The sequence below is a fragment of the Streptomyces sp. NPDC048392 genome, from assembly GCF_043200575.1.
Lineage (GTDB): Bacteria > Actinomycetota > Actinomycetes > Streptomycetales > Streptomycetaceae > Streptomyces.
Genome location: NZ_JBICYB010000007.1, coordinates 111386 through 164434, shown reverse-complemented (window position 1 = coordinate 164434; position 53049 = coordinate 111386). Strand labels below are relative to the sequence as shown.

58 protein-coding genes and 2 pseudogenes (2 of these 60 only partly in view) are annotated in these 53049 nt (G+C 74.2%); 33 read left to right on the top strand and 27 right to left on the bottom strand.

Going from position 1 to position 53049, the window contains the following annotated elements:
- Both ACGFYH_RS13405 and ACGFYH_RS13400 read right to left on the bottom strand, forming a co-directional pair.
- Positions 1-2306: the 5' portion of an ATP-binding cassette domain-containing protein gene (locus tag ACGFYH_RS13405; RefSeq protein ID WP_393803267.1), read on the bottom strand. The gene continues 40 nt to the left of window position 1, outside the view; the window shows 2306 of its 2346 coding nt (coding positions 1-2306); the start codon lies at positions 2304-2306; the stop codon falls past the left edge of the window.
- 73 nt (positions 2307-2379) lie between these two features.
- A complete protein-coding gene (locus tag ACGFYH_RS13400) occupies positions 2380-3399 on the bottom strand; it encodes an LLM class flavin-dependent oxidoreductase (protein WP_393803266.1) in 1020 nt (339 codons plus the stop codon).
- Between the two features lie 124 nt (positions 3400-3523).
- On the opposite strand from ACGFYH_RS13400, the gene ACGFYH_RS13395 reads away from it, so the two are divergent.
- Positions 3524-4015: an HAD family acid phosphatase gene (locus ACGFYH_RS13395; RefSeq protein WP_393803265.1), complete on the top strand. Its 492-nt coding sequence runs from the start codon at positions 3524-3526 to the stop codon at positions 4013-4015.
- A 48-nt stretch (positions 4016-4063) separates the two neighbouring features.
- Here ACGFYH_RS13395 and ACGFYH_RS13390 read toward each other — a convergent pair whose 3' ends face one another.
- Complete coding sequence (locus tag ACGFYH_RS13390) at positions 4064-4279, bottom strand: dodecin (RefSeq protein WP_393803264.1); 216 nt, start codon at positions 4277-4279, stop codon at positions 4064-4066.
- 255 nt (positions 4280-4534) lie between these two features.
- Here ACGFYH_RS13390 and ACGFYH_RS13385 point away from each other — a divergent pair, with 255 nt between their 5' ends.
- The gene (locus ACGFYH_RS13385) at positions 4535-5803 is read left to right on the top strand and encodes an extracellular solute-binding protein (RefSeq protein ID WP_393803263.1); all 1269 of its coding nucleotides are present in this window, start codon (positions 4535-4537) and stop codon (positions 5801-5803) included.
- A 13-nt stretch (positions 5804-5816) separates the two neighbouring features.
- On the opposite strand, the gene egtD is transcribed toward ACGFYH_RS13385, so the two are convergent.
- Genes egtD through egtA form a run of 4 tightly spaced genes read right to left on the bottom strand, consistent with a single transcriptional unit; the run spans position 5817 to position 10253 of the window.
- Positions 5817-6788: an L-histidine N(alpha)-methyltransferase gene (gene egtD / locus ACGFYH_RS13380; protein ID WP_393803262.1), complete on the bottom strand. Its 972-nt coding sequence runs from the start codon at positions 6786-6788 to the stop codon at positions 5817-5819.
- Positions 6785-7606: an ergothioneine biosynthesis protein EgtC gene (egtC, locus tag ACGFYH_RS13375; protein ID WP_393803261.1), complete on the bottom strand. Its 822-nt coding sequence runs from the start codon at positions 7604-7606 to the stop codon at positions 6785-6787. The genes egtD and egtC overlap by 4 nt, the downstream gene beginning before the upstream one ends.
- Positions 7606-8955 (bottom strand): ergothioneine biosynthesis protein EgtB, encoded by a 1350-nt coding sequence (gene egtB / locus ACGFYH_RS13370; protein ID WP_393803260.1) that lies wholly within the window; start codon positions 8953-8955, stop codon positions 7606-7608. Before egtB ends, egtC begins: the two co-directional genes overlap by 1 nt.
- The gene (gene egtA / locus ACGFYH_RS13365) at positions 8952-10253 is read right to left on the bottom strand and encodes an ergothioneine biosynthesis glutamate--cysteine ligase EgtA (RefSeq protein WP_393803259.1); all 1302 of its coding nucleotides are present in this window, start codon (positions 10251-10253) and stop codon (positions 8952-8954) included. The genes egtB and egtA overlap by 4 nt, the downstream gene beginning before the upstream one ends.
- A 286-nt stretch (positions 10254-10539) precedes the next feature.
- Between egtA and ACGFYH_RS13360 the strand changes: the two genes are divergently transcribed.
- Positions 10540-11379: a TIGR02452 family protein gene (locus ACGFYH_RS13360; RefSeq protein WP_393803258.1), complete on the top strand. Its 840-nt coding sequence runs from the start codon at positions 10540-10542 to the stop codon at positions 11377-11379.
- Here ACGFYH_RS13360 and ACGFYH_RS13355 read toward each other — a convergent pair.
- Entirely contained in the window at positions 11364-11825 is a 462-nt protein-coding gene (locus ACGFYH_RS13355) for a type II toxin-antitoxin system PemK/MazF family toxin (RefSeq protein ID WP_393803257.1), read from the bottom strand. The two genes, ACGFYH_RS13360 and ACGFYH_RS13355, sit on opposite strands and share 16 nt — an antisense overlap.
- A 186-nt stretch (positions 11826-12011) precedes the next feature.
- On the opposite strand from ACGFYH_RS13355, the gene ACGFYH_RS13350 reads away from it, so the two are divergent.
- The 3 genes from ACGFYH_RS13350 (at position 12012) to ACGFYH_RS13340 (ending at position 13820) form a co-directional block, all read left to right on the top strand.
- Entirely contained in the window at positions 12012-12902 is an 891-nt protein-coding gene (locus tag ACGFYH_RS13350; protein ID WP_393803256.1) for an NAD(P)-dependent oxidoreductase, read from the top strand.
- Between the two features lie 88 nt (positions 12903-12990).
- Positions 12991-13413: a PPOX class F420-dependent oxidoreductase gene (locus tag ACGFYH_RS13345; protein WP_393803255.1), complete on the top strand. Its 423-nt coding sequence runs from the start codon at positions 12991-12993 to the stop codon at positions 13411-13413.
- Between the two features lie 254 nt (positions 13414-13667).
- Positions 13668-13820 (top strand): hypothetical protein, encoded by a 153-nt coding sequence (locus ACGFYH_RS13340; protein ID WP_393803254.1) that lies wholly within the window; start codon positions 13668-13670, stop codon positions 13818-13820.
- Positions 13821-13837: 17 nt separating this feature from the next.
- Here ACGFYH_RS13340 and ACGFYH_RS13335 read toward each other — a convergent pair whose 3' ends face one another.
- Positions 13838-15118, bottom strand: a complete 1281-nt coding sequence (locus ACGFYH_RS13335) for an MFS transporter (RefSeq protein ID WP_393803253.1) — start codon at positions 15116-15118, stop codon at positions 13838-13840.
- A gap of 94 nt (positions 15119-15212) precedes the next feature.
- The gene (locus ACGFYH_RS13330) at positions 15213-16091 is read right to left on the bottom strand and encodes an alpha/beta fold hydrolase (RefSeq protein ID WP_393803252.1); all 879 of its coding nucleotides are present in this window, start codon (positions 16089-16091) and stop codon (positions 15213-15215) included.
- Positions 16092-16234: 143 nt separating this feature from the next.
- Here ACGFYH_RS13330 and ACGFYH_RS13325 point away from each other — a divergent pair, with 143 nt between their 5' ends.
- From ACGFYH_RS13325 to ACGFYH_RS13315, 3 genes are all read left to right on the top strand, one after another.
- Entirely contained in the window at positions 16235-18205 is a 1971-nt protein-coding gene (locus ACGFYH_RS13325; protein ID WP_393803251.1) for a BTAD domain-containing putative transcriptional regulator, read from the top strand.
- 193 nt (positions 18206-18398) lie between these two features.
- Positions 18399-18833: a PPC domain-containing DNA-binding protein gene (locus tag ACGFYH_RS13320; protein WP_393803250.1), complete on the top strand. Its 435-nt coding sequence runs from the start codon at positions 18399-18401 to the stop codon at positions 18831-18833.
- A 47-nt stretch (positions 18834-18880) separates the two neighbouring features.
- On the top strand, positions 18881-19225 hold the full coding sequence (locus ACGFYH_RS13315) for a DUF6343 family protein (RefSeq protein WP_393803249.1): 345 nt from the start codon (positions 18881-18883) through the stop codon (positions 19223-19225).
- On the opposite strand, the gene ACGFYH_RS13310 is transcribed toward ACGFYH_RS13315, so the two are convergent.
- Positions 19122-19391 (bottom strand): hypothetical protein, encoded by a 270-nt coding sequence (locus tag ACGFYH_RS13310; protein ID WP_393803343.1) that lies wholly within the window; start codon positions 19389-19391, stop codon positions 19122-19124. The genes ACGFYH_RS13315 and ACGFYH_RS13310 overlap by 104 nt on opposite strands.
- Before the next feature lie 101 nt (positions 19392-19492).
- Here ACGFYH_RS13310 and ACGFYH_RS13305 point away from each other — a divergent pair.
- A pseudogene (locus ACGFYH_RS13305) lies at positions 19493-19690 on the top strand (TerC family protein); the annotation flags it as partial.
- A gap of 3 nt (positions 19691-19693) precedes the next feature.
- Here the strand turns inward: ACGFYH_RS13305 and ACGFYH_RS13300 are convergent.
- A complete protein-coding gene (locus tag ACGFYH_RS13300) occupies positions 19694-20533 on the bottom strand; it encodes a helix-turn-helix transcriptional regulator (RefSeq protein WP_393803248.1) in 840 nt (279 codons plus the stop codon).
- Between the two features lie 102 nt (positions 20534-20635).
- Here ACGFYH_RS13300 and ACGFYH_RS13295 point away from each other — a divergent pair, with 102 nt between their 5' ends.
- The gene (locus ACGFYH_RS13295) at positions 20636-21343 is read left to right on the top strand and encodes an SDR family NAD(P)-dependent oxidoreductase (RefSeq protein ID WP_393803247.1); all 708 of its coding nucleotides are present in this window, start codon (positions 20636-20638) and stop codon (positions 21341-21343) included.
- 4 nt (positions 21344-21347) lie between these two features.
- Here ACGFYH_RS13295 and ACGFYH_RS13290 read toward each other — a convergent pair whose 3' ends face one another.
- Entirely contained in the window at positions 21348-21551 is a 204-nt protein-coding gene (locus ACGFYH_RS13290; RefSeq protein ID WP_393803246.1) for a hypothetical protein, read from the bottom strand.
- A 141-nt stretch (positions 21552-21692) separates the two neighbouring features.
- Between ACGFYH_RS13290 and ACGFYH_RS13285 the strand changes: the two genes are divergently transcribed.
- Positions 21693-22598: a LysR family transcriptional regulator gene (locus ACGFYH_RS13285; protein ID WP_393803245.1), complete on the top strand. Its 906-nt coding sequence runs from the start codon at positions 21693-21695 to the stop codon at positions 22596-22598.
- A gap of 58 nt (positions 22599-22656) precedes the next feature.
- Here ACGFYH_RS13285 and ACGFYH_RS13280 read toward each other — a convergent pair whose 3' ends face one another.
- Positions 22657-23220, bottom strand: coding sequence for an NAD(P)H-dependent oxidoreductase (locus tag ACGFYH_RS13280; protein WP_393803244.1), 564 nt, complete (start codon positions 23218-23220; stop codon positions 22657-22659).
- A 140-nt stretch (positions 23221-23360) separates the two neighbouring features.
- Between ACGFYH_RS13280 and ACGFYH_RS13275 the strand changes: the two genes are divergently transcribed.
- Both ACGFYH_RS13275 and ACGFYH_RS13270 read left to right on the top strand, forming a co-directional pair.
- Positions 23361-24065, top strand: coding sequence for a TetR/AcrR family transcriptional regulator (locus ACGFYH_RS13275; protein ID WP_393803243.1), 705 nt, complete (start codon positions 23361-23363; stop codon positions 24063-24065).
- 60 nt (positions 24066-24125) lie between these two features.
- Complete coding sequence (locus ACGFYH_RS13270) at positions 24126-25169, top strand: LacI family DNA-binding transcriptional regulator (protein WP_393803242.1); 1044 nt, start codon at positions 24126-24128, stop codon at positions 25167-25169.
- Positions 25170-25188: 19 nt separating this feature from the next.
- Here ACGFYH_RS13270 and trxA read toward each other — a convergent pair whose 3' ends face one another.
- Positions 25189-25584, bottom strand: a complete 396-nt coding sequence (trxA, locus tag ACGFYH_RS13265; protein WP_393803241.1) for a thioredoxin — start codon at positions 25582-25584, stop codon at positions 25189-25191.
- Between the two features lie 120 nt (positions 25585-25704).
- Between trxA and ACGFYH_RS13260 the strand changes: the two genes are divergently transcribed.
- Complete coding sequence (locus ACGFYH_RS13260; protein ID WP_393803240.1) at positions 25705-27138, top strand: dihydrolipoyl dehydrogenase family protein; 1434 nt, start codon at positions 25705-25707, stop codon at positions 27136-27138.
- Between the two features lie 148 nt (positions 27139-27286).
- On the opposite strand, the gene ACGFYH_RS13255 is transcribed toward ACGFYH_RS13260, so the two are convergent.
- On the bottom strand, positions 27287-27634 hold the full coding sequence (locus ACGFYH_RS13255) for a tetratricopeptide repeat protein (protein ID WP_393803239.1): 348 nt from the start codon (positions 27632-27634) through the stop codon (positions 27287-27289).
- A gap of 125 nt (positions 27635-27759) precedes the next feature.
- Positions 27760-28161: a hypothetical protein gene (locus tag ACGFYH_RS13250; protein WP_393803238.1), complete on the bottom strand. Its 402-nt coding sequence runs from the start codon at positions 28159-28161 to the stop codon at positions 27760-27762.
- A 939-nt stretch (positions 28162-29100) separates the two neighbouring features.
- On the opposite strand from ACGFYH_RS13250, the gene ACGFYH_RS13245 reads away from it, so the two are divergent.
- On the top strand, positions 29101-30222 hold the full coding sequence (locus tag ACGFYH_RS13245) for an FAD-dependent oxidoreductase (protein WP_393803237.1): 1122 nt from the start codon (positions 29101-29103) through the stop codon (positions 30220-30222).
- Between the two features lie 82 nt (positions 30223-30304).
- The gene (locus tag ACGFYH_RS13240) at positions 30305-30856 is read left to right on the top strand and encodes a zinc-binding dehydrogenase (RefSeq protein ID WP_393803236.1); all 552 of its coding nucleotides are present in this window, start codon (positions 30305-30307) and stop codon (positions 30854-30856) included.
- Here ACGFYH_RS13240 and ACGFYH_RS13235 read toward each other — a convergent pair.
- Positions 30828-31634 (bottom strand): thioesterase family protein, encoded by an 807-nt coding sequence (locus ACGFYH_RS13235; RefSeq protein ID WP_393803235.1) that lies wholly within the window; start codon positions 31632-31634, stop codon positions 30828-30830. The genes ACGFYH_RS13240 and ACGFYH_RS13235 overlap by 29 nt on opposite strands.
- A 164-nt stretch (positions 31635-31798) precedes the next feature.
- Between ACGFYH_RS13235 and ACGFYH_RS13230 the strand changes: the two genes are divergently transcribed.
- The 3 genes from ACGFYH_RS13230 to ACGFYH_RS13220 are packed head-to-tail and all read left to right on the top strand — an operon-like array spanning position 31799 to position 32868.
- Entirely contained in the window at positions 31799-32026 is a 228-nt protein-coding gene (locus ACGFYH_RS13230) for a DUF2945 domain-containing protein (protein WP_393803234.1), read from the top strand.
- Between the two features lie 6 nt (positions 32027-32032).
- Entirely contained in the window at positions 32033-32365 is a 333-nt protein-coding gene (locus ACGFYH_RS13225; RefSeq protein WP_393803233.1) for a DUF3140 domain-containing protein, read from the top strand.
- Positions 32366-32409: 44 nt separating this feature from the next.
- Positions 32410-32868: a hypothetical protein gene (locus ACGFYH_RS13220; protein ID WP_393803232.1), complete on the top strand. Its 459-nt coding sequence runs from the start codon at positions 32410-32412 to the stop codon at positions 32866-32868.
- Positions 32869-32909: 41 nt separating this feature from the next.
- Here ACGFYH_RS13220 and ACGFYH_RS13215 read toward each other — a convergent pair.
- A pseudogene (locus tag ACGFYH_RS13215) lies at positions 32910-33152 on the bottom strand (FAD-binding domain-containing protein); the annotation flags it as partial.
- Between the two features lie 103 nt (positions 33153-33255).
- Positions 33256-34818 carry an SDR family oxidoreductase gene (locus ACGFYH_RS13210; protein ID WP_393803231.1) on the bottom strand — a complete coding sequence of 521 codons (1563 nt, stop codon included), beginning with the start codon at positions 34816-34818 and terminating at the stop codon, positions 33256-33258.
- Positions 34819-34922: 104 nt separating this feature from the next.
- Here ACGFYH_RS13210 and ACGFYH_RS13205 point away from each other — a divergent pair, with 104 nt between their 5' ends.
- Both ACGFYH_RS13205 and ACGFYH_RS13200 read left to right on the top strand, forming a co-directional pair.
- Entirely contained in the window at positions 34923-35429 is a 507-nt protein-coding gene (locus tag ACGFYH_RS13205) for a MarR family winged helix-turn-helix transcriptional regulator (protein ID WP_393803230.1), read from the top strand.
- Positions 35430-35568: 139 nt separating this feature from the next.
- Entirely contained in the window at positions 35569-37662 is a 2094-nt protein-coding gene (locus tag ACGFYH_RS13200) for an MMPL family transporter (RefSeq protein ID WP_393803229.1), read from the top strand.
- An 18-nt stretch (positions 37663-37680) separates the two neighbouring features.
- On the opposite strand, the gene ACGFYH_RS13195 is transcribed toward ACGFYH_RS13200, so the two are convergent.
- Positions 37681-38106, bottom strand: a complete 426-nt coding sequence (locus ACGFYH_RS13195; protein ID WP_393803228.1) for a TIGR03618 family F420-dependent PPOX class oxidoreductase — start codon at positions 38104-38106, stop codon at positions 37681-37683.
- Between the two features lie 100 nt (positions 38107-38206).
- Complete coding sequence (locus tag ACGFYH_RS13190) at positions 38207-38419, bottom strand: hypothetical protein (protein ID WP_393803227.1); 213 nt, start codon at positions 38417-38419, stop codon at positions 38207-38209.
- A 229-nt stretch (positions 38420-38648) separates the two neighbouring features.
- Here ACGFYH_RS13190 and ACGFYH_RS13185 point away from each other — a divergent pair, with 229 nt between their 5' ends.
- The 7 genes from ACGFYH_RS13185 (at position 38649) to ACGFYH_RS13155 (ending at position 43672) form a co-directional block, all read left to right on the top strand.
- Positions 38649-38810, top strand: a complete 162-nt coding sequence (locus ACGFYH_RS13185; RefSeq protein ID WP_393803226.1) for a hypothetical protein — start codon at positions 38649-38651, stop codon at positions 38808-38810.
- Positions 38811-38993: 183 nt separating this feature from the next.
- On the top strand, positions 38994-39629 hold the full coding sequence (locus ACGFYH_RS13180; RefSeq protein WP_393803225.1) for a class I SAM-dependent methyltransferase: 636 nt from the start codon (positions 38994-38996) through the stop codon (positions 39627-39629).
- A 153-nt stretch (positions 39630-39782) separates the two neighbouring features.
- Positions 39783-39971 carry a hypothetical protein gene (locus ACGFYH_RS13175; protein ID WP_003978025.1) on the top strand — a complete coding sequence of 63 codons (189 nt, stop codon included), beginning with the start codon at positions 39783-39785 and terminating at the stop codon, positions 39969-39971.
- Positions 39972-39991: 20 nt separating this feature from the next.
- Positions 39992-40699: a hypothetical protein gene (locus tag ACGFYH_RS13170; protein ID WP_393803224.1), complete on the top strand. Its 708-nt coding sequence runs from the start codon at positions 39992-39994 to the stop codon at positions 40697-40699.
- Complete coding sequence (locus ACGFYH_RS13165; protein WP_393803223.1) at positions 40696-41679, top strand: DUF6895 family protein; 984 nt, start codon at positions 40696-40698, stop codon at positions 41677-41679. Before ACGFYH_RS13170 ends, ACGFYH_RS13165 begins: the two co-directional genes overlap by 4 nt.
- A complete protein-coding gene (locus tag ACGFYH_RS13160) occupies positions 41676-42596 on the top strand; it encodes a DUF6895 family protein (protein ID WP_393803222.1) in 921 nt (306 codons plus the stop codon). Before ACGFYH_RS13165 ends, ACGFYH_RS13160 begins: the two co-directional genes overlap by 4 nt.
- A complete protein-coding gene (locus ACGFYH_RS13155) occupies positions 42593-43672 on the top strand; it encodes a serine hydrolase domain-containing protein (protein WP_393803221.1) in 1080 nt (359 codons plus the stop codon). The genes ACGFYH_RS13160 and ACGFYH_RS13155 overlap by 4 nt, the downstream gene beginning before the upstream one ends.
- A gap of 171 nt (positions 43673-43843) precedes the next feature.
- Here ACGFYH_RS13155 and ACGFYH_RS13150 read toward each other — a convergent pair whose 3' ends face one another.
- Positions 43844-45220, bottom strand: a complete 1377-nt coding sequence (locus tag ACGFYH_RS13150; protein ID WP_393803220.1) for an alpha-lytic protease prodomain-containing protein — start codon at positions 45218-45220, stop codon at positions 43844-43846.
- 195 nt (positions 45221-45415) lie between these two features.
- Entirely contained in the window at positions 45416-47080 is a 1665-nt protein-coding gene (locus tag ACGFYH_RS13145; protein ID WP_393803219.1) for an alkaline phosphatase D family protein, read from the bottom strand.
- Between the two features lie 245 nt (positions 47081-47325).
- Between ACGFYH_RS13145 and ACGFYH_RS13140 the strand changes: the two genes are divergently transcribed.
- Positions 47326-47631 (top strand): hypothetical protein, encoded by a 306-nt coding sequence (locus ACGFYH_RS13140; RefSeq protein WP_393803218.1) that lies wholly within the window; start codon positions 47326-47328, stop codon positions 47629-47631.
- A gap of 45 nt (positions 47632-47676) precedes the next feature.
- Here the strand turns inward: ACGFYH_RS13140 and ACGFYH_RS13135 are convergent, their stop codons facing one another.
- On the bottom strand, positions 47677-48477 hold the full coding sequence (locus ACGFYH_RS13135; protein ID WP_393803342.1) for a class I SAM-dependent methyltransferase: 801 nt from the start codon (positions 48475-48477) through the stop codon (positions 47677-47679).
- 434 nt (positions 48478-48911) lie between these two features.
- Here ACGFYH_RS13135 and ACGFYH_RS13130 point away from each other — a divergent pair, with 434 nt between their 5' ends.
- The 3 genes from ACGFYH_RS13130 (at position 48912) to ACGFYH_RS13120 (ending at position 51017) form a co-directional block, all read left to right on the top strand.
- A complete protein-coding gene (locus ACGFYH_RS13130) occupies positions 48912-49592 on the top strand; it encodes a transcriptional regulator (RefSeq protein WP_393803217.1) in 681 nt (226 codons plus the stop codon).
- Between the two features lie 8 nt (positions 49593-49600).
- Positions 49601-50578 carry a pyridoxal-phosphate dependent enzyme gene (locus ACGFYH_RS13125; RefSeq protein WP_393803216.1) on the top strand — a complete coding sequence of 326 codons (978 nt, stop codon included), beginning with the start codon at positions 49601-49603 and terminating at the stop codon, positions 50576-50578.
- Between the two features lie 79 nt (positions 50579-50657).
- The gene (locus tag ACGFYH_RS13120) at positions 50658-51017 is read left to right on the top strand and encodes a cupin domain-containing protein (RefSeq protein WP_393803215.1); all 360 of its coding nucleotides are present in this window, start codon (positions 50658-50660) and stop codon (positions 51015-51017) included.
- A gap of 267 nt (positions 51018-51284) precedes the next feature.
- Here the strand turns inward: ACGFYH_RS13120 and ACGFYH_RS13115 are convergent, their stop codons facing one another.
- Complete coding sequence (locus ACGFYH_RS13115; RefSeq protein ID WP_393803214.1) at positions 51285-51929, bottom strand: lactate utilization protein C; 645 nt, start codon at positions 51927-51929, stop codon at positions 51285-51287.
- Positions 51926-53049: the 3' portion of a lactate utilization protein B gene (locus ACGFYH_RS13110; RefSeq protein ID WP_393803213.1), read on the bottom strand. The gene runs 355 nt beyond the window's last position; 1124 of the gene's 1479 nt are visible here — the last part of the coding sequence; the start codon falls outside the window, past its right edge; its stop codon occupies positions 51926-51928. Before ACGFYH_RS13110 ends, ACGFYH_RS13115 begins: the two co-directional genes overlap by 4 nt.

The window sequence follows — 53049 nt, the reverse complement described above, 5'->3', positions numbered from 1 at the left end:
GGCGCGGTGGCGCTCCCCCGTGCCCGCGCCACCCCGGCGGGCGGCCCCTCGGCGACGATCCGGCCGCCCGCGTCCCCGCCGCCCGGCCCCAGGTCGATCACGTGGTCGGCGCCCGCCACCACGGACATGTCGTGCTCGACCACGACCACCGTGTGCCCGGCGTCCACCAGACCGTGCAACTGGCGCATCAGCACCTCGACATCGGCCGGGTGCAGACCGGTCGTCGGCTCGTCGAGCAGGTACAGGGTGTGGCCGCGCCGCCCCCGCTGCAGCTCGCTCGCCAGTTTGATGCGCTGAGCCTCCCCGCCGGACAGCTCCGTCGCGGGCTGGCCGAGCCGCAGGTAGCCCAGACCCACGTCGAGCAGTGCGGCGAGACTGCGCGCCGCCGCGGGCGTGCCGGCGAAGAACTCCGCCGCCCCCTCCACCGTCAGGTCCAGCACCTCGGCGACGGTCCGTCCCCGGTACGTCACTTCGAGCGTCTCCGGGTTGTAGCGCGCCCCGCCGCACTCGGGGCACGGCGCGTACGTGCTGGGCAGGAACAGCAGCTCCACAGCGACGAAGCCCTCGCCCTGACAGGTCTCGCAGCGCCCGCCCGGCACGTTGAAGGAGAACCGGCCCACGCCGTAACCACGCTCCCGTGCCTGGCCGGTGGCCGCGAAGACCTTGCGCACGACGTCGAACAGGCCCGTGTACGTGGCCAGGTTGGAGCGCGGAGTGCGGCCGATCGGCCGCTGGTCGACGGAGACCAGGCGGCCCACTTCGGGCAGGTCCTCGGTGATCTCGCCGACGAGCGTCGACTTCCCGGAGCCGGACACGCCCGTCACCGCGGTGAGCACCCCCAGCGGGAACCGTGCGGTCACCCCGCGCAGATTGTGCCGGGTCACCGGGCCGACCGTCACGGTGCCCCGCGGGCCACGCGCCGCACGCGGGGGCGCGGGGGAGCGGTCGAAGAGGTGGCGGGCGGTGGCGGACTCCGCGACCCCGGCCAGCCCGTCGACCGGACCGCTGTAGAGCACCCGCCCGCCGTGCTCGCCCGCCCGCGGACCGACGTCCACGATCCAGTCGGCGCCGCGCATCACGCCGAGGTGGTGCTCCACGACGAACACCGAGTTGCCGGCCGCCTTCAGCCGTTCCAGCACCGTCAGGAGCGCCTCGGTGTCCGCCGGGTGCAGGCCCGCGGAAGGCTCGTCGAGGACGTACACGACGCCGAACAGCCCGGAGCGCAGCTGGGTCGCCAGCCGCAGCCGCTGCAGCTCGCCCGCCGACAGGGTGGGGGTGGGGCGGTCGAGGCTCAGATAGCCGAGCCCCAGCTCCACGACGGGCGCGATCCGGGAGGTGAGGTCACCGGTGAGCACCGCGGCCGTCTCACCCGCGGTCGGCAGCAAGTCGGTCAGCTCCGTGAGCGGCAGTGCGGCCAGCTCGGCGATGCCGCGGCCGCCGACGGTCACCGCGAGGGCCTCGGCCCGCAGCCTGCCGCCGCCGCACACCGGGCAGGGCGCACTGGTGAGGAAGCGCTCCGCCTTCGCCCGCAGCGTGGCGCTCTTCGAGTTGGCGAACGTCCTCATCACGTAGCGCCGGGCGCTCATGTACGTCCCCTGGTACGGCCGCTGGATGCGCCCCGCCTCCCGCACCGGGTGCACCGTGACCACCGGCTGGTCGTCGGTGAACAGGATCCACTCCCGCTGCCCGGCGGGCAGCTCACGCCAGGGCCGGTCCACGTCGTACCCGAGCGCGTCCAGGACGTCCCGCAGGTTCTTGCCCTGCCAGGCGCCCGGCCACGCGGCGATCGCACCCTCCCGGACGGACAGCGAGGGGTCCGGGACGAGCAGCTCCTCGGTCGTGCGGTGCACCCGCCCGAGCCCGTGGCACTCGGGGCAGGCCCCGGCCGCGGTGTTGGGCGAGAACGCGTCGGAATCGAGCCGCCGGGCGCCCGGCGGATAGTCCCCGGCGCGGGAGAACAGCATCCGCAGGGAGTTGGAGAGGCTGGTGACCGTCCCCACCGAGGAGCGGGACGTCGGCGTCGCCCGCCGCTGCTGCAGCGACACGGCGGGCGGCAGCCCGGTGATCTCGCCCACCCTGGGGGCCCCGACCTGGTGGATGAGGCGGCGGGCGTACGGCGCGACGGACTCGAAGTACCGCCGCTGCGCCTCCGCGTAGACCGTTCCGAAGGCGAGCGACGACTTCCCCGAGCCCGAGACACCGGTGAACACGGCCACCACGTCCCGGGGGACGTCCACGTCCACGCCCTTGAGGTTGTGCTCGCGGGCGTCGCGCACCCGGACGTACGGGTCGTGGGGGCTGTGCATCGCGGGGAACTCCGTACGGTCTTCGGCCCCCGGCCGCGGCCGGGGGTGGGGGAGGAGGACAAACCCCGTGATTCTACGCCGCGGAGACGGACGCCCCGGTGCCGGTGACGCGGGCGAGCCGCCGGTAGGAGTCCAGCAGCGCCGCGCGGTCGTAGGTGCTGGTGGTGACGAGGACCTCCTGCGCGGCCGTCTCCCTCACGAGCCTCTCCAGCTCGTCGGCGACCTGTTCCCCGGTGCCGGCGACGTGGCCGGCGAGACCGGCTTCGTACAGTCCGCGTTCCCTGGCGGTCATCGTCCGGGCCTCGACCTCCCCGGCCGGTGGCAGGGGCGGAAAGGAACCGCGCGTGCGTGCGTGGGCCATGGACCACGCCTCCGGGACGAGGAGCCGCCGGGCCGCCTCGGGCGTACCGGCCACCGCGACGGTGCCGGAGACGACGACGTACGGCTCCGCGCTCCACCCGGAGGGGCGGAACCCGGCGCGGTAGCGGTCGATGCCGCGGCGCATCCGGTCCCGGTCGCGCAGGTCCCCGATGACCATCGGCAGGCCCGCGCGGGCGGCGACGTCCGCGCCCTCGCCCATGGCCAGGACGAACGGCGGGACGGCCAGCCCCTCCGCGGGGCGCGCGTGCGCACCCGTGGGCGAGGTGCCCCGGAACCAGCCGAGCAGCTCGGCCAGTTGGGTGTCGAAGTCGTCGGCGTCGTCCTTGTCCCGGCCCAGGGCCCTGCGCACGCCGTCGGTGAAGCCCACCGAGCGGCCGAGCCCCATGTCGATCCGGCCGGGGAAGAGCGACTCCAGCACACCGAACTGCTCGGCGACGACCAGCGGCCGGTGGTTGGGCAGCATCACGCCCCCGGTGCCCACGCGGATGCGGCTGGTGGCACCGGCCACGGCGGCCGCCAGCACGGTCGGTGCCGACCCGGCCACGCCGGGCACCCCGTGGTGTTCCGCCACCCAGAACCGGTGGTAGCCGAGCCGCTCCACCTCCCGCGCCAGCTCCACCGTGTCGCGCAGCGCCTCCCCGGCGGTGCGGCCGGTCCGGATGCGGGAGCGGTCGAGGACGGAGAAGCGGGTGGTGGCGATCGCTGAGGTCACACGGTGTTCAACGCCCACACGCCGCACAGATTCCCGGCACCCCCGCTCAGAGTCCTTGCCGTCGAACTCGCGTCGTCGCCCGGAGGGCGGACGGGAGTTTGACGACAGGACCTAGGGTGGGCGGGTGAGCGACAGCAGCAAGCCCCCGGTCGCCGTGTTCGACCTGGACAACACCCTCGCCGACACCGCGCACCGCCAGCGCTTCCTGGAGCGACGGCCGCGCGACTGGGACGCCTTCTTCGCCGCCGCGCCGCACGATCCGCCGCTCGCCGAGGGCGTCGAGCTGGTGCGGGCCGCTGCGCGGGAGTGCGAGATCGTGTATCTGACCGGACGGCCCGAGCGCTGCAGGCGCGACACGCTCGACTGGCTGGCCGCGCACGGCCTGCCGGAGGGGACCGTGCACATGCGCGGCGACGCCGACCGCCGGCCCGCCCGCCGCACCAAGCCGGAGGTCCTGCGGCGGCTCGCGCGGACCCGCGAGGTCCGGGTGCTGGTGGACGACGACGAGCTGGTCTGCGACGACGCCGAACGGGCCGGATTCACCGTCCTCCGGGCACGCTGGGCGGCCCGGTCGGCCGAACTGCGCGTGGCGCAGGAACGCGAGGGCCGCACCTGACGCACCCAGACCGTCCGGGTGACCCGGACGCGGAGCCGACCGGGGGCGTCAGTCCGACTCCTCCAGGCGGAAGCCGAGCTTCAGGCCGACCTGCCAGTGCGCGACCTGCCCCTCCTCGATCTGTCCTCGCACCTGGGTCACCTCGAACCAGTCCAGGTTGCGCAGGGTGTGCGAGGCACGGGTGACGGCGTTGCGGACGGCCTGGTCGACGCCGTCGGGCGAGGTGCCGACGACCTCGGTGACCCGGTAGGTGTGGTTCGACATGCGGGGGCTCCCTTCCGCGGGGCAGCGGTGTGCCGTGCGTCACTCCACCGTGCCCCAAGTCGGGACGGAGCGCGAGGGATCGGCCCGACGGGGTGCGACCGTCTGCCACCCCCTTGACCTTCTCATTGGTACATACCAAAATCCCATACACCCGTTCGAGCTTCGGTCTCGTCCCCCACGTCGGGTCTCCCTTCGCGTGCGCAGGGCACTCCTGTCCGCCTCCGCCCCCTGTCCGTCAGACAGAAGGACCCCCCCGTGAGACGTCGCCTCCTCGCCCTTGTCTGTGTGTCCGCCTCCGTGCTCAGCGGCTGCGGCCTGGTCTCGCAGGACGGCGGGAGCGAGCGGCGCACCGTCACCGTGTGGCTGATGAAGGACAGCGCCTCGCAGGACTTCCTGAAGCGGTTCACCGAGGGCTTCGAGCGCGACCACTCCCACCTCGACCTGGACATCCGGATCCAGGAGTGGACCGGAATCGGCGACAAGGTGCAGGCCGCGCTGAGGGCCGACGGCACGGACGGGCCCGACGTCGTCGAGGTCGGCAACACCCAGGTTCCGCAGTACGCGGAGGGCGGCCGGCTGCAGGACCTGACCCTGGAGTCGATGCGCGACTGGGGCATCCGCGACTGGCTGCCGGGGCTCGCCGAACCCGGGCAGTGGCTGTCCCAGCAGTTCGGCATCCCCTGGTACGCCGCCAACCGTGTCGTCATCTACCGCAAGGACCTCTTCGAACAGGCCGGGATCACCGAGCCGCCCCGCACCCGCGAGGAATGGCTCACCGCCACGGAGAAGCTCGACAAGGGCGGCGACCAGGGCATCTACCTGGCCGGACAGGACTGGTACACCCTCTCCGGCTTCATCTGGGACGAGGGCGGCGAACTGGCCGTCCAGGAGGGTGAGGGCGGTACCTGGACGGGCGCCCTGGACTCCGAGGCGGCCCTGCGCGGCATGGACTTCTACCGCGAACTGCAGGCCCTGGGCGACGGCCCGGTCGACGCCGACGAGGAACACCCGCCGCAGTCCGGGGTGTTCGCCGAGGGACGGGTGGCGCAGATCGTCGCGGTACCGGGCCTGGCCCAGTCCATCGTGCGCGAGAACCCCGAACTCAAGGGCGAACTGGGCTTCTTCCCCGTCCCCGGCAAGAGCGCGGGCAGACCCGGCGCCGTCTTCACCGGCGGCTCGGACCTCGTCGTCCCGAGGAACACCGACCAGCAGGACGGTGCCCTCGCCGTGGTCGAGGCGCTCGTGGGCACCAAGTGGAACACCGACCTGGCCCGCACCATGAACTACGTGCCCAACAAGAAGTCGCTCGCCGAGGCCGTCTCCGGCGAGGAGGGGGTCGCCGCCATGGCGGCCGGTGCCGCACAGGGCCGGGCGACCCCCGGTACGCCCCGGTGGGGCGCGGTCGAGGCGGACAACCCGATCAAGGAGTACATGACGAAGGTGCTCACCGGTGCGGACGCGGAGCCGGAGGCCCGCAAGGCCTCCGACCGCGTCACCGAACTGCTGGACGTCAACGCCCGCTGACCCGTGGCACGGATCAGCGCACCACGCTCAGGGACAGCGCGAAACGGCCCTCGCCGTCCGTCCACCAGTGGGCCAGGTCCAGTCCGGCCGCGTCCAGTTCGGCCCGCACACGCTCCCGCCGGAACTTCGCGGACACCTCGGTGCGCAACTCCTCCCCGTCCGCGAAGTCCACGGCCAGGTCGAGCGCCTGGACCTTCACCGTCTGCGCGGTGCGCGAGCGCAGCCGCATCTCGACCCACTCCCGCTCGGGGTTCCACAGCGCCACGTGCTCGAAGGCCGCGGGCACGAAGTCGGCCTCCAGTTCCCGGTTCATCACGGACAGCACGTTCTTGTTGAACGCGGCCGTCACCCCGGCCGCGTCGTCGTACGCCCGGACCAGCACCCCCTCGTCCTTGACCAGGTCCGTGCCCAGCAGCAGGGCGTCGCCCGGGGAGAGCAGGGCGCGGACGGTGGTCAGGAACGCGGCGCGCTCCTCGGGCAGCAGATTGCCGACGGTGCCGCCGAGGAACGCCATCAGCCGGGGACCCGGCGTGTCGGGCAGTGTCAGTCCTGCGGTGAAGTCGGCGATCAGCGCGTGCACCCGGAGGCCGGGACGTTCGGCGACGAGCGCCTGCCCGGCCTGGGTCAGCGCGCTCTCGCTGACGTCGACCGGCACATACTCGCGCAGCCCGGTCTGCCCCGTCAGCGCGTCGAGCAGGACGCGCGTCTTCTCCGAGGAACCGGAGCCCAGCTCCACCAGGGTCCGGGCACCGGTCGCCGCGGCGATCTCACCGGCCCGGTCGACGAGGATCTCCCGCTCGGCCCGGGTCGGGTAGTACTCCGGCAGCGCGGTGATCGCCTCGAACAGCTCGCTGCCCCGCGCGTCGTAGAACCACTTCGGCGGCAGCCACTTGGGCATGCTGGTCAGGCCCGCCAGGACGTCGGCGCGCAGGGCGGCGTCCGTGGCGTCCTCGGGCAGCGTCCGGGTCAGACGGAACTGGCTCACGGGCGGGGCTCCTTCGGAGGAGTGACGAAAGCGTCGGTCGGACCGGTCCCCAGGGCGGCGGTGCTCTCGCCCGGGTCCTTGAGCGGAGTGAGCTGCGTGTCGGTGCGGCTGGCGGTGAGCAGGGTGCGGTCGGGGACCTCCTGCCAGTGCGGGTCGTCGTCGTAGGGCTCCGAAGCGACGACCGTGCCGCCGCGCGGACGGGACAGGTACCACAGGGTGTCGCCCCAGGTGGTCGCGGTGATGGTGTCGCCGCTGGTGAGGAGCAGGTTGAGCCGGGAGGCGGGGGCCGCCGCGGCGACCTCCAGCACCGTCTCGGCGAGCGCCCGGCCCTCGTCGTCCCCGGCACGCAGCCGGGCCAGCACGAGCGCCCACAGGAGTGCCGAGTCGTTGCGGGCCTCCAGCGACAGCAACTGCCCGGACGGCAGGGTCGCGGCCACCGGCGCGAGGGACTCCGGCCAGCCGGTCACGGCGCCGTTGTGGCTGAACAGCCAGGCCCCCGCGGCGAACGGCGCGGCCGCGGCCTCCGCGTCGGCGCCCGACAGGGTGGCGTCCCGTACGGCGGCGAGCAGCGCGCCGGCGCGCACCACCCGGGCCAGGTCGGCGAAGGACTGGTCCGCCCAGATCGGCCCCGCGCGGCGGTAGCGGGCCGGGACCGGGTCACCGTCGGCGTACCAGCCCACGCCGAACCCGTCGGCGTTGACCGTGCCGTGCCGCTGGTGCCGGGGCGCCCACGACTGGCGGTACAGACCGTGCCGCGGTGCGACGAGGAGTCCGCCGAGCGGCTCCGCCGGGCCCACGTAGGCCAGGTGACGGCACATCAGGCGGCCTCCGCCGACCGGGCGGTGCGGAACCCGGAGAAGATCTGCCGCCGGACCGGGTAGTCCCAGTTGCGGAACGTGCCCCGGCAGGCCACCGCGTCCACGGCGAAGGAACCACCGCGCAGCACCTTGTACTCGGGGCCGAAGAAGACCTCCGAGTACTCCTTGTAGGGGAACGGGCGGAAGCCGGGGTAGGGGGTGAAGTCGCTGGACGTCCACTCCCAGACGTCGCCGATCAACTGCCGTACGCCGAGCGGTGACTGGCCTGCCGGGTAGCTGCCCGCGGGCGCGGGGCGCAGGTGGCGCTGGCCGAGGTTGGCGTGCTCCGGGCCCGGGTCCGCGTCACCCCACGGATAGCGGGTGGTGCGGTCGCCGGCCGGGTCGTGGCGTGCGGCCTTCTCCCACTCGGCCTCGGTGGGCAGCCGCCGCCCGGCCCAGCGGGCGTACGCGTCGGCCTCGTACCAGCACACGTGCAGCACCGGCTCGTCGGCGGGCACCGCCTCGGTGACCCCGAAACGGCGCCGCAGCCACTGCCCGCCGTCCCGGCGCCAGAACAGCGGCGCGGTGATGGAGTGCCGGCGGATGTGGTCGAAGCCCCCGGGGGCCCACCAGCGGGGGTCGTCGTAGCCGCCGTCGTCGATGAACGCCTGGTACGCGCCGTTGGTCACCGGGGTGGTGTCGATGTGGAACGGCGCCACCTCGCGCCGGTGCGCGGGGCGTTCGTTGTCCAGCGCCCACGGCTCGGCCGACGTGCCCATCGTGAACGCCCCGCCCGGCACCAGGACTTCCGCCGGGCCGGTGAACAGGGGCACGGGCTCGGGGTCGGGCGCGGTCAGGGCCTGCGGCCCCCCGCGGAGCTGATGCGTGATCAGCATGGTCTCGTCGTGCTGCTGCTCGTGCTGGGCGATCATTCCGAAGGCGAAGCCCGCCTCCGTCAGCCGTGTCCCGCCGAACGCGGTGCTCTCCAGCACGTCCAGGGCCCGTCCACGCACCTCCGCCGCGTACCGGCGGGCCTCGGCCGGCGCCAGCAGCGGCAGGCTCGGCCGCTCGGAGCGGGGGTGCTCGAAGGCGTCATACAGACTGTCGATCTCCGGACGCATCGCCTCCTGCCCGGCGACCGCGCGCAGCAGCCACTGCTCCTCCTGGTTGCCGATGTGGGCCAGGTCCCACACCAGCGGGGACATCAGCGGCGACACCTGGGCGGTCAGGTCGGGGCCCTCGACACAGCTGGTCAGCAGCGTGGTGCGGGCCCGGGCCGCGACGAGGGTGGCCAGGGCCCGCTCACGCAGCCTCTCGGCGTCCGCGGCCCCTTCGCCGGCGGTGGCGGTGTTGTCGGTGGGGTCGGTCATGAGCGGGTCTCCCTCCCGTGCGGGCCGCGGCCGGCGCCGTCCGGCATGTCCAGCAGATCGTCGGCGGGGCAGCGGCCGCGGCGGACGTAGCGCTCCAGGTACACGGCGACGGCGTCCGTGACCTCGGCCGCGGCGCCGAGCCGGGGCAGCGCGGCGAGCGCCGCGGTGAAACACGTGACGGCCGCCTCCCGCAGCTCGGGATCGGTCAGCGCGTCACGGGCCGCGTCCTCGTAGAGCGGGTTGTGCGGCGCGGGCAGGCCGAGCGTGCGCTCGGCCAGGGGCTTCACTGCCCGGTAGGCGGTCTCGGTGGCCTCCGCATCGTCGAACAGCGCGGCGGTCACCGCCAGCGGCACGATCCAGCCGTCGTCCCCGGGCTGCGCGTCGATCATGCGCAGCTCCAGATGGCCGCGCGGACGGACCGGCGGGAAGAGCGTGGTGAGGTGGTAGTCGAGATCCTCCCGGGTCGGCGGCCTCGGCACCAGCCCGCGGGTCCACTCCCGCAGGGTCAGGCCCTCCGGTACGTCCCAGGGGCCGCCGTCGCGGCGTACGCACATCACCGGTGCGTCCAGGACGTGCCGCGCCCAGGTGCCGCGCGGGTCGCTGTCCAGCGGGGGACCGCCCGCCCGGCCGGGGCCGATCTGCGTCCACCGCAGCTGCCGGGTGGACCGCCAGCCGGTGGGCCGGCCGCCGGACAGCGGGGAGTTGGCGAACGCGGCCAGCAGCACCGCGCCCAGATGATGGGCCAGCCACCACCGGCGTACGTGACCCAGCGGCCCCGGCTCCTCGTGCCCGGCGTCCACGCACACCTGCACGGAGGCGGAGGCGCACATCATGAAGCGGCCGCCGGGGCCCGTGCGGTCGAGACAGGCCTCCATGGCGTCGTAGCGCGGCTGCCGCAGATAGCGGCGCGGCGCGTGCCAGGGATCATGGCCGAGGCCGACCAGGGCGAGACCGTCCTCGCGCAGTACCGCGCGGACGGCGTCGAGGTCGGCGGAGACGGAGCGGACGCACTCCGTCAGCGAGGTGGCGGGAAGCGAACTCAGCTCCAGCTGGCCGCCGGGTTCCACGGTCAGCGCCGACCTCAGGGGCACGGCCCGCAGCGCGGTGTAGACCGCCCGGAGCCGTTCGGGTGATACGGGGAGCCGCGGCGCGCGCGACTCGTGGACGAGCCATTCCACCTCGACGCCGAGGAGCCTCGGCGGGCCGGTCTTGAAGCAGATGCCGTGGACCAGCGCCTCGACCTCGGCCTCACTGACGGCGGTACGTGGCCGGACACAGCCACCAACCGGATCTGACATGTCGGGATCCTCCTGAGATTCCACCATGCCGCCGGCCCGTCTGCGGTGGGCCGGGTCGGCACGCTCGTCCTACCCAAGACCCTCATGCGGCTCCGCACAAGGGTGCATATCGGGACGTTCCCGCTCGGTAATCTCCGCGATCGGCTGGTTTCCGGGGGCTTTCCCCGTCGTTCGCCGGTCCGGGAACTCCGTTGCACCACCTCTCCAGCATCACCCAGGATTCCTGCATGAGCACGACGGGGAAGACCACGCGACGCGCGGTCATGGCGTCCACGGGGGCGGCGCCATGAGCGCGCGCCTGCGGGACATCGCACAGCGGACCGAGCAGATCGTCGCGGCCGGGTCCTACCGCACGCCCGACGGCCGCGAGGTGTCCGTCGCGGCGGCGGCCGAGGCGGCCGCGGACGGCACGCGCATGTACGGCCCGGGGCCCGTCCAGCCGCCTCCGTTCGCCCCGGTGCGGACGGTCTTCGAGGTCACCGGAGAGAGCAGCCTGGAGGCCGCCCGGCGGCTCGGCGGCGGGGCCGCCGTGCTCAACTTCGCCTCCGCGCGCAACCCGGGCGGCGGCTACCTCGACGGCGCCCAGGCGCAGGAGGAGGCGCTGTGCCGGGCCTCCGCCCTCTACACCTGCCTGCTGCGGGCCCGCGAGTTCTACGACCACCACCGCGCCCACCGCGACCCGTTCTACACGGACCGCGTCATCCACTCGCCCGCCGTCCCCGTCTTCCGTGACGACCGCGGACGCCTGCTGGACGAGCCGTACACGGCCGGTTTCCTCACCTGCGCCGCGCCGAACGCCGGGGTGGTGCTGCGCACGGCCCCGGAGCGCGCCGCCGAACTGCCCGCCGCCCTCGCCGCGCGCGCCGAGCGGGTGCTGGAGACGGCCGCCGCCCACGGCTACCGGCGGCTGGTGCTCGGCGCCTGGGGCTGCGGGGTGTTCCGCAACGACCCCGCCCAGGTGGCGGGCGCGTTCCGGACGCTGCTCGGGCCCGGGGAACGGTTCGCCGGAGCCTTCGAGCGGGTGACGTTCGGCATCCTGGACCGCACCCCGGGGGGCACCGTCCGCCAGGCGTTCGACCGCGCCTTCCCCGAGGGCGCGGGGCGTCCCGGTCAGCGCCAGCCGTAGCGCTCCCGCAGCCGCTGCCGTACGAGATCGAAGCGCGTCCGGTCCAGGGCGCAGGCCTCGCGGCGCATACCGGCGTCGTGCAGGCGCAGCACCCGGTCCACGCCGACCCAGGAGTCGCGCCCGGAGCGGTCCCACGGACCGCTCCCGATCGCGATCCACGCCCGCTCCCCCTCGTGCCGCTTGCTGGACAGCCGCACCGCCAGCACGGTCCCGGTCGCCTCCCGGGCCACGACGAGCACCGGCCGGTCCTTGCCCCGGCCGTCAGCTTCCTCGAAGGGCACCCACGTCCAGACGATCTCGCCCGGATCGGGGTCGCCGTCGTGCGCGGGGGAGTACTCGGTACGCACCTGGCCCACCTCCCGGGGGTCGGCCTCGGTGGTGGCGGCGGGACCGTAACGGCCCGGGACGGTCCCGCCGCTGTCGACGTCGTCGGTGAAGGCGCTCACGGCCGTACCGTACGGGACGGTTCCGCGCGGACGCGCGGGGCCCGCCTCGCCCGCGCCGGTTCGGCGCCGGCCGCGATCCAGTGGCAGGCTGACCGACGGGCCCCGCTCCCGCCCCCGGAGGCCCCGGGCTCTCCGGGGCCCCGGTCACCGACCGTCCGAGCCGGCACGAGTTCAGAAAGCGACGTCATGACCGACCACCTCACCGTGAGCGTCCTGGGCACCGGCATCATGGGTGCCGCGATGGCCCGCAACCTCGCCCGCGCCGGACACACCGTCCGCGCCTGGAACCGCAGCCGGGACAAGGCCGAGCCGCTGGCCGCCGACGGCGCGCACGTCGCCGACGGCCCGGACGACGCCGTGCGCGGCGCCGACGTCGTCCTCACGATGCTGTACGACGGCCCGGCCGCCCTCGACGTGATGCGGCGGGCCGCGCCCGGTCTGCGTCCCGGCACCGTGTGGGCGCAGTCGACCACCGCGGGCGTCGACGCGGTCGCCGACCTGGCGGCCTTCGCCCACGAGCACGGCCTCGTCTTCTTCGACGCCCCCGTCCTCGGCACCCGTGAGCCCGCGGAGGCCGGCCGGCTGCTGGTGCTGGCGGCGGGTCCGAGCCAGGCGCGGGACAAGGTGGCGCCCGTGTTCGACGCCGTCGGCTCCCGCACCGTGTGGACCGGCGAGGACGGCGGGGCCGGCAGCGCGACCCGCCTGAAGCTGGTGGCCAACAGCTGGGTCCTCGCCGCCACCAACGCGGTCGGCGAGGTGCTGTCGCTCGCCAAGGCGCTGGGCGTGGACCCGGACGGTTTCTTCGACGCCATCGCAGGCGGCCCGCTCGACATGGGTTATCTGCGCGCCAAGGCCGGCCTGATCCGCGACGGCGCGCTGAGTCCGGCGCAGTTCGCGGTCACGACCGCCGAGAAGGACGCCCGCCTGATCGTCGAGGCCGGCGAGGCGAACGGCGTCCGTCTGGACCTCGCCGCGGCCGGTGCGGAACGCCTGGCCAGGGCCGCGGCCCTGGGGCACGGCGACGAGGACATGGCGGCGGCCTACTTCGCCAGTTTCGAGGACAGGCCGTCCGACTGAGCCCGTCCGGGGTACCGGGTGCACGAGCGACCGGAACGCCGGCGACCGGTCCCGGTCCCGGCCCGCACCACAACCCAGAGGAGTCCGCATGTCCAAGCCGCCGCTGCCGCCCGAGGCCGTCGAACTGCTGCGCCGCCCCAACCCGTGCGTCATGGCCACCCTCCGCCCGGACGGTGCCCCCGTCTCCACGCCCACCTGGTACGTGTGGGACGACGACGGCCGGGTGCTGATCAACCTCGACGCCGGGCGCGTACGCCTGCGACACCTGCGCCGCGACCCGCGAGTCACCCTCACCGTCCTGGCGGGCGACGACTGGTACACGCACGTCACCCTCATCGGCCGCGTCGCCGAGACGCGCGACGACGAGGACCTCGCCGGCATCGACCGTCTCTCCCGGCACTACACGGGCAACCCGTACCCGAACCGGGACCGTCCCCGGGTCAGCGCCTGGATCGAGGTGGAGCGCTGGCACGGCTGGGGCGCCATGAAGGACAGCGATCAGAGCGGCTGAGCCGGGGACACGGGGCGGGCACGGGCGTACGATCCCTGCGCGGCATCGCGTGCCGGTCACCGTCCGGGTGAGGCATGGAGGTGCCGCGGAGATGCCCGTGGAGGCATTGACCCGTCCTCGCCGTTGAACGGCGTCACGGAGGACGTGCCCGGGGCCTGCTGACCGGCCTCCGCGGGGCCCGTCGCCGGACCGTTGTCAGCCCCCTTCCGCATACCGGTGGCCTCGAGAGCGCCGGACGTGAGGGGAACGGGGCCGTGCGGACGCGGACGCCGGCGGACCCGCCGCGTGCCGTGCCCGGCGCCCTCTTCGCCGCCGCGGTCGCTCACGGCACCGGCCACCAGGTCCTGTTCGCCGAGGCCCGACGGCGCTTCCCGGACCTGGACCGGGACACGTCACCGTGGGCCTGACGGGCGGCGGGCGGGCGTCACCCGTCCCCGGCAGGCCCCGCCGCGGACGGACCGGCCGCTCGGTCCCGCCGCGGCAGCAGCAGCGGGGTCGCCAGCAGCAGCACCCCCGCGAGCGCGACCGCCGTACGCGTTCCGGTCAGGCCAGCCAGCAGGCCCCACACCGCGGTCAGCGCCGCGGTCGTCAGCTTGCCGCTGATCGTCCAGGCGGACAGGGTGCGCGCCACCCGGTCCGCAGGGGTCGACTCCAGCCGACGGGTGGCGTACACCGGGTTGTACACGGCCACGGAGGTGATGAGCCCGAACTCGACGGCCATCACCAGGACCAGCCCCCCGGTGCCCGGGCCGACGAAGGCCAGGCCCACGGGCCAGCACACGCGCAGCGTCCCGCTGGTGACCAGCACCCGGTACTCCCCGTAGCGCGCCACGAGCGGGCGGGCGAGCCGCGAGCCGATCAGACCGCCGAGGCACGGCACCGCGAACGCGAGACCGTACTGCCAGGGCGCGAAGCCCAGCTCACTCAGCATGAGCACGGCCAGCAGCGGCGCCGTCGCCATGATCAGTCCGTTGACCAGGACCGTGTTGAGGAACAGCGGGCGCAGACCCGGGGAGGCGAGCACGTAACGCCAGCCGTCCAGCAGGTCGCCCGCCCGCAACCGGGGCGCCTTCGCGCGCGGGGGCGGCTCCCCGCCCCCGATCGCGCGGATCCCCAGCGCCGAGAGGAGATGGCTGACGGCGTCGACCGCCACGGTCACCACCGGCCCGAAGAACCCGACCGCGGCCCCGCCGACCGGGGGACCGAGCATGGTCGCGGTCCAGGCCGTCGCCTCGAACCGGCCGTTCGCGGTCAGCAGGTCCCGCGGCCGCACCAGTGCCTTGAGACAGGAACCGGCGGCGGCCCTGAACGTGATGTCTGCCGCGGCCACGACGACCGACACGACCAGCAGCTGGGCGAAGCCGAGCCGTCCGAGGGCGAACGCGAGCGGCACGCTCAGCAGCACCGCGCACCGGACCAGGTCCATCGCGACCATCACCGGCCGCTTGCGCCGGAACTCCACCCACGGTCCCAAGGGCACGGCCACCACCGCGCCCACCGCGAGACCGGCCGCCGCGAGCGCCGCCACCCGGGCCGGCCCGGCGTCCAGCACCACGACCGCGATCAACGGAAAGGCGTCGAAGGCGAGTCGCGTGCCGAACGTGCTGACCGCGTACGCGGCCCACAGCCAGCCGAACCCCCGCCCCAGCGAACCGCTGCCCACCACGCTCGACTCGACCGCACCCGACTCCGTCACGCCCGCCATCCAAGCGAGCCGGGGCCCGGTCGATCAAACAACCGGCCGGGCGCCACGTACAACCAGCCGTTGTGTGCCGGATGCCGTTACCTCAGCGCACGCCCTACCGCGTCAGCAGCTTCCGCAGCGCCCCGGCGACCTCGTCCGGCGCCTCCTCCGCCATGAAGTGGCCGCAGCCGACGGTCAGGTGCCGCAGGTCCGGGGCCCACGCCCGCCACAGCGCGGCGGCGTCGTAACCGAGAGCGGCGCCCCAGTCCTGCTGGAGGACGGTCACCGGCATCCGCAGCCGGTTGCCGCTGTCCCGGTCCGCCCGGTCGTGTTCGACGTCGATACCGGCCGAGGCCCGGTAGTCGGCCACGATCGAGGGCACCGCCTCCCGGGACGCCCTGAGGTAGGCGTCGCGTACACCGGCGGGCAGGGCGTCCGGGTCCCGGGTCCAGAGATCCAGGAAGTGACCGAAGAACGCGTCCGGCGCGGCACCGATCAGCTGCTCCGGCAGGCCCGGCGGCTGCGCCATGAGATACAGGTGGAAGCCCACCGCCGCCGTCGTACCGTGCAGGACGTCCCACATGTCCAGGGTGGGCAGCACGTCCAGCGCGGCCAGATGCGTCACCGCGTCGGGACGGTCGAGCCCGGCGCGCACCGCGACGAGCGCGCCCCGGTCGTGACCGGCCAGCGCGAAGCGCTCGTGCCCCAGCTCCCGGGCCAGGGCGACCACGTCGGCTGCCATGGCCCGCTTGGCGTACACGGTGCCGTCCGGGTCGGCGGGCTTGTCGCTGGCGCCGTAGCCGCGCAGGTCGGGGCAGATGACCGTGTGGTCGGCCGCGAGGTCGGCGGCGACGTGCCGCCACATCAGATGGGTCTGGGGAAAGCCGTGCAGCAGCACGACCGGGCTGCCGGTGCCGCCGACGGCCACGTGCAGGCCGATGCCGTCGGTGACCGTGACGCGGTCGTGGGTGAAGCCCGGGATGGTGGGTTCCATGGCTGGTCTGTGCCTCTCTCTGGTCACAACACGTCGGTGACGCCCTCGAGCCTGCCGCCCGCGAATCAGCAACCGATCAGCAACCGGTCGGCACGCGTACCGTGGTGATCGCACGGGCGGTGGCGGATCGGAGCGGACGGAACATGGAAGCGGTCACGTTCGGTGTGCTCGGAGCGGTGACCGCCGGGCGCGGCGGTCATGCGCTCGCCCTCAGGGGCCCCCGGCACCGCGCCGTCCTGGCCCGGCTGGTCCTGGCCCGGCGGCGGGTCGTCCCGGTCGCCCGCCTCGTCGAAGACCTGTGGGACGCACCGCCGCCGCGGGCCGTGGGAGCCGTGCGCACCTTCGTCGGGGACCTGCGCCGCGCCCTGGAACCCGACCGTCCGCCGCGCGCCCCGGCCCGGCTCCTGGTCACGGAGGGCCCGGGGTACGCCCTGCGCGCGGCGCCGGACGGCGTGGACGCGTGGCGTTTCGAGGCCGCGGTCGCGGAGGCTGACCGGCTGCCGGCCGCACAGGCCCCCGGCCGGCTGCGGGCGGCCCTGGAGGAGTGGCGGGGCCCCGCCTACGCCGAGTTCGCCGCGGACGCGTGGGCCAGGGGCGAGCGCTCCCGGCTCACCGAACTGCGGCTGAGCGCCGTCGAACGCCGGGCGGAGCTGCTCGTCGGCCTCGGCCGCGCCGCCGAGGCGGTCCCCGACCTGGACGCGCACCTCGCCGGGCATCCCTGGCGCGAGGAGGCCTGGCGGCTGCTCGCCCTCGCCCTGTACCGGACCGGACGCCAGGCGGACGCCCTCGCCGTGCTGCGCCGGGCCCGTGCCCTGCTGGCCGGACAGCTGGGCGTCGACCCGGGGCCCCGGCTGCGCCGGCTGGAGGCCGGCATCCTCGCCCAGGATCCGCGGCTGGACCCGCCCGGCGAGCCGGCGGAGGCGGCGGCCCGGCTGTGGGTCCGGGCGACCGAGGCCTACGACCGCACCGTCGCCGCCGGTGCCCACGCCCGCCTGGAATCCACCGTCGGCCTGCTGCGGAGCCTCGCGGTCACCGGCGGCGGCGGACTGGAGGCGGCCCGGGAACACCGGATGGCGGCGATCACGGCGGCGGAGGAGACGGGCGACGCGGAACTGACGGCGCGGGTGATCGGCGCCTACGACGTGCCCGCCAACTGGACCCGCAGCGACGATCCCGGACTGGCCGGTCGGGTCGTCGCGGCGGCCGAACGGACCCTCGCCGCTCTGCCGGAGGATCCCGCCGCCGACGCGGCGCGCTGCCGTCTGCTCGCCACCGTCGCCCTGGAGTCGCGGGGTGTGCGGACGCCGCGCGGACCGCGGGCGGCCGCCGAGGCCGAGCGCATCGCCCGCCGCCTGGACGACCCCGCGCTGCTCGCGTTCGCCCTCAACGGCGTCTTCATGCAGTCCTGCACCCGCGCCGGACTGGCCCCGCGCCGCGACGCGACCGGCGTCGAACTCGTCGCCCTGGGCACCCGGCACGGCCTGGTCAACTACGCGGTTCTCGGCCACCTGATCCGGCTCCAGGCGCGCTCGGCCCTCGCCGACCTCGCCGCCGCCGACGAGCACGCGAGGGCCGTCGAGCATCTCGCCGAAAGGCACGAACGGCCGCTCGTGGCCGTCTTCACCGCGTGGTACCTGGCCCTGCGCGAGGCCGTATCCGGCAGCTCCCACGACAGCGCGGAGGCCGCCTGCCGATCGGCCGCCGAGCGGCTCGACGGCGCGGGCATGCCGGGCCTGGAACGCGGACTCCTGCCGCTCGCCCTGCTCGGCCTGCGCCTGGCCCACGGCCGCCCGGCGGAGGCCGACCGGGGGGCGGACTGGGGGCCCTACCGTCCCTGGGCCGAGCCGTTCGCCCTCCTGGCCGAAGGCCGTCGCACCGAGGCCCGAGGCGCCCTGCGGGCCCTTCCCGAACCGCCGCCCGACCTCCTCTACGAGGCCCTGTGCTGCGCCGAGGCGGCGGTCGCCCTCGAACTCGGCGACCGCCCGGCGCTTCGGCGCACGTACGGGAGGCTGCTGCCCGCGTCCGGTGAACTCGCGGGTGCGGGCAGCGGCTTGCTCACCTTCGGGCCGGTCGACGGATGGCTCGACGCGATCCGCCGGGCACTGGAGGCGTGAGGACGGCGCGGCATGGCGGACATGCATGGCGGCGCGGCATGGCGGCATGGCGGCGCGGCCCGGCGGCATGGCGGCGTGGCCGTCGTGCGCTCCGACACGGTCGCGCGGTGCCTCGGCCCCTCGTCACCGTGCGGGGCGGCCGGGGGGACGCCGACCGGGGTTGTCCCGGCCCGCGCCGGGTACCCGCCGGCCCATGAAGTGGCAGCAGGTTCAGGACGGTCCGTCCGCGGTGTACGTGGTGGTGCTCGACCCCGGCGAGGACGCGGTCGCCGAACTCACCGCCTTCGCCCGTGACCGGTCGCTCGGGGCCTCCCAGGTGACCGCCGTGGGCGCCTTCTCACAGGCGGTGGTCGGCTGGTTCGACCGGCAGGCCAAGGACTACCGGCGGATCCCGGTGGAGGAGCAGTGCGAGGTGCTGTCCCTCATCGGGGACATCGCCGTCGCCGACGACGGGGCGACCCCGCACCTGCACGCCGTACTGGGCCTCTCCGACGGCTCCACCCGTGGTGGCCACCTGCTGTCCGGCCGGGTCTCGCCGACGCTCGAGGTCGTCGTGCGGGACAGCCCGGCCGAGCTGGCCAAGACCCACCGTCCCGACGTCGGCCTGGCCCTGATCGACCTCGGCTGAGCCGGTCCGCACGGACACCGGCACCACCGCCCGCCAGGAGGAACGGCATGAGCGACCGACGCCGTCCGCAGCGGTCCACGCGGCCCGCCCCGCCCGCGCGGTCCGGCGCCGTCGGCCGCCCCGCCCCGCACACCGGCACCGAACCGGTGCGCGCGCGGAGCGCGCTGCGGCTCAGGCTGCTGCTTTCGGCGGTCTTCCTGCCGCTGTTCCTCGCGGGAGCCGCGTTCTTCGGCGTCTGGGCCGCCGGCACCGGCGCGGGCGGCAGCCCGGGGCGCGGCATGCTCGTGGTCATCGCCGTCGTGTGCGGAGCGCTCGCCCTGCTGGCGGGGGCCGACGTGCTGGTGGTGGCCCGCCGGCTGCGAAGCGAACGCGGCACCGCCGCCCCGTACTGAGCCGAGCGACGGGACCCCGGCCGCGCGGGTTGTGGACGCCGACCGGACAGGCGCCGTGCGCGATCACGTCCGGGAATGCGCGCGCCGCCGGCATGCCGTGGCCGGTCAGCTGGTGGTCGCCGAGCACCCGGCCCTCCCGTGCGCCGATGTGCGTGCCGCTCCGCACCGCGTACGACCCCTCGAAACCCGGCACGCGGGTGCGCGGGAGCGGTCGATCCGCGCCAGTCGGTGCCGGGCCGTGCACTCGGCGCGGGTGAGGTCCCGTACGAGCTGGTCCACCTGTCCTACGGCCTGTCGGTCGTCCTGGGCTTCATCGGCGTCAAGCTGGTGCTGCACGCCCTGCACGAGTCCGGCGCGCACGTGCCCGAGACCGGCATCCCGTTCTCGCTCGGCTTCATCGTGCTGGTCCTCGCGGTCACCACGGCGACGAGCCTGTGGGCCACCAGGCGCGACGAGCGGGCGTGACGCCTACTCGGCCGGCTCCTGGGTGCCGAGGACGGTGAGCAGGGCGAGCCGCTCGGCGTCCTCGGTGCCCGGCTCGGCCGTGTAGACCATGATCCGCAGATCGCTGCCGGCCACGCCGAGCACGTCACAGTCCAGGGTGACCGGCCCCGCCCGCGGATGGTCCACGGTCTTGCGGGCCGCCTCGTGCCGGCCTACCGCGTCCGCCCGCCACAGTTCGGCGAACCGCTCGCTGCGGGCGCGCAGCTCCGCGACCAGCCGGCCGAGCCGCCGGTCGGCGGGGTAGCGGGCGGCGGTGGCCCGCAGGTCCGAGACGAGTGCCGCCTCGAAGGCGCGGCGTGCCCGCGGTGTGTACCGGACCCGGCTGCCCGGACCGACGAAGTTGCGCCACACGCCGTTGCGCTCCGGACCGTGCCACCCGGACGGGTCGCCCATCAGCGCCGCGTAGGGCGGGTTGGCGAGCAGCAGCGTCCACGCGGCGTCGTACACGGCCACCGGGGTGCCGGCCAGGCGGTCGAGGAGCCGGTGGACGCTCGGCGGGATGTACGCGGGGACCGTCTCGGGCCCCGGCGGCACCAGCCCGGCCAGCCGGAACAGATGCGCGCGCTCCTCGGCGGGCAGCCGCAGCGCGCGTACGAGGGCTTCGACGACCTGTGCCGACGGGTTGGCCGCCCGGCCCTGTTCGAGGCGCGTGACGTAGTCGACGGAGATACCGGCCAGCAGGGCCAGCTCCTCGCGCCGCAGCCCCGCCGCCCGCCGGTGCCCACCCGCGGGCAGCCCGGCCGCCTCGGGAGAGACCCGGTCCCTGCGCAGCCGCAACGCCCGCCCGAACTCCGTGTCCGTCATGCCCCCCAGTGAACACCGCGGGCGTCCCGTCTTCCTGGTACCCCTGGTCCCGGGAAGACGGGACCCTGGCTGCTCGCGCCGCCGCGCCGCAGGCTGGGTTCCATGACGACCACACTGATCACCGGAGCCAACAAGGGCCTCGGCTTCGAGACGGCCCGCCGCCTCGTCGCCGCCGGCCACACCGTCTACGCCGCCGCCCGCGACGCCGAACGCGGCCGCCGGGCCGCCGGGGAACTGGGCGCGCGGCCCCTCGTCCTCGACGTCACCGACGACGCCTCCGTCGCCGCCGCCGTGCGGACCGTGGCCGCCGACGGCGGCCTCGATGTGCTGGTCAACAACGCCGGCATCGAACAGCGCGGTGAGCACAACACCGTGACCGGCGCGGACGGCACGACCGCCGACCTGCTGCGCACCGTCTTCGAGACCAACGTCTTCGGCCTGGTACGCGTGACCCACGCCTTTCTGCCGCTGCTGCGCCGCTCCGCCGCGCCCGTCGTGGTCAACGTCAGCAGCGGCCTGGCCTCGCTGACCGGACTGACCTCGCCGGAAACCCCGGGCTACGGCTACCCGGGCCTCGCCTACCCGGCGTCGAAGACCGCGGTCAACGCGCTGACCGTGCAGTACGCGAAGGCGTTCCCCGGGATGCGGATCAACGCGGTTGAGCCCGGCTTCACCTCGACCGACCTGAACGGCAACACCGGTACGCAGACCGTCGCCCAGGGCTCCGAGGTCATCGTCCGGATGGCCCGGCTGGACCCGGAAGGACCCACCGGGAGCTACGTCGACGCGGCGGGTCCGCTGCCCTGGTAGCGCGTCAGCGGCCCGCCGGGGCGGGTCCGCCGCGCGAGACCACGCGGGTGCCGTGGCCGTCGACGACGCGGGCCTGGAGCGAACCGCAGGCGCACCGGGTCCACAGGGCGCCGCCGGCTCCGGTCGGGTGGGCGGACACCACCTGGAAGGGGTCGGCACCGTCGGGCCACCCGCAGTGCGGGCAGACGACACCGGTCGTGCTGGGCATGGCGACTCCTCGTGGCTCGGCGATACGGGGGAAGGCCGGTGCGCGCGGTTCGGTCGACCGTCGCGTCACAGCCAGGGTGGGGTCACGGGTCCGTTCACGTCCAGGTTGACTTTACGGACTCCACCGTGAAGCGTGCGCTTCATGATTGATCTGCGCAGGCTGCACGTGCTCCGCGCCGTCTCCCACTACGGCACCGTCACCGCGGCGGCCCGTGCCCTGCACTTCACCCCCTCGGCCGCCTCCCAGCAGATCCGGCAGCTCGCCCGGGACCTGGGCGTCGATCTGCTGGAACCGCAGGGGCGCGGCGTCCGGCTCACCCCGGCCGCCGAAAGCCTGCTCGCGCACGCCGACGCGATCGAGGCCCGCTGGGACGAGGCAGAACTGGATCTGCGGGCGGGGGAGGGAGCACCGGCGGGGCCACTGCGGGTGACGGGGTTCCCGGTGGCCGTCTCCGTCCTGCTGGCTCCGATGGCCGCGCGGCTGCGCGAGCGGCACCCCCGGCTGTCGGTGCGGATCCGGGAGGTCGAGGTGGCGGAGGGTTTCGACCTGCTCTTCGAGGGCGAGAGCGATCTCGCGGTGGTGGAGACGACCCCGTCCAACCCGCCGTCGGCCGACGCGCGCTTCGACCAGCGGCCGCTCCTGGACGACCCGTTCGACCTGGTGGTCCCCGAGGGTCACCCGCTGGCCGGACGGGACGGGGCCGACCTCGCCGCCGTGGCGCACGAGGCGTGGATAGCACCGGTGGCGCGGAGCCCCTGCCGCCCGCACGTGATGTCGGCGTGCGGTGCCGCCGGGTTCACCCCCGACGTGGTCCATCACGCGCTGGACTGGAACGTCACCGCGCACCTGGTCGCCCACGGGCTCGGGGTCGCGCTGGTGCCCAGGCTGGCCCGGCTGCCCCCCGGGCTGCCCATCGTCCGGGTGCCCTGCGCCGACCGGCCGCACCGCAGGCTGCTGACCTGCACCCGCAGCGGTGGTCACCGCCGTCCGGCGGTCGCGGCCGCGCTGGAGGAACTGCGCGTGCTGGCCGCCGCGGCGGTGGCCTGACACACGCCGGGACCGGAGCTCGGCCGAGCTCCGGTCCCGTCACGTACCGCTGCGCCGGTCAGGCGGCGACGGACTCGTCCGCGTGGCCGTGCAGCCGGGCGACGACCTCGGTCAGCTGCGCGGCGACCTCGGCGTCGTCGGCCGGGTGGGTCTCGGCGAAGCGGGTCACCGAACCGGGGATGGACAGCTTGAGGTCCTCGATCACCTTGCCGCCGGCGATGCCCACGGCCTTGCGGGCCTCGTCCTGCGCCCACACGCCCCCGTACTGGCCGAAGGCGGTGCCGACCACGGCGACGGGCTTGCCGGTGAAGGCGCCGACGCCGTAGGGGCGGGACAGCCAGTCGATGGCGTTCTTCAGAACGGCCGGGATGGTGCCGTTGTACTCGGGCGAGAAGAGCAGGAAGGCCTGCGAGCCCTGGGCGGCCTCGCGCAGCTTCGCGGCGGCGGCCGGGACGCTGCCCTCCACGTCGATGTCCTCGTTGTAGAAGGGGATGTCGGCGAGCCCCTCGAACAGCTGCACCTCGGCGCCCTCCGGCGCGAACCTGACGGCCGCCTCGGCGAGCTGGCGGTTGTGCGAACCGGCGCGAAGGCTGCCGACGAGCGCAAGGATGCGGACAGACATGAGTACTCCCACTGCTGGAACAGATGCTGACGCGTGCGGAATCACTGCCGTTTTCACGATCCGGACCGAGGTCCGTTTAATTTCTAACATCCCAAGCGGACCGCGGTCCAGTTTTGTTCCCGATGCTTTACGCTGGCCTCATGTCCGCCGCCCTGCCACCCCTGCCGAAACCCGAGGAGACCGCCGGTCCGCCCGAGTTGCTGCAACTGGGCACGGGGATCGAGGAGGACGAGCGCTGTCTGCGCGCCGACGCCGCGCGCAACCGCGCCCGGCTGCTGGAGGCCGCCGAGCGGCTGGTCGCCGAGCACGGCGCGGCCGGTCTCACCATGGAGGCGGTGGCCGCCGCGGCCTCGGTGGGCAAGGGCACGGTCTTCCGGCGCTTCGGCGACCGCACCGGGCTGCTCGCGGCGCTCCTCGACCACTCCGAGCGGAAGTTCCAGGCATCGCTCCTGAGCGGTCCGCCGCCCCTGGGTCCCGGAGCGCCGCCCGTCGAGCGGCTGCGGGCCTTCGGCTGCGCGATGCTGCGCCGCGCCATCGACGAACTCGACCTGCAACTGGCCGCGGAGCCGAGCCCGGAACGCCGCCACACCTTCGCTCCGCGCCGCTTCCTGCGCGGTCACGTCGCCCTGCTGCTGCGGGAGGCGGTGCCCGACGGGGACAGCGAACTCCTGTCCCACACGCTGATGGCGTATCTCGACGCCGCGCTGATCCACCACCTCACCGAACAGTGCGGGCTGCCCCCGGAACGGGTGCGGGCGGGCTGGCTCGACCTGGTCGCGCGGGTGACCCGCACCGACCCCCCGGCCACCGGGACCGAGCCCCCGGCCACCGCGCCGACGGTGTGAACTCCGGGCGCGACGGCGGACGTTCCCCCGCCCGTCGCCCCGCGTCCGGCTTCTGCCAGGATGCCGTACGTCATGGTGATACCGAATCCGCCGGTCCCCGAGCCCCCCGCACCGCGCTCCGTGCCCACGAGCGCCGATGTGGCCCGCCTGGCCGGCGTCTCGCGCGCGACCGTCTCCTACGTCCTCAACAACACCGGCACCGTCCGGATCAGCGAGCCCACCCGCCGCCGCGTCCGCGAGGCCGCCCGGGAACTCGGGTACGTCCCCCACGCCGCGGCCCGCTCCCTGCGCGCCGGACACAGCCGTATGGTCCTGATGCCGACGCCGTCCTTCCCGGCGGGCCCGCTCTACACCCGCTTCCTCGGCGAACTCCAGTGGGCCCTGGGCCGTCTGGACTACACCGTCGTGCACTACGGCTCCGCGGGCCCGCGCGGCGACGAGGCCGCCCGCGCCTGGGCCGAGCTGCGCCCGGTCGCCGTCCTCGCACCCGGTTCCGACCTCGGCCCGCAGGGCGTGGAGGTTCTCAAGCGCTCCGGAGCCCGGGCGGTCATCACCCTCGGCCCGGAGGCCGTCGACGGAGCGCACGCCCTGCTCACGGACCAGGAGGGCGTCGGCCGCCGCGCGACCCGCCACCTCTACGACCGCGGATGCCGCAGAATCGGCGTCGTCGTGCCCACGGAGCGCGGCCTGGACGTCTTCTCGGCGCCGCGCCTCGCCGGCGCCCGCCGCGCTGTCGGCGGCACCGACGCCACCGTCACCGAACTACCCCTCGACTACGACGAGCGGGACGCCGCCCGCCTGGCCGCCCGCTGGAACGCCCTGGGGCTCGACGCGGTGTTCGCGTACAACGACGAGTACGCGATGCTGCTGATGCGGGCCCTTCAGGACGAGGGCCTCGACATCCCCGGCGACGCGGCCGTGATCGGCGCCGACGACCTGATGCTGGGCCGCCTGCTGCGGCCCCGGCTGAGCACCGTCCACCTGGAACTGCCCGCCGGCCGTGACCTGGCCGCACTCGTCGACCGGGCGGTGCACGACCCCGAGGCCGCGCCCGAGCGCCGCAAGGTGCTGGGCGCGACGGTGGTGCACCGGGGGTCGAGCTGACCGGCGGCCGGACTGCCCGCTACTGGCCTTCCCGACCGTCCTGGCCCGCCTGCGCCTGCTGCTCGGCGACCGCCTTGCGGACCTCGTCCATGTCCAGCTTCCGGGCCTGACCGATGACGTCCGTCAGGGCCTCCTCCGGCAGCGCGCCCGGCTGCGAGAACACGGCCACCTGGTCCCGCACGATCATCAGCGTGGGAATCGACTGGATGCCGAAGGCCTGCGCCAGCTCCGGCTGCGCCTCGGTGTCGACCTTGCCGAACACCAGGTCGGGATTGGCGTCGGCGGCCTTCTCGTAGACCGGGGCGAACTGACGGCACGGACCGCACCACGACGCCCAGAAGTCGATCAGCACGAACTCGTTGTCCGTGACCGTCTGGTCGAAGTTCTCCTTGGTGAGTTCCACGGTGCTGGTCATGAGGTGATCCCTCTTCCTGGTTTCGGGGGAGAATCCGTCGGCACAACACTGCCGACCTGGTGGGTATTCCGCGCACGTACCCATGTGGCCACGCCGCACACCACCCGCCAGACTGGCCCCATGACGCAATCGGATTCCCTCATGTACGACGTCGTCGTGATCGGCGCGGGCCCCGTCGGGGAGAACGTCGCCGACCGCACCCGCGCGGCCGGGTTGTCCACCGCGATCGTGGAGAGCGAACTGGTCGGCGGCGAATGCTCCTACTGGGCGTGCATGCCCAGCAAGGCCCTGCTGCGTCCCGTCCTCGCCCGCGCGGACGCCCGTCGCCTGCCCGGCCTCGCCCAGGCCGTGCGGGACCCGCTCGACGCCCCGGCCGTCCTCGCCCGCCGCGACGAGTTCACCGCGCACTGGAAGGACGACGGCCAGGTCCAGTGGGTCGAGGGCATCGGGGCCGATCTGTATCGCGGACAGGGCCGCATCGCCGGGCCGCGCACGGTGGAGGTGGCCGGTCCCGACGGCACCCGCCGGGTACTCACCGCCCGGCACGCGGTCGCGGTCTGCACCGGCAGCGGTGCCGCCCTGCCGCCGCTGCCCGGACTCGCCGAGGTGCGCCCCTGGACCAGCCGCGAGGCCACCAGCGCCGAGAGCGCGCCCGGCCGGCTGCTCGTGATCGGCGGCGGCGTCGTCGCCGTCGAGATGGCCACCGCCTGGCAGGCCCTCGGCTCCCGGGTGACGATGCTGGTACGCGGCGAGGACGGCCTGCTCGCCCGTATGGAGCCGTTCGCCGGGGACCTCGTCGCCGAGGCGCTCACCGAGGCCGGGGTGGACATCCGGACCGGCGTCTCCGTCGAGTCCGTCACCCGGGAGAACGGCACCGTCGTCGCCGTGACCGACACCGGTGACCGCATCGAGGCCGACGAGATCCTCTTCGCCACCGGCCGGGTGCCCCGCACCGGCGACATCGGCCTGGAGACCGTCGGCCTGGAACCCGGTTCCTGGCTGCCGGTCGACGACAGCCTCCGCGTCGAGGGCCACGACTGGTTGTACGCCGTCGGCGACGTCAACCACCGCGCTCTCCTCACCCACCAGGGCAAGTACCAGGCGCGCATCGCGGGAGCCGTCATCGCCGCCCGTGCCTCCGGGGTGCCGATCCTCGAGTCCGACCCCTGGGGCGCGCACGCCGCGACCGCCGACCACGACGCCGTCCCCCAGGTGGTGTTCACGGATCCGGAGGTGGCGTCCGTCGGCCTGAGCCTGGCCGAGGCCGAGCAGGCGGGACACCGGGTCCGCGCCGTCGACGTCGACATCGCCGTGGCGGGGTCGAGCCTGTACGGCGACGGCTACAAGGGCCGTGCCCGGATGGTGGTCGACCTGGAGGACGAGATCGTCCGCGGGGTCACCTTCGTCGGCCCGGGGGTCGGCGAGATGATCCACTCCGCGACCGTCGCCGTCGCCGGCCGGGTGCCGATCAGCCGCCTGTGGCACGCGGTTCCGTCGTACCCGACGATCAGCGAGGTGTGGCTGCGGCTCCTGGAGACGTACCGGGACAACTGACCCGTGGGCGACGGGTAGTCGCCACCGGAGCCGGGAGCCCGGAGCCCGGAGCCGGGAGGCCGGAGGCCGGAGGCCGGCCCGGCACGCCCGGGCAGCCCTCGAGGAACGCGGCCCATGGCTCGGCCGCCGTCGCCCTCGCCGTCAACGCTCACCGTTCAGCGAAGTCGCCCGCGAGAGCGGAGGCGATGCGCAGCTGGGCGTCGGCCTCCGCCTGCCGCCCCTGCCGTTCGAGGGTGCGGCCCAGCATCAGCCGGGCGTACTGCTCTGCCGGATCGCGCTCGACGACGATCCGCAGCTCGGCCTCCGCCCGCCGCAGTTGGGCCGAGTGGTAGTAGGAGCGCGCCAGCAGCAGCCGCGGTCCGGTCTGCTCGGGCACCTCCCCGACCAGTCCGTCCAGGACCCGTGCCGCGGCGGCGTAGTCCTTGGCGTCGAAGAACATCCGCGCGCGCTCCCAGCGCTCCGCCGGCGTTCCGTGGTCGTAGTACGTCGTGTCCACTCGTGACCTCCTCCGGCGTACTGCAACCACGCCCCACGGTTGAACATTCCACTACCGGGGCGCCGAGTGGAGGCCGGACGGCCGACCGGTCCGGCCAGCTCGCCGGACCGGTCGGCCGGTCCCGGTCAGTGGTGGCCGTGCGGGCGCAGCCACTGCCGCCGGTGTCCGGACGGGCGGCGGTGTCCGGCCGTCTCGTCCGAGGCGTCGGCGCTGCCGTCCGAGCCTTCCAGGCGGCCGGCCAGCTCGTCACGCTCCGTCGTGGCACGCCTGGCGGTCTCCCGTTCCCTGCGGCGCTTCTTGCCGCGGTGGCGCGCCAGCACCGTCCCGGCCAGGAGCATCCACATACCCAGGCCGAAGATCAGCGTCAGCGCGATACCGCCGAGGAACGCCCCGAGCGTGCTGATCGTGAAGGGTTCGCTCCCCAGCAGGGTGACGGTGTAGTCCGGACCGCCGGACAGGTTGTACGCGATCAGCAGGCCTGCGAAGGCGGCGGCGCCCGCCATGAGCAGGAGACCCAGCACCAGCATGGTTCTCACCTCGTCGCACGTCGATGTCCTCCACTCGGGTCACCACCAGGAAAGGGGCAAAACGCGCATCTTGCGACCCGACGTCCTGGACGAGGCACGGTTCGCCGGGGCCGGTCTCGTCCACCTGAGCGGGTGACGCCGGTCATCGCCTTCGTCGGTCCGGACGAGGCCCGGGGGCTGTGGGGCGCCGGTCTGACCGGGCCGGGCGTCCGCCGGTCGCTGAGCCGCCCGCGCGCGGTCGGGCCGATACCCGCCAGTGCCGTCGGCACGACCGGAAGGAGCAGCGCGGCGCCCAGCGTGATCTCACCGGCGGTGAGCAGACGGACGAATGTCGCGGGCCGCGGTCTGCCGAGGAACGGATAGGTGTCCTTCGCCATTGGGCGCATCATGGCGGCGCTCTGCTCATCGGCCCCGCGTTCGGCCAGACCGGAGTTGAGGATGAAGGCCCCGGTGGCCAGTCGCGGGGCGACATGCCTGAATTCGACGGGCACACGTATGGGTACTCCTAGTACTCCAGTCTGGTTCGGTGATCGATCCAGTGGGCCAGTCGGCGGTCCGTCGTCGGGAGTGGCTGCGTCGGGCTGTTGCCAGTGGCGTCTGCGCCAGATGTACCAGGGCCAGCGAGTGTCATCTTTTTCCGGTAGCACCCCAAAGACACCCCCGAGCACCCCCGAGCACTGCCGAGCCGGTTGTCGAGGATGAACCTGGCGGGCGCGGTGCGTCGCAGCGTGAGCGGCCCCGGCCGCCGGGAGGTGGATGCCGAGCTATAGTCACTAGGTCGCGAAAAACGATGTCCCGCTGGTCCACCCGCCGGACATCGCTCGTACATCGATGCAGATGGTTCTGATCGTTGAGCGTCTCCTTGCTGAGATCGGGCCTCCCGCCCGCTTTCGGCGCTGACCATCGCCGGCGCGTGTCGGCGCGACAGAGGAGCGCAGCATGCAGAGGACCATCGCCGTTGTCGGAGCGGGACTGGGCGGGCTGACGCTCGCCCGGGTGCTTCAGACTCACGGTGTCGCCGCGACGATCTACGAGGGTGAGGCCTCGGCGACGACCCGTGCGCAGGGCGGCCTGCTCGACATCCAGGAAGAGACCGGCCAGGTCGCGCTTCGCGCAGCCGGTCTGTACGACGAGTTCCTCACTCTCGTCCGTCCGGGCGAGGACGCCAAGCGTGTGGCCGACCGCCACGGCACGATCCTGCTCGACATGCCTGCGGACCCCGGTTCGGCCCGTCCTGAGGTGGATCGTGGCGAACTCAGGCGTCTGCTCATCGACTCGCTGGCGCCTGGGACGATCAGGTGGGGTCACAAGCTCGCCTCGATCCGGCACCGTGTGGAGGGCGGCTACGACCTCGCCCTCGCGGATGGTTCCGGCACGCGCGCCGACATCGTCATCGGCGCGGACGGTGCCTGGTCGAAGGTGCGTCCGCTGCTCACCCCCGCCAAGCCCCTCTACAGCGGAACCTGCTTCATCGAGATCGCCCTCACCCCAGGCGGCCAGAACCATCGGGCGAGCGTGGCCGCGATCGGCAGCGGCACGCTGATGACGGTCGCGCCGGGCAAAGGCATCATCGCCCATCGCTACGCCGACGGGCACGTTCGCGGATACGTGGCGCTGAACAAGCCCGAGGAGTGGATGAGGTCGATCGACTTCGGCGACCCGTCCGCCGGCCTCCGCCAAGTCGCCGATGAGTTCGACGGCTGGTCGCCCCCGCTCACCGCCTTCGTGACGGAGAGCGACACGGAACCGTGGCTCCGACCCATCTATGCCCTTCCCGTCGGGCTCACATGGGACAGGGTGCCCGGCGTGACGCTCGTCGGCGACGCCGCGCACCTGATGTCGCCCTTTGCCGGCGAGGGCGCGAACCTCGCCATGTACGACGGCGCTGAGCTGGCGAGCAAGCTGGTTGAGCAGCCCGACGTCGAGGTCGCGCTCACCGCCTACGAAGAGCGGCTGTTCCTGCGTAGTAGCGACGCCGCCAGCCGCTCGGCGCAGAACCTGGAGATCTTCTTCGGCCGGGAAGCACCGCAGAGCGTAGTCACTCTGTTCGACCACCCCTGATACCCCGGTCCGGGCTCGCGATCTTGCCGCGGTCCCGGGGGCCCCGGCAACCAGCCGGGGACGTGCTCGGGCCGGGGAGACCGTGTACGTCGGGGGCGGCGCCGGCAACGTGGGCGGTGCCGCCGTGACCCTCGCCTCCCGGGCCGGCGCGCGCGTCGTCGCCACGGCCCGGCCCGAGGACGCCGCCGAGGTGCGCCACCTGGGGGCGGCCGAAGTCCTCGACTACCGGTCGCCCGACCTCGGTGAGCAGCTGCGCCGGGCCGCCCCCGGCGGCTACCACGTGCACCTGGACACGTCCGGGCGCGGGCTGCTCGCCGACGCCGTGGACCTGCTGGCCCCCGGCGGGCGACTGGTCGCGATGACCGGGCTGGGCCGGGGGGCCGCCGAACTGCCGCTCGGCCGCCTCTACACCCGCGACGCGAGCATCGTGGGCTTCGCCCTCAGCAATGCCGCGACCGCGGACCTCGCCGAAGCGGCCGAGGGCGCCGTGGGTGCGCTCGGGGACACGCCGTGGCGCCCGCGCATCGCCGACCGACTGCCCCTGTCGAGGACGGCCGAGGCGCACCGCCGGATGGACGCCGGTGGGGTGCGCGGACGCCTCGTGCTCACGGTCGGGGCTGCGGACGGACGGTGAGCATCTGCTGGGCGTGGCCGACGGGGCCGTCCACGTCGTGCAGCACGGTGCTGGTGACGCCCTGGCCGGTGGGCCCGAAGACGACGGTGGTGTCCAGGCCGGTCCAGCGGCCGCGGGGCGCGCGGTGCAGGTGCAGGGTCAGATCGACGTTCGGGAACATCCACTCCCTCGGCGACTGCCGGACCGCTATGCCGTTGGCCGTGTCGACCAGCGCGACGTAGGAGGCCAGCGGGCTCGCGCTCTCTCCGGCGACCAGGTCGAGGCCGGTGGAGACCCAGGCGGTGGTGCGGCCGGGGCCGGGCGGGGCGAGCGGGCGCACGTCCAGGGAGGCGATGTAGCCGCCGGGCCACTCGGCGTCCATCGGCCAGGGGGCGAGCGTGTCCGGCGCGGTCAGCCGGTCGGCGCCGCCACCGGCGACGGCGCCCGTGTCGACGTCCGCCAGCAACCAGGCCCTGGCCCGCGCCACGGACCGGCCCGCTATGAGCACCGTCGCCTCGACCAGCTCGATGGTGCGTCCGGGCCGGACGGTCTCCACCCGTATCTCGCACTCGTCCAGCGCCGGGCGGCCAAGGATGTCGAAGCTGATCCGGCTCAGTGACATCTCCGCACCCTCCCGGCCCGCCAGACGGCGGTCGACGGCGTGGACGATCAGACCCCCGAGCGGGCTGAAGTGCTGCTCGTCCGGGCTCCACGCGCCGCCCGCGTGCGAGGTGGGCTTGTAGCGGTGCTCGTCGATCCGCTCGTAGTAGCTGTCCGGGGTCGCTGTGCTGGTGTTCAACGGGCTGCTCCTGAACGACGGCGGTGACGGCGACGGCGGGCCCGAACGGCGGCGCCGAGGCCGCGACCAGGATAGTTCGGCGGCGAATGGACCCACGCCCGAGTGGCGCTCCGGCGGCTGGGAACCCGGGTTGTCGGGGGAGACGAGACCGAAGGAGCACGGCGATGGCGAAGAAGCGCGGCGACGACGAGAACCTCGAGAAGGGCGACCAGGTCACCTGGAGCAGCCACGGCTCCCGCACGGAGGGCGAGGTGGAGAAGAAGATCACCAAGCGCACCGAGGCGGCCGGCCGCACCGTGGACGCCTCCTCGGACGACCCGCAGTACCAGGTACGCAGCGACAAGTCGGGCAGGTCGGCGGTGCACAAGCCGTCCGCGCTGAAGAAGAAGTGAGGCGCCGTGGACGGCGACGAGCAGCACAGGACCCGGGACGATTTCCACGAGCTGGTGAACATGACACCGGCCGGACTGGACGAGTGGCTCGACAGCGACGAGTCGCAGGACGCCGGGCACCACAAGGACGGGGGCGAGTCCGTCGGGCACGCGTCCGGCCGCCGGATCGTCGAGATCCTGCGGAAGAAGAAGGACGACCTCTCGGACGACGACTACGAGCACATGCGCAAGGTCGTCGGCTACGTCCGCCGGCACCTGGCCCAGCGCCCGCCGGGCGACGTCGAGGACACCCGGTGGCGGTACTCGCTCATGAACTGGGGCCACGATCCCCTGGCGTGACGCCCCGCCCCGCCGCCCGCCCCTCGTAAGGAGACGCACACGCCATGGGAGACGACCCGTACCGGCGCCCCGAAGGCGTCAGCGACGAGACGGTCGAGGCCCTCGGGTCCCTGTCCAAGGCGCTGGAGACGACCGAGTGCGCCCGCGGTCATCTGTTCGCCTTCCACCAGCTCACCGGTTCGGCGGACTTCGAACTCGACCGGGCGCTCGAACTGCTGCGTGCCGCCGGCCACCCGGAGTGGGCGGAGCGCGTGCGCACCGAGCTCCTGGGCCGCAACGTCATCCCCGGCCACTGGACGTTCCAGATCGTCGAGGCGTACGACCGGACGTACTACCAGGCGTTCAGGGACCTGGAGCGCGCGGCGGTGGACCAGCTCGCCGGGGGGCGCGGCCACCTGTACGAGGCGGAGCTGAAGGAGGTCCGTCGGACCCGCGACCACCCGGACCACGCGTCCCGCCCCGACAGCCCCGGCGCGCGCCCGCCGGACGGCCCCTTCACCTGACGGCCGCCCGCGCTCCGTGCGGGGCCGGGCCCGTGCGGGGCTCAGTCGCGGCCGCGGGCCCGTCTGAAGCGGTCCAGTCCCTCGGCGAGGTCGACGACCGGGTCCGGATAGGCGTCGTACGCGGACCGCCGCGAGTCCGGCAGCCGCCACGGCTCGTGCACCAGGCGGCCCGCGAGGCCCGCCAGCTCGGGCACCCAGCGCCGGACGTACGACCCGTCGGGGTCGAACCGCCGCGCCTGCGTCGTGGGGTTGAGGACGCGGTGCGGGCGGGTGTCGGTGCCGGTGCGCCATCGCCGCCGCGAGCCCGGGTCGTCGGCAGGCCGCCCCCGGCCGCCCTCGCGTCCGCGCCGCCCCGGGCCCGCCGCCGGGGGCGACGCGGCGCCTGTCTCAGGGGCCGGGCGTACCCCGCGCCGGGCCGGCCGGCCGGGGGGCACGGGCGGCGGCGCGGGCGATGTTGCGGGCCATGCCGCCGAAGACCACGGCGTGGAACGGCCACACACTCCACCAGTACGCCTGACCCGCCAGCCCATGGGGATGGAACAACGCCCGCTGACGGTACCGGGTCCGTCCGGCCTCGTCGGTCTCGGCGTACATCTCCAGCCAGGCCAGACCCGGCAGCCGCATCTCGGCGCGCAGCCGCAGCAGGCGACCGGGGACGACCTCCTCCACCCGCCAGAAGTCCAGCGAGTCGCCCACCCGCAGCCGCGCGGCGTCCCGGCGCCCGCGGCGCAGGCCCACTCCGCCGACCAGCCGGTCGAGCCGGCCCCGTACCGCCCAGGCCAGGGGGAAGGAGTACCAGCCGTTGTCGCCGCCGATGCCCTCGATGACCCGCCACAGCGCCTCGGGCGGCGCGGCGACGGTCAACGCGCGGTGGTCGGTGTAGAGGCTGCCGCCGGCCCAGTCGGGGTCGGTGGGCAGCGGATCGCTGGGCGCCCCCGGTACGGACGCGGACGACCAGCGGGTGCTGACCCGGGCCTCCCGCACCCGTTGCAGGGCCAGTCGCAGCGCGTCGTCGAAGCCGAGCGGACAGCCCGGCGGGGGCGGCACGTAGCGGACGATGTCGTTCTCGCGGCACACCACCTCGTGCCGCAGCGACTCGGTGAGCGGACGCGCGATGCGCGCCGGTACCGGCGTGACCAGCCCGACCCAGTGGCTGGACAGGCCGGGGGAGAGCACCGGCACCGAAAGGATCAGCCGCCTGGGCAGCTCGGCGACCTCGGCGTAGCGGACCATCATGTCCCGGTAGGTCAGGATGTCGGGACCGCCGATGTCGAAGGTCCGGGACACCTCGTCGGGCATGGTCTCGCTGCCGACGAGGGCGCGCAGCACGTCCCGGACGGCGACCGGCTGGACCCGGGTGTGGACCCAGCTGGGCGTGACCATCACCGGCAGCCGCTCGGTGAGGTAGCGCAGCATCTCGAAGGAGGCCGATCCGGAGCCGATGACGACCGCCGCGCGCAGCACGGTCGTGGGTACCCCGGAGGCCAGCAGGATGCGGCCGACCTCCGCGCGGGAGCGCAGGTGCGGCGACAGGTCGCGCTCGGGCACGTCGGACGGCGTCAGGCCGCCCAGGTAGACGATGCGCCGCACCCCGGCCGCCTTCGCCCGCCCGGCGAAGACGCGCGCCGCCCGCCGGTCGGTCGCCTCGAAGTCGTCGCCGCTGCCCAGCGCGTGCACCAGGTAGTAGGCGACGTCGACGCCCTCCGTCGCCCGCGCCACCGAGTCGGCGTCGGTGGCGTCCCCGCGCACCACCTCGACCTCCCCGGCCCAGGGATGGTCGCGCAGCTTGTGCGGGGAGCGGGCCAGGCACCGCACCCGGTGCCCGGCGCCGAGCAGTTCGGGCACGAGGCGGCCCCCGATGTATCCCGTCGCGCCGGTGACCAGGCAGCGCGGGCCCGTTCCGCCGCCCTCGCCGCTCACCCGGTCGGGTCCTTCGCTTCCCTGGCTCATGGGGCTCCGTATCTCGCCGGACAGTCGTCACCCTGACCACTTCCCCCGAACGGGCCGCGGTGGCCGCGTCCCGGCTCAGGTTGACCCTTCTATACGCTGATCACGTGGCGACAGCGAACCAGCGCGGACAGCACGCGCACGAGCGGGGCACCGGGTCCGGACCCGACGCGAGCGACCTGCACGTCCTCGCCGCTCAGCTGAGGCGGATGAACGGCGAGATCAACCGCCTCGTGCACGGTTTCGCCGGCGCCCACGGCCTGCACGCCACCGACGTCCAGGCGCTCGCCGCGATCCTGGACGCGCGCGAGCCCATGACGCCGGGGCGGCTGCGCGAGCACCTGGGGCTGACCTCGGGCGCGGTGACGGCGTGCGTGGACCGGCTGGAGCGCGCGGGGCACGTGCGCCGGGTCCGGGAGAGCGCGGACCGCCGGGTCGTGCACCTGCGCTACGTCCCCGCGGCCCGCCAGGCGGCCCGGGCGTACTTCCTTCCGCTGGCCGAGGCCGCCGCCACCGCCCGCGCGCGCTTCGACGACGACGAACTCGCGGTCGTGGTCCGCTTCCTGACGGCGATGAACGAGGAACTGCGGCTCGTCCGTTCGGACGACGGCTGAATCACCCGGCCGTGCCGCATCCGGGCAGGCGGCCGGGGAAGAAGTCGGTGTGTCACGACGACCCCGGATAACTCGACCATTGAGATTGTTTATGATCGAGTCACCTTCGCGCCGCTGGAGACCTGGAGACCCGCCACCGATGTCCATCCCCTCCCGACGGGCCCGCTGGCTCGTCCCCGCCGTCCTGCTCCTGGTCTGGCTCGGCATCGGCGGAGCGCTCGGACCGTACGCCGGAAAGCTCGGCGACGTCGCCACCAACGACCAGGCCGCCTTCCTGCCGCGCGGCGCGGAGTCCACCCGGGTCATCGACGCCCGGAAGGCCTTCCAGCAGGACGAGACGCTCCCGGTCATCGTCGTGTGGACCGCCGACGGCGGCGGTCCCGTCACCGCGCACCGCTCCGGGGCCACCCGCTCCGTCGCCGCCCTGAAGGGCGCGCCCGGTGTCGTCGGGCAGCCCTCGCCCGCGCTGCCCTCCGACGACGGCGAGGCCCTGCAGGCCGTCGTCCAGGTCGAGCCCGGCCTCGGCGACGCACTGCCCGACGTGCTCGCGCGGATCGGCGACGCCGCCGAGAAGGTGCCCGGCACACGGGCGCGACTGGCCGGTCCGGCAGCCTCCCAGGCGGACCTCTCCGACGCCTTCTCGGGCATCGACGGGCTGCTGCTCGGCGTCGCGCTGATCACCGTGCTGGTCATCCTGCTGCTCGTCTACCGCAGCCTCCTGCTGCCCCTGGTCATCATCCTCGGCGCCGTCTTCGCCCTCGGACTGGCCTGCGCCATCGTCTACGCGCTCGCCGAGCGTGACGTCGTACGCGTCGACGGACAGGTCCAGGGCATCCTCTCCATCCTGGTCATCGGCGCCGCCACCGACTACGCGCTGCTGCTCACCGCGCGCTTCCGCGAGGAACTGGCCCGGCACCCGGACCGATTCGCCGCCGTGCGCGCCGCCCTGCGGGCCTCCTGGGGGGCCGTCGTGGCCAGCGCGGCGACCGTCGCCCTGGCCCTGCTGGCCCTGCTGCTGAGCGACCTGACCAACAACCGCGCGCTCGGGCCCGTCGGCGCCATCGGCATCGTCTGCGCCGTACTGAGCACGCTCACCTTCCTGCCCGCCGTCCTGGTCCTGCTCGGCCGGGCCGCCTACTGGCCGGCCAAGCCCGTACGCACCGGCGACCCGGAGGCCGGACACCGTCTGTGGCGCCGCGTCGCGGAACTGGTGGACCGGGCCCCGCGCCGCATCTGGGCGATCTCCCTGGCCGCGCTGGTCGCCTGCGCCGCCTTCGCGCCGACGCTGACCTCCGAGGGCGTCCCCCTAAACGAGATCTTCGTGAACGACACCCCGTCGGTCGCCGCCCAGCAGACCCTCGCGCGGCACTTCCCCGGCGGTTCCGGCAACCCCGCCGTGATCATCGCTGAGGCCGACCGGCTCGACCCGGTCCTCGCGGCCGCCCGCGACACCCGCGGCGTCGCCTCCGCCGCCCCGGTGGCCGGCTCCGGCCGTCCCGGCGGAGGTGAGCCGAAGGTGGTCGACGGGCGAGTACGGATCGACGCGACGCTCCAGGCACCGGCCGACAGCGACGCCGCCAAGAGCACCGTCGCCCGTCTCAGGTCGGCCGTCCACGACGTGCCCGGCGCCGACGCCCTCGTCGGCGGCTACACCGCCCAGCAGTACGACACCCAGCGCACCGCCGAGCACGACCGCACGCTCATCGTGCCCGTGGTCCTCGCCATCATCCTGGTCATCCTGATCGCCCTGCTGCGGGCGCTGCTGATGCCGGTGCTGCTGGTGGCGACGGTGGCGCTGAACTTCGTGGCCACCCTGGGCGTCGCGGCCCTGGTCTTCACCCACGTGTTCGGCTTCAGCGGCACGGACGCCTCCGTCCCGCTGTACGGGTTCGTCTTCCTCGTCGCCCTCGGCGTGGACTACAACATCTTCCTCATGTCCCGGGTCCGGCAGGAGTCGCTGCGCCACGGGGTGCGGGAGGGCATCCTGCGCGGTCTGACGGCCACCGGCGGCGTGATCACCTCGGCCGGGGTCGTCCTCGCCGCCACCTTCGCCGCGCTCGGGGTGATCCCGCTGGCCTTCCTGGTGCAGATCGCCTTCATCGTGGCCTTCGGCGTCCTGCTGGACACGCTGGTGGTGCGCTCGCTGCTGGTGCCGGCGCTCGCCCGCGACATCGGCACGGTCGCCTGGTGGCCGGGTCGGCCGGGCCGTCGGAGCCGGGCCGGGGCGGAGTGACCCGCTCCGCCGGGGGCGTCAGGCGTCCGGGCGCTCCGCGAGGGGGCGCACCGTGCCGAGGAAGCGCCGTACGTCGATCTCGATGACGACCCGCTGCGGGTTCGCCCGGGGCTGCCGGTAGCGGGCCGCGTACCGGGCCTCGGCGTCGTGGACCGCCCCGGCGTCGTCCCGCACGGACGCGACGCCCTCCAGCGTGGACCAGCGCCTGCCGTCCACCTGGCCCACCGCGACGACGCCCCCCGCCGCGCGCCGCACATTGCGCGCCTTCGTGGTGTCCCGGCTCGTGATGACCCGCGCCGTACGGGTGGCATGGTCGTACGTCACCCCGACCGGGACCAGGTGCGGCGTCCCGTCGGCCCGCGGCGTCGACAGGAAGCAGATCCGGCGCTCCTGCCAGAACCGGACGAACTCCTCGTCCGCGTCGTGCCGTTCCCGGCTGTCCATCCGATCTCCTCGCCCGCGCCGTGTGTGCTCCGTCCGGGACAGCATCGCCCGGCGGGCCGGGCGGCCGCTCGTCGGGGTCCGGAGGGCGGCGGGACCCGGCTCAGGCGGCGTCCCGTTCGGAGGAGCGGACTCCGGACGGTTCCGGGCGCGGGGCGGGGGAGCGATGGTCCCCGCCGCCCGGGAGCAGGCGCAGATGCCGCCGCCGTGCGTGCCGGGGCGGACCCGGATCGCCGAACAGGCGGTCCTCCAGGTACGTCATGGTGAACAACAACAGCCCCACGCCGGGCAGTAGTAGGACGGCAACGGTAACCACGCCGCAGGTCCCCCTCCATGTGGACGACTTTCTGCGGGTGCCCCGGCCGCCGTTGGTGATGAGCACGACAGGTGTGAAGATGGCGCGACCGTCGGACATAAAGGGCAAATGGCGGAAAGGGTGATGACTGCGCCGGGCCGTGTCCGTGCCGTACGGGGGCGGGCGGCCCCGTCGGCAGACATGCCCCACCCGGGAACGGAGTGGACGTACTGCACGAGGACCCCGCGGTGTGGGGCGTGCACTCCCTGGACGCCGACGGGTTTCGGTGCGCCTCGCCGTCAAGACCGTGCCGCTGCGGCGGTGGCGCGTCACCCGCGAGCCGCGCCGCCGGGTCAAGGACGCGCTGGACGAGGCGGGCGTCGGGATGCCCTTCCCGCGGCGGACGGTGTGACTGCGCACCGACACCCCCGAGAGCGGGCCGGAAGGGCTGACGCGCTGACGCGCCGACGCCGGATTTGCCGAACCGGCAAAGAACCTTGGTGCCTCCCGCCCGGCCGGGGCAGCCTGCACGCGGGGCGCGCGACACGTCGTGCGCCCCGCCGAGCAGACGACCGCGACCGCCCCTGGAGGCACCATGACCGACACCCCCGCGCCGGCTCCCGCCGCGGAGTTCTGGGAAGCCCGCTACCGCGACACCGGCCGCGTCTGGAGCGGACGTCCCAATCGGCTGCTGGTCGAGGAGGCGGGCGGCCTCACCCCCGGCACCGCGCTGGACCTGGGCTGCGGCGAAGGGGCGGACGCCGTGTGGCTGGCCTCGCGCGGCTGGCGGGTCACCGGCGTGGACATCTCCGCCACCGCGCTCGAACGCGCCGCCGGGCACGCCGCCGAGGCGGGGGTCGGCGACCGCGTCGCCTGGGAACGTCATGAGCTGGGACCCTCGTTCCCCGAGGGTTCCTTCGACCTGGTGAGCGCCCACTACCTGCAGTCCCCGGTCGCCCTCGACCGGCAGGGGGTGCTGCGCGCCGCCGCGCGGGCCGTGGCGGCGGGCGGCACCCTGCTGGTCGTCATGCACGCCGGCTGGCCCTCCTGGCAGACCGAACCGCCGTTCGAGGCCGTCTTCCCCACCCTGGACGGCGTCCTCGCCGAACTCGACCTGCCGGAAGGCGAGTGGACCGTCGAGTCCGGCCGGACCGTCCGCAGTCCGAGTGTCTCGCCCGAGGGCGTCGAAGGCTTCCGCGAGGACAACGTGTGGCGACTGCGACGGGAGTGAGGCTTGGCCGAAGCCCGCTGTGCCACAGGCAGCGTATGTCCGGTTTGTTGAAGAAGTTACCTTCTGTGAATTTTGAGAAGCAAGGCATGCTTTGTGGCTTCCCGGACACCCTTGGATGTGTAGGCCAGTTGGCTACCAGAGGGAGATGGTGAAATGCCTTCCAAGGACAAGGTGCTCGAGGAAGTCACCCGCACCGAGAACATCGACATCGACGCGGCTCTCGACCCCGCCGAGCCCGACGGAGTCTTCCGCGACAGCCGCGAGTGCGCCGCGCTCGCCCTGCAGTCCGGAGGCACCAGCCTCCTGCTCTCGCCGCCGACCCCGCGCCCGAAGAAGGGCTGACGGACCGACGGGAGAATGAAATGGAGCAGTCGAGCACGTCGGCCCTGCTGCAGGGTACGGTGCTGGACCTCGCTTCCGACGTGGTCTCCGCTCTCCGGAGCGGAGACCACGTGCGAGCGGGGAGCACCCTTACGGCGGGCGGCGCGGGCGAGGGCGTCGCGCGTGCGGCGGTGCGCGTCCTGGGCGCCGACACGCTGTTGCCCAGCGTCCTGCTGCGCGTTCCGCCCGACCCCGGACAACTCGCCGTGTTCAAGGACGCAGTGGCGGCCCACCCGCCACGCGACGACGCGGCACCCACCGTCGTATGGAGCCACTGGGCGATGGACCGCGCCCTGCGCCGGATCGAACAGCCGCTGGCCGGCCCGCTCACCGGCGAGCCGGGCACCGAACCCGACGCCCGCTGGCTCGACGACGCCGGCTGGCAGTTCCTGACCCACCAGCTCGCCGTCCTCGCTCCGCTCGCGCTGCCCGGCGGGGAGTGCGCGGTGACCCGTGCGGCGCGGCGCCGTCCCGTGGACGTCGCCCGCGGTTTCGTACGGGCCGTGCGCCGCCGGGACTGGCAGCAGGCGGCCGGGGCCGGGCGCTGGCTCACCCTGCTGGACGGGGTGCCCGAAACCCTCGGCCTGGAGGCCGGGCTGGACTTCGTACGCCTCATGGGCGGCTCCGACCCGCGGGTGGCCCTGCAGCTGGAGGCGGCGCGGCTGATGCCCGCCGGAGTCCTCCTGTGAGCACCGGTGGCGGGAGCGTCCGTGACGTCGAGGAGGCCGCGCTGGACTGGGTGTGGGCCCACCGCGACCGCTTCGCCCTCGGCGACGACGCGCTGGCGGCCGACGGCCAGGTCAACCGGACGTGGAAGCCCCTGGGCGAACTGACCCGGGTCTGCGCCTCCGTGTCCCTGTGCACCCCGCCCGGGGACCCGCCGCACACCCGCGTGTCCGAGCTGCTGGACTACGCCTGGCAGCAGACCCACCGCGGTGAACTCTTCCCGCTCATGCAGTCCCTGGAGCCCTTCGCCACCTACCCGCTGGAGGTGTACGCGGCCTTCGCCTCGGCGGGCTTCCGGCACCCCGGCTACGAGGCGTCCGCCGCCGTGGTGGCCCGCACCCGCGGCTGGCGGCTGACCGAGCAGTACCCCACCCGCCGGCTCGGTGTGATCGAGGCCGAGCGGCGCTGCGGCATCCCCCCGCACGGGCCTGTACCGCAGGCGCTGGGCCGCACCTGGCTGGGCGGCCTGCCGGAACCGTGGACCTTCGAACGCGCCACCGGTTACGCGCTCACCCACGTCGTCTTCCACCTCACCGAATGGGGACGCGCCGCCCAGGCGGTGCCGGCGGACCTGGCGGACTACCTGCTGCACTGGCTGCCGCCCTGGCTCGACACCTGCCTGGACGCCCGGATGTGGGACCTGAGCTGCGAACTGCTGGCGGTGGCGGCGAGCCTGCCCCGCCCGCCGGAGCCGGCCGTGCTGGAGGACGCCTGGCACCGTGTCGCGGCCGCCCAGGACGCCTCCGGCGCGCTCCCCGAGGAGGGCGCCGCCCAGGACGCCGCCGGACCGGACCCGGGGCCGGACCCCTACGACTTCACCGACTGCTACCACTCCACCCTGATGGCCGCGTTCGCGGCGGCCCTCACCACGGCACGGCCGCGGGACGTGCGGGACGCCGCACGGCACCCCGCGCGACATGCCGGACAAGGAGCGCCGGGATGACGGACACCCGCCTGATCCACCGCGTCGGAGCCGGCGCCCTGGAGTGGCTGTGGACCCACCGCGACGGATTCCGGCTCGAGCCGGACGTGGACCCCGAGATCGGTTTCCTGGAACGCTTCAAGCCGATCGGCGAACTCGCCCTGATCTGCAAGGTGCTCTTCCGTGAGGGCGTCGCCGGATCCCGCCAGGCCCGGCTCGCCCGCCAACTGCTCGACCACACCTGGCGCGAGACCCTGGACGGCGGCCGCATGCTGGTGCGCGGCCAGCGCGTCGAGCCCTTCTCGCCGGTCCCCTTCGAGGTCTACCTGCCGTTCAAGGAGCTGGGCTACAGCCAGCCCGAGGTGGAACGCGCCACGGTCCTCAACCACCGGCTGGACAGCTGGTCGCGATTCCCGGTGACGCCGACCCGGCGCCTCGGTCTGTCCGCCTTCCAGCGCCGCTTCGGCCTGCCCGCGCGCCCGCCCGAGGCCGAGCCCGCCGCCGCCACCTGGCTGGCCGGCACCCCCGAGCCGTGGACCGTCGAGGGCCACACCGCGTACGACATCACGCACACCGTCTTCCACCTCACCGACTGGGGCGAGAACCCGGGCGGGCTGCCGCCCCCGGTCGCCGACTACCTCGCCACCTGGCTCCCGGTGTGGATCGACGACTGGCTCGACCTCGAACGCTGGGACCTGCTCGGCGAACTCCTGGTCGTGGACGCCTGCCTGCCCCGGCCCACCCTCGACGAGGCCGCCTGGCAGGGCTTCGCCGCCGCGCAGCAGCCGGACGGCGCCATGCCCGCCGTACGCACGATGCCCGAGGGCGACCCCGACACGGTGTTCGACGTGATCTACCACCCGACGCTGGTCGCCGCCTTCGCCTCCCTGCTGGCCACCTCCCGCGCCCTCACCGAGCTGGCGCACTCCGCGTCGTGACGGGCCGCCGCACGCCCTGGCCGGGCGCTCCCGCCGCCGACGAGTACGCCCCGCCGGAGCCCGTACCGGCCGACGAGGCGGCGCTGCGCGAGCGGCTGACCGGGGCCGCGGACGCCTCCGACGCACCCGACGTCGTCTTCGCCGTCTCCCGGCACGGCCGGCGCACCGTGCACAGCGGCGGCACCGCCCCGCCGCCCGCCGTCCCCCGCGAGGACCTCCGCTACGAGATCGGGTCGGCTTCCAAGACCTTCACCGCGCTGCTGCTGACACGGCTGATCCGGCGCGGAGTGCTCACCGGCGCCGAACCGGCCGCCGCCTGCCTGGACCCCGGCCGGCCGGCCGGCCCGCATCCCGTGACCCTCGCGCACCTCATCACCCACACCTCGGGACTGCCCGCCCTGCCGGCCGGCTTCGTGCGCCGGGGCCTGCCCGCCTGGCGGACCAACCCCTACGCCCGTTATCCGGCCGAGCGGCTGACCGACGCCTTCCTGCGCCACCGGCCCCGGCACCGCCCCGGCACCCGCTGGCACTACTCCAACTACGGCGTGTCCGTACTCGGCCACGCGGTCGCCGCGACCACCCGCACCGCCTGGGAGGACCTGATCACCGGGCAGGTGCTGCGCGCGCTCGGTCTCAGCGGTACGGCCCTGCGGGCGGAGGGCCCCTGGACCGACGCCGTGGGACACCGCAAGGACGGCCTCACCCCCGTCCCGGCCTTCGACGCGGGCCCCTTCCAGGCGGCCGGAGCCGTCCGGTCCACCCCGAACGACCTGCTCACCTTCCTCGAGGCCCACCTCGACCCGGCCCGCTCACCGGCCGCCGGAGCGCTGCGGGCGGTACGGGTTCCGGTGCTCCGCCGGGGGATGGGGCACCGGCACGTGCACACGGTGGGGTGGTTCCGCCACCCCACGGACGGCGGGCCGATGTACTTCCACAGCGGCGCCACCCTGGGCCAGCAGGCCTTCCTGGGTTTCCGGCCCGACACGGACACGGCCCTGGCCGCGGTGTGCACCCGGCGCTTCCGCGCCCGGGACCCGTTCATCGCCACCGCCTACGCCCTCCTCGCGGAGGGATAGCCGCGGCGGCCGGACCGCACGGGAACGCGCCCGCGGCGCGGCGGGAACAGCGGTGGGCGCGGAGCCGCGTCGTGCGACCCCGCGCCGAGTGTCCGCCCCTGGCCGGCCGTCTGCCCGCCGGATGCCCGCCGGACCCGTCCGAGCGCCGATCCGTCCGAACCAGACCCTCCGTCAGACGCGCTGCCACAGGGCGGGCGTGCTCGCCGGCGCCCCGGCGCCCTGCGCCTGGTGGCCCTGCAGACACCGGTAGCGCGCGCCGTCGTACGACACGGTGGTGCCGACCTCGTAGACCCGGCCCGCGGCCCACGCGTCCGCCGCCGCGTTGTCCTGCGGAGCGGGCGTCTGAGCCGCGGAGGAGGTGGTCTTCAGAATGAGGCCGAAATCGCTGAGCAGCGGGTTGACCGGCTGGTAGAACGTGGTCCCGCCGTCGGTGCAGTCGCCGGACCCGCCGGAGGTGGTCCCCTGCGCCTGGGTGCCCGAGACGAAGGGGCCGCCGGAGTCGCCGGGTTCGGCGCACACCGTCGTCCCGGTCAGCCCGTTCACGGTGCCCTGCGGGTAGGTGACACTCGTGTCGTGCTGCTGGACCGTGCCGCAGTGCCACCCCGTGGTCGAGCCGGAACGGCACACCGAGGCACCCACGAGCGCCTCCACCGACCCGGCGATCCGGACCTTCTCGCCGTCCTGCCCCTGCACGTCGGGCGTGGCGGTCCAGTCGGCGTTGACGCCCACCCAGGCCATGTCCTTGCCGGGGAACGTCGAGGCCTGGAAGGTGCCCTGGTCGGCCTCGTCGGACCCGGTGGTGGTGGCGCCCGGCGTGCCGCAGTGCCCGGCCGTGGCGAAGCCCTGCCGGTCGTCCTTGGTGACGGAGAACCCGATGGAGCAGCGGGCCCGGCCGTCGATGTAGTAGGCGTCGCCGCCGACGAGGTCCGCCAGCACCCGCGGCTGGTCCGGCGAGATGCGGACGCCCACGTCCTCGCCCTGCACTCCGGCGGCCTCCAGGAAGGCGCTCGCGGCCGACTCGCCGGTGGCCTGGAGCGTGACCCGGTTGGTCCGCACGTCGACGTACCAGACCGGCGTCCGCCGGGTCCGGGTACGGGCCGCCGCGGTGTCCAGCCTCTCCTTGACGGCGCGCAGTTCGGCCAGTCCCTTGTCGACGACGGCCGCCTTGGCGCCCTGCGCCTCGATGGCGGCGCTGTCCGCGGCGTCGGTGGTGGCGACGGTCAGTTCGGCCGAGGTCGCACCGCTCACCCAGGCCCCGGCGAAGCGGTCGCCCAGCGTGTTGCGCAGCATGCCCGCGCGTGTGCCCGCCTCCGCCTCGTTGGCCAGCCGCGCCGCCGCCTGCCCGGGCGCCAGCTTCAGGTCGCGCTCCATCGCGCTCAGCATCGGTGCCGGCGCCGCGTCGGCGCCGGGCGTCCGGGCCACGGCGGGGCGGGGGCCCGGGGCGGGCGGCGGCGCGGCCGACGCGGCCGAGGGGAGTGCGGTCACAACCAGGGCGCCGAGCGCGGTGAGGGCCGCGCGGCGGCTGCGCGCGGCATGTCTGCCGACCATGCGATGTGCCTCCTTGGAGAGTTGAGCGAGACAGCGGTGTTCGGTGGGCGACCGTGGGTCACGGTGCGCCCGCGGAGAAGTCACAGGCCTTGCCCGAAAGATCCGCGACGATGCCGGACCCCGGTCTGTTTCGCGCTATGGGGGGCGTCGTGGGTGCCATGTGCAGTACGCGGACGCCCCCGCGAGGACCCGGGATCAGGCGGGCTTCAGTCCCGGCTCGCCCGCCTCGGTGACGAAGGACGCGGCCGTGGTGACGGGAGCGCCGGGCGTGCTGATGGCGGAGACGGTCCTGAAGTCGAGGCGCGTCGACTGACGGCCGAGTTCGGCCCGCACATAGCCGCGCTTGCCGTTGTAGAACTTCATGTGCGGGTTGGCCTTCAGGTAGAGGTCCCAGTTGGCGGGCTTCTCCACGCCGTCGCGGCCGCTGGCCACCGAGGTGCAGGTGACCTCGGTGCCGACGGTGGCGGACGCCGGGTCGTCGAAGTCCTCCTTGACGTCGAGGGCGTAGCCCACGTGCACGTCGCCGGTGAGGATCAGCCAGTTGTCGACCCCGGCGGCCTTCGCCCCGGCGACCACCCGGTCGCGCGAGGCGCGGTAGCCGTCCCAGGCGTCCATGGAGAGCGCGGCGTCGGCGGTCACGTCGAACTTGCGCTGGGAGAAGCACACCTGCTGGGGCATCACGTTCCACAGCGCGGTCGAGCCCTTCCAGCCGTCGAGCAGCCACTGCTCCTGCGCGGCGCCGGTGATGGTGCGCGCCGGATCGTCCGACTCGGCCCCCGGCGCGTGCGGCCGGTCGTCGTAGGCCTGGTCGGAGCGGTACTGGCGGGTGTCGAGGATGTCGAACTGCGCGAGCGTGCCCCAGTGCAGCCGGCGGTACAGCCGGGCGTCCGGGCCCTGCGGCAGCTGGGCGGCGCGCAGCGGCTGGTTCTCCCAGAACGCGCGGTACGCGGCTGCCCGGCGCAGCAGGAACTCCGCCGGCGGGATGTCGTTCTCCGGGATGCTGCCGGCGTAGTTGTTCTCGGTCTCGTGGTCGTCCCAGGTGACGACGAAGGGGTGTGCGGCGTGCGCGGCCCGCAGATCCTCGTCGGCCTTGTAGAGCGAGTAGCGCAGCCGGTAGTCGGCGAGGGTCATCGTCTCGCGGTTGAACACGTCGGGCAGCGTGATGTCGGTGTAGCCGCGCTCCCCGCCCTCGGAGTTCACCGCGTACTCGTACAGGTAGTCGCCGAGGTGGAACACCACGTCGACGTCGTCCTGGGCGACATGTTTCAGCACCGTGTAGTAGCCGTCCTGGTAGGCCTGGCAGGCGACCGCCGCGAGCCTGAGCGACGGGGTGGCGCTGCCCGCCGCGGGTGCGGTGCGGGTGCGGCCCGCGGGGCTGAGCCAGGCACCGGCGCGGAAGCGGTAGTAGTAGACGGTCCCGGGCGTCAGGCCCTTGACGTCGACGTGAACGCTGTGGTTGTACTCGGCGTGGGCGTCGGCGGTGCCCCGGAACAGGACACCCGCGAAGTACTCGTCGACGGCCACCTCCCACTCGACCGTGACCCGCTCCGTGCCCATCCCGCCGTCCTCCAGGAACGGCTCGGGCGCCAGCCTGGTCCACAGCAGCACCGAGTCCGGCAGTGGGTCGCCGGAGGCGACGCCGAGGGTGAAGGGGTCCTTGCTGATGCGGGCGGCCTCACGTTCGGGGGCGGCGACCGCACCACGGGCCGGCAGGTTGGTGGAGAAGGCGAGCGCCGCGGCGGCCGCGGTCACCGTGAGGAAGCGCCGGCGGCCGACGTGCCGGGCGGCGGCGCCCATCACGGCGTCGTGCGGGGAGAAGGCGTGCTCGGCCAGTGCGCTGGGACGGCCCGTGGGCGCCATCTGGTGTCCTCTCGTACGGGGTGTGGCGGTCCGTGCCGGGACTCCGTCGCGTGGTGGCGCCGGCCCCGCGATGCGCGGACCCCGCATGCTAAGCAGACAAAACCCCCGAAACGGTCAGGGCTTGCGGAGTGATCACACAGGAGGAGGTACGCGTGTGTGGGCGCCGCCGCTCCGGGGCATCCGGGACGGGCGAGGAACGGGGGGAACGCGGGCGTACGGGAGTGGGAAGGCGGCGGGCCGAGCCGATGGCCGGGACACGGCGTTACGACGTGGCGGCCTCCGGTCGCTGGTGGGACGAGGACGACCACCGCTGGCTGCCGACCGGCGAGGTGCACGCGTGGGAGCGGGGCACGAACCAGACCGTGTGCGGTCCGTCGCTCCACCGTTCGCGGCTGTCCCGGTTCTCCGCGCTGACCTGGACCGAGGTGCTGCCCGAGTCCGGCGGCGCGGCCGACGCCGTCCGCCGGGTCTGCCCCCGCTGCGCCGCCGCGGCCGGCCGCCGGGGCGCGGACGCCCGGCCCGCCTGGCGGCGCGTCGACCCGCGCCCGTAGGGGCCGGACGGCCGGGCCGGCCCCCGGAACCGCGCGATCGGCGGTCTACGGGGGCAGCGGTGAGCGGCTGACGCGGATCTTGGCCTGGCCGTGCGGCCGCTTCTCCCAGTCCTCCATGAACCGCGCGTGCAGGTTGTGCTGGGCGGCCAGCGTGAGCAGGGTGTCCGTGCGGTAGTAGAAGTCCTCGCGAAGCACCTGGTGTTCGGTGCCCTCCGTGCGGTCGAAGGTGAAGTCGAAGAAGCCGGTGCCGGTCAGGACGCGGCCGACGTGTGCGAGGCACTCGTCGATGACGTTCAGCGGCGAGTGCGAGAAGACGCTGTGGGCGTGGACGACGTCGAAGTGGCCGGCGGGCAGGAACTCCAGCCGGAGGTCGCCGGTGAGGGTCAGATGGGGCAGCTTGGCCTGGAGTCCACGCTCGGTCAGGGTCTTCTTGGCGGCGATCAGGATGTCCGGCGAGATGTCGACGCCGTAGTAGTGACCGGTGTCGAGGTGGTCGATGAATCGCCAGCCGCCGCGCAGGTTGCCGCAGCCGATGTCGAGCATGCGGTGTTCGGGGCGGAGCCCGTGTTCGATCAGATAGTCGAACTGCATCCGCCCGAGTGCCAGCCAGCGGTCGTGGGTCCGGCTGCCGACCGCGGCCTCCGGGTCGCGCCGGGTGTCGGAGGCCATCACCGCCCGGTAGTAGCCGACGTGGTCGGGGTGCCTGATCCGCAGCCACGCGTCCCGGCCGGCCCGGCGGACGTAGGGGCCGACGCGCTCGGGGTGGCGCAGCGCGTACCCGACCCTGTGCGTGAGCGCGGCGCGGTTGCTGCGCAGTTTCTTCGGGGACCTGGCGTCCTTGGGCATGGCGGGACGGAACCTCCGTACGAGGGACTCGGGCAGTGACAGGCGCCGGGCGGGGTGCCGGACCCGGCGGCGCGACAAGAGAACCGTGACGAGGACGAGCACGAGGGCCGGAGCGCCGGGGAGCGCCGTGTCGGTCCACTGGAAGGCGCAGTGGTCGCCCGCCGGATCGGCCTCGTAGCAGCGGGAGGCATACCCGTGCCCTCCCGCTCCCTCTCGTCCGGCATCCGTGCGGCCCAAGGGGCCGAAGGCGACCGGTGGCCCACCCCGGGCCGGCGGTCCGCTCACCGGTTCCGGCCGCCACGGCCCCGTGCCGGAGCGGGCCTTCGCCTCCGGCCGGGAGCCGCGGGAGGGACACGACCCGAGCGGCTGGACTCCCAGTCCAGGCATTGGACGTGTAGTCTCGGACTTCCTGGAGTCCGAGTAGGGAGCACCTGATGAGCGAACCCGCGCCGGACACCGAACGCGACGCCGTGCTCGCCGCGCTGCGCCCCGTGGTCGACGGGATCGCCGCGACGTTCGGGCCGGTCTGCGAGGCGGTGCTGCACGACTACCGGCACCCCGAACGGTCGGTCGTGGCCGTCGCGGGGTCGGTGACCGGGCGGACGGCGGGCGGGGCGATGAGCGAGATCGGCATGCGCGTACTGGCCCGCGGCGACGAGGCGCGCGACGAACTGAACTACGTCACGCGAACGGCCGACGGCATGCTGTTGAAGTCCTCCACCATGGTGCTGCGCGACTCCACGGGCGCGGTGTTCGGCGCCCTGTGCGTCAACCTGGACGTCACCGCCGTCGACCGGGCCCACGCCCTGCTCGGCGCCCTCGCCGGGACCGCGGGCGCCCCCGCCGAAGTGCCGTCGACCACCTTCGGCGACGACATCGACGCGGTGGTCGACGCCATCGTGGACGCCCACCCGCTGCGCCGGGACACCAGCTGGGCGGCACTGGACCGGGACCGGCGACTGGAGCTGTTCCGCGATCTCGACGGGCGCGGTGTGTTCGCCGTACGCCGCTCGGTCGAACACGTCGCCGCCCGGCTCGGCATCTCCCGCGCCTCCGCCTACCACTACCTCTCCCAGGCCCGCGCCGTGACCGGCCCGGCCGCCGACACCCCCTGAGGACACCCGTGACGACCACCACCCCGCCGGTCACCCTCGACGACGTCCGCTCCGCCGCCGCCCGCATCGAGGGCGTCGCACACCGCACCCCGGTGCTGCGCTCGCGCACCCTGGACGCCCTCGTCGGCGCCGAGATCCTCCTCAAGTGCGAGAACCACCAGCGGGTCGGCGCGTTCAAGTTCCGCGGCGCCTACAACGCCGCCTCCCGCCTCACGCCGGAGCAGCTGTCCCGCGGCATCGCCGCCTACTCCTCCGGCAACCACGCCCAGGCGGTCGCCCTCGCCGCACGCGAACTGGGCACCACCGCCGTGATCGTCATGCCCGAGGACGCGCCGCCCTCCAAACGGGACGCCACCGCCGGCTACGGCGCCGAGATCGTCACCTACGACCGCTACACCGGCGACCGCGTGGCCATCGCCGAGGCCCTGGCCGCCGACCGGGGCCTGACCCTGATCCCGCCCTACGAGCACCCGCACGTCATCGCGGGCCAGGGCACCGCCGCCCTCGAACTCGTCGAGGAGACGGGAGAGCTGGACGCCCTGATCGCGCCCGTCGGCGGCGGCGGACTGATCGCCGGGAGCGCCACCGCGGTCAAGGGCCTGCACGCCGGCACCCGGGTGATCGGCGTCGAACCCGAGGCCGGTGACGACACGAGGCGCTCCCTGGAGGCGGGCCGGCGCGTCACCGTGCCGGTCCCGCGGACCATCGCCGACGGCCAGGCCCTGCCCACCCCCGGCGAGCTGACGTTCTCCGTCAACCGGCGGCTGCTCGACGGGATCGTGCTGGTCTCCGACGACGAGATCCGGGACGCGATGCGGTTCGCCTTCGAACGGCTGAAGACCGTCCTCGAACCGAGCGGCGCCACCCCGCTGGCCGCTCTCCTGAACGGCCGTATCGCCGTCCCGCCCCGCCGCGTCGGCGTGATTCTCTCCGGCGGCAACGTGGACGCCGCCCGCTTCGCCGAAGTCTGCGGCGCACCCCGCTGACCACCGGCGTCCCCCGGATGGCGCCGCCGAGTTGACAGGCGGACGATGGAAGGGGTGGGCAAGGGAAAGGAGGAGCGTCATGCTGGAGGCAAAGACGCTCGACAAGCCGGACGAGCGGCGCGATTTCCCCCGCGGGCACATCGAGGCCGTACACATGGAAGGGCTGGACTTCGCCGTCGCCACCTTCGAACCCGGCTGGCGCTGGTCGGAGTCCCTGGCACCGATCGCGGGCACCGACAGCTGCATGATCCACCACAACTGCTACGTGGCGCAGGGACGCATGCACGTCCGCATGGACGACGGCACCGAGAGCGAGGTGGGCCCCGGCGACGTCTTCGTCTGCTCGCCCGGCCACGACGCCTGGGTCGTGGGCGACGGACAGTGCGTCGTGTACGACTTCGCCGGTGGGATGGCGAAGGAGTACGCCAAGGCCGGCTAGCCGGAGGTCCGTCCGGCCGGCACGAGGACGGGTGAGGGAGGGGGCGACCGCCGTGGCGGCCGCCCCCTCCTCTCCCGGCTCCGCCGGCTCACGCGGCGGCCGTCACCGCCGCCCCCGCCGGCATCACCTTCCGCGTGGCACGCCCTGTGCGGTGCAGCGTGGAGGACGCCACGCAGAGAGCGGGGCCCGGCCACACCGGGCGCCGGACCGTATCGGGGGGTGTACCCAGTGGCACCTCAGCCCCGGCCCGCGCCACGGCGATCGCGCTCACCCCTCCACCAGCACCACCTCCAGGATGCGCGGACCGTGCACCCCCTCGACCCGGTCCAGTTCGATGTCGCTGGTCGCGGAGGGACCCGAGATCCACGTCAACGGGCGGGCGGGATCGAGGCGTTCCAGCGCCTGCGGCACCGAGGCGACCACCTGGGCGGGCACCCGTACGACGCAGACGTGATGGTCGGGGACGAGCGTGATGCGGCGGCGGCCCTGGTCGGGGGAGCCGTCCAGGACGATGGTGCCCGTCTCGGCGACGGCCACGGCGCAGCCGGTGACCACGCTGTCGACCATGTCGAGTTCCTGCGGGGTGCTCGCCGCACGGTCGTGGACGCGGGGTGCGTCGACCGCCTTCAGCCAGCTCGGGGGCAGTTCCGGTGGGATCACCACGCGCCGCGAGCCATGCGCCGCCAGGAGCCGCGTCAGCAGGTCCGGCAACTGCTCGTCCGTGCACCGGTGCACGACGGCCCGGTAGTCCGCCAGATTCTCGGCGAGCAGCTCCACGGTCTCGGTGACGGTGCGCTCCCCGTGCTCGCGCACGTAGTCCCGCGCGACGGCCCGCTCGTACGGTCCTTCGTCGGCCGGCACCTCCGCCAGCGCGCGCCGGACCCGGCCCAGGACGCGTTCCCTGCTGCTCACTTCGCTCCGCCCTTCCCGCCGTGCGTGCGCTGCCACCAGTCCCGGAACGGCTCCGCGGGCACCGCCGGAAGATCCCGGCTGCCGCTCCAGGCCCGGCCCGGACCCGGCAGGGTGCGCGGATGCAGGCGGCGGGTGCGTGACGCCAGCCGCTGCCCGGTTAGCAGTGCGCCCGGACGCGTGAACGCCCACCGCGCCGCCCGCATCGCCGCCCGCTCGGCGGCATGTCCCTTGGCGGGCTTCAGCACGACCCGGTTGCCGTGCCGGACGGCCGGCCCGCCCTGCACCACCCGTTCGCGCAGGTGTACCAGCACCTCGGGGATGTCGATGGCGACCGGGCAGACCTCGTAGCAGGCGCCGCACAGCGAGGACGCGTACGGCAGGGACGCGTCGATCTCACTGCCCGTACCCCGCAGCTGGGGACTGAGGATGGCGCCGATCGGGCCCGGGTACACCGAGCCGTAGGCGTGGCCGCCGGCCCGCTCGTACACCGGGCAGACGTTCAGGCAGGCCGAGCAGCGGATGCAGCGCAGCGCCTGGCGGCCGACCTCGTCGGCGAGGGTGTCGGTGCGCCCGTTGTCCAGCAGGACCAGGTGGAAGTTCCGCGGCCCGTCCTCGTCGGTGGTGCCGGTCCACATGGACGTGTACGGGTTCATGCGCTCGGCCGTCGAGGAGCGGGGGAGGGTCTGCAGGAAGACCTCCAGGTCCTGCCACCCCGGCACGATCTTCTCGATGCCGACGACCGAGATCAGCGTCTCGGGCAGGGTCAGGCACATCCGCCCGTTGCCCTCGGACTCCACGACCACCAGCGTGCCGGTCTCGGCCACCATGAAGTTGGCGCCGGAGATGCCGACCCTCGCCCGCAGGAACTTCTCCCGCAGGTGCAGGCGGGCCGCCTCGGCGAGTTCGGCCGGCGTGTCGGTGAGTCCCTCGGGCGCAGGGCGGCCCCACTCGCTCATCTCGGAGCGGAAGACGTCCCGGATCTCGCCCCGGTTGCGGTGGATGGCCGGTACCAGGATGTGCGAGGGCCGGTCCTCGCCCAACTGCACGATCAGCTCGGCCAGGTCGGTCTCGTAGGCGCGGATTCCCCGGGCCTGAAGGGCCTCGTTGAGGGCGATCTCCT

What these genes read in the sequence shown, in the direction of transcription:
- ACGFYH_RS13390 (WP_393803264.1), bottom strand. Translation starts at nt 4,279, where the DNA reads ATGTCGAACCACACCTACCGGGTCACCGAGGTCGTCGGCACCTCGCCC.
- egtC (WP_393803261.1), bottom strand. Translation starts at nt 7,606, where the DNA reads ATGTGCCGTCACCTGGCCTACGTGGGCCCGGCGGAGCCGCTCGGCGGA.
- egtB (WP_393803260.1), bottom strand. Translation starts at nt 8,955, where the DNA reads ATGACCGACCCCACCGACAACACCGCCACCGCCGGCGAAGGGGCCGCG.
- egtA (WP_393803259.1), bottom strand. Translation starts at nt 10,253, where the DNA reads ATGTCAGATCCGGTTGGTGGCTGTGTCCGGCCACGTACCGCCGTCAGT.
- ACGFYH_RS13360 (WP_393803258.1), top strand. Translation starts at nt 10,540, where the DNA reads ATGAGCGCGCGCCTGCGGGACATCGCACAGCGGACCGAGCAGATCGTC.
- ACGFYH_RS13350 (WP_393803256.1), top strand. Translation starts at nt 12,012, where the DNA reads ATGACCGACCACCTCACCGTGAGCGTCCTGGGCACCGGCATCATGGGT.
- ACGFYH_RS13345 (WP_393803255.1), top strand. Translation starts at nt 12,991, where the DNA reads ATGTCCAAGCCGCCGCTGCCGCCCGAGGCCGTCGAACTGCTGCGCCGC.
- ACGFYH_RS13335 (WP_393803253.1), bottom strand. Translation starts at nt 15,118, where the DNA reads ATGGCGGGCGTGACGGAGTCGGGTGCGGTCGAGTCGAGCGTGGTGGGC.
- ACGFYH_RS13330 (WP_393803252.1), bottom strand. Translation starts at nt 16,091, where the DNA reads ATGGAACCCACCATCCCGGGCTTCACCCACGACCGCGTCACGGTCACC.
- ACGFYH_RS13325 (WP_393803251.1), top strand. Translation starts at nt 16,235, where the DNA reads ATGGAAGCGGTCACGTTCGGTGTGCTCGGAGCGGTGACCGCCGGGCGC.
- ACGFYH_RS13320 (WP_393803250.1), top strand. Translation starts at nt 18,399, where the DNA reads ATGAAGTGGCAGCAGGTTCAGGACGGTCCGTCCGCGGTGTACGTGGTG.
- ACGFYH_RS13315 (WP_393803249.1), top strand. Translation starts at nt 18,881, where the DNA reads ATGAGCGACCGACGCCGTCCGCAGCGGTCCACGCGGCCCGCCCCGCCC.
- ACGFYH_RS13300 (WP_393803248.1), bottom strand. Translation starts at nt 20,533, where the DNA reads ATGACGGACACGGAGTTCGGGCGGGCGTTGCGGCTGCGCAGGGACCGG.
- ACGFYH_RS13295 (WP_393803247.1), top strand. Translation starts at nt 20,636, where the DNA reads ATGACGACCACACTGATCACCGGAGCCAACAAGGGCCTCGGCTTCGAG.
- ACGFYH_RS13290 (WP_393803246.1), bottom strand. Translation starts at nt 21,551, where the DNA reads ATGCCCAGCACGACCGGTGTCGTCTGCCCGCACTGCGGGTGGCCCGAC.
- ACGFYH_RS13285 (WP_393803245.1), top strand. Translation starts at nt 21,693, where the DNA reads ATGATTGATCTGCGCAGGCTGCACGTGCTCCGCGCCGTCTCCCACTAC.
- ACGFYH_RS13280 (WP_393803244.1), bottom strand. Translation starts at nt 23,220, where the DNA reads ATGTCTGTCCGCATCCTTGCGCTCGTCGGCAGCCTTCGCGCCGGTTCG.
- ACGFYH_RS13275 (WP_393803243.1), top strand. Translation starts at nt 23,361, where the DNA reads ATGTCCGCCGCCCTGCCACCCCTGCCGAAACCCGAGGAGACCGCCGGT.
- ACGFYH_RS13270 (WP_393803242.1), top strand. Translation starts at nt 24,126, where the DNA reads ATGCCGTACGTCATGGTGATACCGAATCCGCCGGTCCCCGAGCCCCCC.
- trxA (WP_393803241.1), bottom strand. Translation starts at nt 25,584, where the DNA reads ATGACCAGCACCGTGGAACTCACCAAGGAGAACTTCGACCAGACGGTC.
- ACGFYH_RS13260 (WP_393803240.1), top strand. Translation starts at nt 25,705, where the DNA reads ATGACGCAATCGGATTCCCTCATGTACGACGTCGTCGTGATCGGCGCG.
- ACGFYH_RS13250 (WP_393803238.1), bottom strand. Translation starts at nt 28,161, where the DNA reads ATGCTGGTGCTGGGTCTCCTGCTCATGGCGGGCGCCGCCGCCTTCGCA.
- ACGFYH_RS13245 (WP_393803237.1), top strand. Translation starts at nt 29,101, where the DNA reads ATGCAGAGGACCATCGCCGTTGTCGGAGCGGGACTGGGCGGGCTGACG.
- ACGFYH_RS13230 (WP_393803234.1), top strand. Translation starts at nt 31,799, where the DNA reads ATGGCGAAGAAGCGCGGCGACGACGAGAACCTCGAGAAGGGCGACCAG.
- ACGFYH_RS13220 (WP_393803232.1), top strand. Translation starts at nt 32,410, where the DNA reads ATGGGAGACGACCCGTACCGGCGCCCCGAAGGCGTCAGCGACGAGACG.
- ACGFYH_RS13210 (WP_393803231.1), bottom strand. Translation starts at nt 34,818, where the DNA reads ATGAGCCAGGGAAGCGAAGGACCCGACCGGGTGAGCGGCGAGGGCGGC.
- ACGFYH_RS13200 (WP_393803229.1), top strand. Translation starts at nt 35,569, where the DNA reads ATGTCCATCCCCTCCCGACGGGCCCGCTGGCTCGTCCCCGCCGTCCTG.
- ACGFYH_RS13195 (WP_393803228.1), bottom strand. Translation starts at nt 38,106, where the DNA reads ATGGACAGCCGGGAACGGCACGACGCGGACGAGGAGTTCGTCCGGTTC.
- ACGFYH_RS13180 (WP_393803225.1), top strand. Translation starts at nt 38,994, where the DNA reads ATGACCGACACCCCCGCGCCGGCTCCCGCCGCGGAGTTCTGGGAAGCC.
- ACGFYH_RS13175 (WP_003978025.1), top strand. Translation starts at nt 39,783, where the DNA reads ATGCCTTCCAAGGACAAGGTGCTCGAGGAAGTCACCCGCACCGAGAAC.
- ACGFYH_RS13170 (WP_393803224.1), top strand. Translation starts at nt 39,992, where the DNA reads ATGGAGCAGTCGAGCACGTCGGCCCTGCTGCAGGGTACGGTGCTGGAC.
- ACGFYH_RS13160 (WP_393803222.1), top strand. Translation starts at nt 41,676, where the DNA reads ATGACGGACACCCGCCTGATCCACCGCGTCGGAGCCGGCGCCCTGGAG.
- ACGFYH_RS13150 (WP_393803220.1), bottom strand. Translation starts at nt 45,220, where the DNA reads ATGGTCGGCAGACATGCCGCGCGCAGCCGCCGCGCGGCCCTCACCGCG.
- ACGFYH_RS13145 (WP_393803219.1), bottom strand. Translation starts at nt 47,080, where the DNA reads ATGGCGCCCACGGGCCGTCCCAGCGCACTGGCCGAGCACGCCTTCTCC.
- ACGFYH_RS13140 (WP_393803218.1), top strand. Translation starts at nt 47,326, where the DNA reads ATGGCCGGGACACGGCGTTACGACGTGGCGGCCTCCGGTCGCTGGTGG.
- ACGFYH_RS13135 (WP_393803342.1), bottom strand. Translation starts at nt 48,477, where the DNA reads ATGCCCAAGGACGCCAGGTCCCCGAAGAAACTGCGCAGCAACCGCGCC.
- ACGFYH_RS13130 (WP_393803217.1), top strand. Translation starts at nt 48,912, where the DNA reads ATGAGCGAACCCGCGCCGGACACCGAACGCGACGCCGTGCTCGCCGCG.
- ACGFYH_RS13120 (WP_393803215.1), top strand. Translation starts at nt 50,658, where the DNA reads ATGCTGGAGGCAAAGACGCTCGACAAGCCGGACGAGCGGCGCGATTTC.